This window comes from Haemophilus seminalis (genome assembly GCF_006384255.1).
GTDB classification, from domain to species: domain Bacteria; phylum Pseudomonadota; class Gammaproteobacteria; order Enterobacterales; family Pasteurellaceae; genus Haemophilus; species Haemophilus seminalis.
The window spans coordinates 886-58,556 of record NZ_VCED01000006.1 but is presented as its reverse complement, the minus strand read 5'-3'; the positions used below and the strand labels follow the sequence as shown (position 1 = coordinate 58,556).

The window sequence follows — 57,671 nt, the reverse complement described above, 5'->3', positions numbered from 1 at the left end:
ATAGTTATTCGTCACTCAGCATACAAAAGCCCATTGAGCTAAGCTCTGCTTGTTGTGCATCGAGAGTTAAATTATGTGTGCCGATTTGAGGTTTCCATTTTCCATCAGGTAAGTGAAATACCTGTCCTTCGGCTTTGGCATTAATCAATAAAAGACAATGCTTATCTAAAACTACTTGTAATGCTTTGGTTTGTTGATTTTGCCAATCGTCAACTGTCATCTGGTTACCGTGAATGTTAAGCCATTGCACATTGTCACCTGACCACCATTGATTCCGGTTTAAACTACCAATTTGCTTACGCGCCGCAATCGTTTGCTTGGTAAGTTCAAATAATTCCTTGTTAAAATTTACCCATTTCAGCCAAGTAATCTCGTTATCTTGGCAATAGGCATTATTGTTACCATATTGAGTGTTGCCGAACTCATCACCTGCCAAAAGCATAGGTGTTCCATTCGCCAACAATAAACTCATTAATAATCCACTTTGTGCAAAAGTGCGGTTATTTTCCACCGCACTTTTTTGCGGTTCAGAAAGGGATTCAGTAGAACCTTCTACCCCATGGTTATAACTGTAATTTTCATTGCGACCATCACGATTTTCTTCGCCATTCGCTTCGTTATATTTTTGGTCATAACTCACCAAATCTTGCATAACAAAACCATCATGGGCGGTAATAAAATTAAGCGTCGTATGCGGCAAGCGATCATTTTTCTTAAATAAATCGCTAGAACCTGCAAAGCGTTCTGCAAATGCACCGATTTCACCACTTTTCCATAACCAAAAACGACAAAGATCATCACGAAAACGATCATTCCATTCAGCAAAGTAACTCGGGAAATTCCCGACTTGATAGCCGTAATGTCCGATATCCCACGGCTCGGCAATCAATTTAATATTTTGTAAACTTGGCTCATTTTTTATGTCAGTAAAAAGCTGAGCTTGTGCATTAAAATCTGGTGTATCACGCCCAAGCACCGAGGCTAAATCAAATCGAAAACCATCAACATGACACTGTTCAGCCCAATAACGTAAACAATCTACGACCCATTTTCGCCCGACATCAGAGGATAAATTGAGCATATTGCCGCAGCCAGTCCAATTGATATAACGCCCTTGATCGTTGCGCCAATAGTAAGTTTGATCATCAATACCACGCTGGCAGAATGTTGGGTAAGTTTGCTCTGATTCTGCAGAATGGTTAAATACCACATCTAAAATAACTTCAATGCCCTCTTTATGAAACGCCTTCACCATCGCTTTAAATTCTGCTAATGGATTATTTGTTGCCGCATATTTAGGTTCCACCGCAAACATAGCTAAAGGATTGTATCCCCAATAATTTTGTAAGCCTCGTGCCTGTAAGTGCGGTTCATTTATATGGAAATTTACAGGTAACAATTCCACTGCTGTCACGCCTAATTCTTTTAAATAAGCTAAATTAGTAGGATGACTTAAGCCTGCATAGGTGCCCCGTAATTGAGCGGGAATCTTGTCGTTAAGTTGGCTAAAACCTTTGACATGCAATTCATACACAATGGTTTCCGCCCAAGGCGTATTGAGTGCGGAATCATTTTCCCAATTAAAATCTTCTAAAATAATCACCGCTCTTGGCGCAATATGAGCATTATCGCGATGATCATTCATTAAGAACCAAGAACGACTTTCTTCGATAGTTAAATCTGGTTTACTATTCACCGCTTTCGCATAAGGATCGAGCATTAATTTATTCGGATTGGCATGTTCACCATGAATGCGGAATCCATATTCTGCCCCAACCTCAACGCCTGCTACAGATAAATGCCATACATTATTTGTGCGAACCATAGGAAAGCGAGTTTCCTTATCCCCATCAAACAGGCAAAGTTCCACACCACTCGCTGCAGCAGAGAATAGTGCAAAATTAGTTACCTTCACGCCATTCTCGGTAAATATTGAATAGCCCATTGGCGCTGGTTTGCCGTTGTTATAAATCGTAAACATATCTTACAAATTGTATTTCAAATAAACTGTCGCCAATGGTGGAATAGAAATCGAAATCGAATTTTCTCGTCCATGGCTTTCAATTTCTTCACTTGTTACATAGCCAAAATTGCCCACGTTTGAGCCTTGATAATACATAGAATCAGTATTCAGAATTTCTTCATAAGTGCCTGCAACATTTACCCCAATACGGTAATTATGGCGAGGCACAGGGGTGAAGTTGCTGATGACAATAATGCGCTCACTATTTGAACTGCGACGCTCAAAAACAAATACAGAATTTGCCGCATCATCAACGACAAGCCAATCAAAGCCTTCAGGTGAATAATCCAGTTCAAAGAGCGGTGAGTTTTCTCGGTAAATATGATTCAAGTCTTTTACTAATTTCAATACGCCTTTATGCCAGCCACCACCGATATTTTCGTCAAGTAAGAACCAGTCCAAACTTTCTTCGTAATTCCACTCACGACCTTGAGCAAATTCATTGCCCATAAAGAGTAATTTTTTACCTGGGTGCGCCCACATATAACCGTAGTAAGCGCGTAAGTTCGCAAATTTTTGCCATGCGTCTCCTGGCATTTTATCGAGGAGCGAATATTTGCCATGCACCACTTCATCATGGGAAAGCGGTAGCACAAAATTTTCACTGTATTGATACATCATCCCAAAGGTCATTTTATTGTGATGGTATTGGCGATAAATTGGGTCAAGCTGCATATAGGCGAGCGTATCGTTCATCCAGCCCATATTCCATTTAAAATTAAATCCCAATCCACCGTTTTCACTCGGGTGGGTCACACCAGCAAAAGAGGTAGATTCCTCCGCAATAGAAATCGCCCCCGCTATTTCACTGTGGATTTTCCAGTTGGTATGTTTTAAAAATTCAATGGCTTCTAAGTTTTCACGTCCACCATATTGATTTGGAATCCACTCACCTTCCGCACGGCTGTAATCTCGGTAAATCATCGAAGCCACGGCATCCACGCGAATACCATCTACACCAAAGCGTTCAAGCCAATACAGTGCATTACTGGATAAGAAATTTTTGACCTCATTACGCCCATAGTTATAAATTAAGGTATTCCAGTCTTGATGATAGCCTTCGCGAGGATCTTCATGCTCATACAAGGCTGTGCCATCAAATGCGACTAAACCATGCGTATCACTTGGGAAGTGACCTGGCACCCAATCTAAAATCACATTAATTCCCGCATCATGTGCACGTTTTACTAAACGACGGAATGCCTCGGGTGAACCAAAGCGACTGGTGGGCGAATAAAGTCCGAGTGGTTGATAGCCCCAAGAACCATCAAATGGAAATTCAGAAAGCGGTAAAAATTCTATATGGGTGAAGCCCATATCTTTTACATAAGGAATTAATTCATCAGCAATTTGATCGTAATCTAGCCAAAAATTGTTTTCTAAATTACGACGCCAAGATCCTAAATGCACTTCATAAATGGAAATCGGTTGATTCGCTTGATTTGCTTGACGACGTTGTTCCGTCATTTCCACCACATTTGGTAATGCACTCACTTGCGATGCTGTATCAGGGCGAAGTTGCGAACTAAAGGCAAAGGGATCGGCTTTCAAACGAAGATTGCCATGGCAATCAATTAATTCAAACTTATAGAGTTGTCCTAAACTGGCTTTTGGTAAAAAGAGCTCCCACACACCACTTTTTAGATGAAAACGCATAGGATGACGGCGACCATCCCAATAGTTGAAATCACCCACAATAGAAACTCGTCTTGCATTAGGTGCCCACAAGCGGAAATTCACCCCACTCACACCATCACATTCCATAAAATGCGCCCCAAGCACTTCATAGGGGCGAAGCATAGAACCTTCAGAAAGTAGCCATTGTTCTAAATCATCAATCATAGGATGAAAACGATAAGGATCTTCGACTATTTGCGATTCATTGCCCCAAAAAACCTGTAATTGATAAGCAAAAAAATGACGACAATTTGGAATAACACTAACAAAAAAGCCACGCTCATCGACACAATCCAGTTCCGTTATTTCTTTACCACTTTCACGCTCAATCACCACCACTCGATTGGCATCTGGCAATAACGTACGAATTTCAATTCCTCGCTCAGTTTCGTGCATACCAAGCGTAGCAAAAGGATCGCCATTGCTCGCATCAAAAAAACCATCAATAATTGCTTGTGTTACTGCGGTTGTCATATTTACTCCTTATACATTTCGCCCTTGGTTAATTTGCACAAAGAACGTTTTTAAAGCTTCATTGCTAAAAATAAACGCTAACGGTTGAGCAAGTTTCTTGCACCAGTTTGGGTATTCATTTGAGGTGCCTGGCAAATTAAAACTGATTTCTTGGCTAAGTAAATTTTCTAATTGCACACCAATCAATCGGCTGTTACTTTCCGCTAAATAATGATGGATCATTCGGTTTAAATGATCGTGCATCGCCATAGAAAGCGCATCGCCTTCATAATGCGGCGGTAAATAATTATCACGATGTAAACTATTTAATAAGGCTTGTTTATCCATGACGCGTTGATCGTATTTTTGCTTAAGCACTTCCCCATTTAAAATACCGAGTTGATTAAATAATTCTAAATCACGGCAATGCCAAAAACTTTGTAATGAGGGAACATCATGCGTGCCAATAGAGGCATAAGCATTTCGAGGATAATCAGATATACGAGGAAATTCGCCATTTCGTTGGGCGAAATACAATACAAAATAAGAGAAAATTTGAAACTCATTTAATTTCCACCGCACTTCATCAGGCACAGTGCCAAGATCTTCACCGATAATCAAACATTCATTGCGTACACTTTCAATGGCAAGAATCGCCATTAATTCATCAAAAGGATAATGTACATAAGCGCCATCAGCCGCGGTTTTTCCTTCCGGAATCCACCACAAACGAAATAAGCCCATAACATGATCGATGCGAAGCACACCAAAATATTGCATATTGGCACGTAGCATATCGATAAATGGTGCAAAGCCACGTGCTTTTAGCTCTGTTGGATTATAAGGCGGCAAATTCCAATTTTGCCCGACGGGGCCTAACGGATCAGGTGGCGCGCCAATAGAAGCATTCACACAATATAAATCAGGATCACTCCATACATCAGCACTGCCACGAGAGCTATTCACAGCTAAATCGCCATAAATCCCTAACTTCATACCAGATTGTTTACAAAGATTTTGTAATGCGGAAAGTTGTTCTTCTGTAAGCCATTGCAACCAAGCAAAAAATTGGATTTGCTCATGGTGTGTTTTTAATAGGGCTTTTCTTTTTACCGCACTTAAATGTTGCCACTCCTTACGCCAGCCAAGCCAACCAATGGTATTTTCTTCTGCTTGATGATCAGCGTGTTCTTGTAAATCCAAGACATTAAATAAGCCCTGTAACAATAAAGGTTCCCCTTTGCTTTTTAAATAATCGGCAAAGATTTTTCGACGTGTCACAATTTCAGCGGATTGACTACGTTGAAAGAAATCAAATAGAAACTCAAATGCGGTTAATTTTAAAGCCAATATTGAAGAATAATCGACGCAATCACTTTCACGCAAAGTGCCAATTTTTGCCTGAATATCCTCACGCTTAAACCAATTTTGCACTGAACGGCAACGCTTAAATTCTGGTAAATCAGGAATTGCCAAATATAAGAAATTTAACCAACGACGAGAGGATGAACTATAAGGACTGACCCAGTTTGGCACAGCAGGATATGGCAAATGTAATGGATTAATTCCCACATAATCCGCACCTTGTTTTGCACTTTGTTCGATCAAATAGGCTAAATCACCAAAATCGCCAATGCCCCAGTTTTGTTCTGAGCGTAAACTGTAAAGTTGCACATTCACGCCCCACACTTTTTTATTTTTTAATACGGGTGGTTGAAACGCTGTTTTAGGAGAAATAAGTAAACGAACGCGGTACTGTTCTGTATCGGAAAAAATAGATAATTTATAATAGCCAAAAGGAAGTGGAGGCAAGGAAAGTGCGGATAAATTTGAAAGTGTTTTTTCTAACAGAATGACATTAGATTCATCAATCAGCTGATAACGATATTCCGCAGATAGTGGCAAATCTAAACGATTTAGTCGATAATCAATCGGTTCATTTTCAAATGCAGCCAGTACATCGTCAAACTGTCCTTTCGCTTTTGGAGGAGGCTGCAAAAGCTCAACAAAAGTTGAAACCGTCTTTTCATCTGCGAAAATAAGATGTCCATCAATATCATAATGAGAAAGCGCGATACCGCATTTTTCTGCTTTTTGCTTGAGAGAATCCGAGATTTGCATAGACACCACATGACAACTGTATAACTCTTGTTAGGGATTATAACCAAGCTGAAAGTGATGACAACCGGCTTTATTTAAAAGTGTGATCTTCGTCAAAATAAAATGAAGCCTCTAATCAGTTAGGAAGAATCCAACTTTTAGAGGCTAAATATAAAACTATATTTTTCGTGAATAAAATCTTATTAAAATTTTAACGCTTTTACTTTTTCTAATAACACTTTACCCATAGGGCTAGGATCACCTTTAAAAAGTGTTTTCAAACCATTACTTTTTATAATATGACGGCGAAGTTCAAGACGCTCTTTATGGTTTTCAGCAAGTCTTACTGCACAATCAATATATTCTTCTACACTTTGAGCGATAAGCCATTCTGGTAAGCCTAAACGTTTGAATAACCCTTCATCAATATGTTCATGTACTTCATCCCCAGTCTTACAAACACCAACTAGACCAAGTGTTACCATATCAATAATTCCATTTGTATTACCAAATGGAAATGGATTCAGCATCATATCACATTGGTGTAAAATACTGAGATACTGATGATAAGGCGCATGAGCATGAGCCGTTGCACTATCGCCTAAATACTGCTCAATAAACCATTTCACATAAGGATGTGTAATACCGAAAGACTGCCCCAGAGCGAAATGGAAATGAACTTTCACTTTGGCCTTATCACGAATTATTCTCAATGTTTCAAGGAATGTCGGATTCAATTTCATTGTTGTTGCGGCTATACCGATATTCACAACATCAGGCGCTTTTCTTAGTAAATAATTTACTTTTTCAGGCGCTAGCGCTGATGGGACATAAGGCAATGCATCCTTTGGTAAACGAAGTAATTTCTCACTAAAACAATCTTCTGAACCTACATAGTCATCTTCTACAATTACATATTCAATGAAATCAGAATAAGTTGTTGCGGGATGCCCCAATGCTATTGCTTGAATTGGAGCTAAGCGTGTATTACTTGCAAAAAGTGTTGTTAAATCCATACCTATACTTGGCATATAAAAAACAGAGGCACCATATTCTTCACATTTTCCACGAATAAATTTAAGACGTTGGAAAATTGTATCGCCTTCAAGTTGGAAAAATTCATCAAACACCTCTCGCCCAAGTTGATCAACTGCTTCTCCACCAATACCAACCAAATGGAATTTCTTACGTGCAGCAATCATTGATGTAGAATGAGTTCGATAAATAGAATGTGCGGAATGAAAATGCTCCAAAAGCACCACCATAACAGGTTTACGACGACGTTTACCTAATGAAGTTATTTCACGATCTTTCCACCCCTGAGCTAATAAATGTTTACGTATAACTTGATTTAGCGCACGCTTTACATCATGTTTATTTTTAGCAAAATCGTAACTGCAATGCATATACACATCATGAGAAATACTAGATGGCAATTTATCTAAATTTTCAAATTCAGCCAACTTTTTAGGAAACCATTGTAAAAGAATCGCTCTTTTATTAAACGAGGTACCAGTGCCAATAAAACGTGGTGATTGCAAAGCAAAGCAAAGAGATGCACAAAGCTCTTTATTTATTTCCCAAAGCGCATCCAAATTAACATTAATATTTGATTCAGATAAATATAAAATACAGAATTTCGCAAATGAAGAAAACTCAGTATTTAAGTGTACATCACCATCAGGATCTGGGTTAATATTGTAGGTTCTTAGAATATGATCTGCATTCACATAAGGTGAACTTGCAAAAATAAACGTTAACCAACGCTGAAAACCAATAAAACTCAGAGCTCCACTTTCTGAAATAATCAAATTAGGATCAGTAAATAACTCTGTTATAGCATTAGCTACGCGAGTACAAAAATATTGAGTACGCTTTTCTAATAAATCTGAAATTTGCTCAGGAAAATCAAATTCTATACCATCAATCCCACCAAAATTGTCATCAATTTTCCGTAAAATATTCAAAAGTTCTTGGCAAGCACCTTCATAATTTTTATTCGAAATTTCTTTTTCTAATCGGTTAACACTAGGTTGTAGCATTGTCATAATTCCTTCTATAATCAATTAAATATACGACACTTTAAAGCAGATAAGACTCTATAGGATTTCATAAGCCGTTATTACCGGTATGAAATTATAAATAATTACACAAATAACGCTAGTTTTTTATAAAAACTTAAATCACAAACTCAAACCAATCAATCACATCGCGTTCATGCACACCATTTTTAATTAAAATATCAGCATTTTTCAAGGAATCCACATGGCCAGAAATGAGTGGGTGCCATTCTGGGAGTTTTTTTCCTTCATAAAGCAAACGATAGGCACAAGTATCAGGCAACCAATGAAAATCAGGTAAATTCTTTTTGGTGAGTTTGGTGCAGTCGGTTTCAATTTTAAAACGCTCAGAATAATTACCGCACTTTCCTGTTTCCACATCTAAAAGATTACAAGCAATTCGGGTATAATAGAGTTTTTGGCGTTTACCTCGCCCTTGAATATATTTGCGATAACAGCATTTGCCGCAGCCATCACATAAGGCTTCCCATTCAGATTCTGTCATTTCAAGCAGAGATTTTGTTTGCCAAAAATTAGGTTCAAGTTGCATACTAGATTGCATGGTAGATACAAATAAAAAGTGCGGTCAAAATCACATTTATTTTGACCGCACTTGGTTGATTAAAATTAAAAGCCTTCTTTTAAGCTTACTGTTAAGTTAAATACCAAATGTTCAGGACGGCTATCTTTACTATCTGCACAGAAATAACCTTCACGTTCAAATTGATAACCTTTCTCTGCTTCTGTCACAGCCAAGCTTTGTTCAACAAAACCATGTTTTACCACGAGTGAATGCGGATTTAACACGCTTTCGATATCATCTTCAGCACCTGGATTTGGCACGGTAAATAAGCGATCATACAAACGGAATTCAGCTGGGTGATTATGTGCAGCAGAAACCCAGTGGATTACCCCTTTCACTTTACGACCATCCGCTGGATTTTTACCTAAAGTTTCAGGATCGTAAGTACAGAAGATTGTGGTGATTTCACCATTTGCATCTTTTTCTGCACGTTCAGCTTTAATCACATAAGCATTACGTAAACGCACTTCTTTACCTAATACTAAACGTTTATATTGCTTGTTTGCTTCTTCACGAAAATCTGCGCGATCAATATAAAGCTCTTTCGTAAACGGTAGTTGACGCTCACCTAATTCAGGACAATTCGGGTGATTTGGCGCCGTTAAGGTTTCTTCGCCTTCAAAGTTTTCAATCACAACACGAACAGGATCAATCACCGCCATTGCGCGTGGTGCGTTTTCATTTAAATCTTCACGAATGCAGGCTTCAAGTGCAGAATACTCTACGACGTTATCTTGTTTAGTCACACCGATACGACGGCAGAATTCACGCAATGAAGCTGGTGTATAACCACGACGACGTAAACCAGAAATCGTTGGCATACGCGGATCGTTCCAACCATCCACAATGCCGTCATTCACTAATTTCAATAATTTACGTTTAGACGTTAACGTGCCTTCTAAATTTAAACGTGAGAATTCATATTGATGCGGTAATGGACGTTCAATACTGATATTTTTCAAAACCCAGTCATATAAACGACGGTTATCTTGGAATTCTAATGTACATAAAGAGTGCGTAATACGCTCAATCGCATCAGAGATACAGTGAGTGAAATCGTACATTGGGTAAATGCACCATTTGTCACCAGTTTGGTGATGGCTCGCAAATTTAATACGATAAAGCACGGGATCACGCATGACCATAAATGGTGAAGCCATGTCAATTTTCGCACGAAGACTTAATGTACCTTCCGCAAACTCACCATTTTTCATTCTTTCGAATAACGCGAGATTTTCTTCTACGCTACGATCACGATATGGGCTGTTTTTGCCCGGCTCGGTTAATGTACCACGATATTCACGCATTTCATCTGGAGAAAGTTCATCCACATAGGCTAAACCTTTTTCGATTAACTCAATGGCATAGCCATAAAGTGCATCGAAGTAATCAGACGCATAACGCGGTTCGCCTTCCCATTTAAAGCCTAACCATTCCACATCGGCTTTAATGGAATCCACATATTCCACATCTTCTTTCACTGGGTTGGTATCATCAAAACGTAGGTTACATAAACCATTATATTCTTTTGCTAAGCCGAAGTTTAAGCAAATTGATTTGGCATGACCGATATGCAAATAGCCATTTGGCTCAGGCGGAAAACGGGTATGAACACTTTTGTGTTTACCCGAAGCTAAATCTTCATCAATAATTTGAGTAATGAAATTATGTGTGCGGGTATTTTCCGCATTTTCTAGGGTGTGTTCTGTATTGCTCATAACTTTCTCATAAATAGAAAAAATAATTTTGCCATTCTATACGAAAAGCAAGGCTTTGTGAATTTGATCACTAAACTAACCGCACTTTCATTAAATTAATACTGAATCTTTTAGGATTTTTAGGTCTAACTTGAAGATTTTTCGTGCAAACTAAAAATTTTACCTTTAGAATACCTTTTACTGAACAAACGTTCATTTTTTTATTTAGGATGACAAAGTCTTTATGAAAAAACGCTTTTTTATTTTACTCGGATTACTCATTGCTGCTGGCGTAGCTTATTATTTTTTCTCAAGCAATAACAAACAAGAAACCACCTATCTGACGGAATCAGTTACCCGTGGTAATGTGGAAAAAACCGTTGTCGCTTCGGGTTCAGTTGAAAGTGTGAATGAAGTTGATGTCGGCGCCCAAGCTTCGGGTAAAATCACTAAACTCTATGTCAAATTAGGGCAAGAAATCAAAAAAGGCGAAATGATCGCAGATATTGATTCCACCACACAAATTAATACCTTAAATACCAAAAAGGCGGCATTAGTCAGCTATCAAGCACAATTAAAAGCAAAGAAAACCGCTTATGATGTTGCTCTTTCAAGCTATAACCGCTTATCAAAACTTTATACGCAAAAAGCAACGTCTTTAGATAGTGTGAATGCGGCAAAAAGCACTCTTGATAATGCGAAAGCTGAAATGGAAGCCATTGAAGCCAATATCAAACAGGCTGAAATTGAAGTGAATACCGCAGAAACCAATGCGGGCTACACCAAAATCACCGCCCCAATGGACGGTACCATTATTTCTGTGCCTGTTTCAGAAGGTCAAACCGTTAATGCCAACCAAACGACGCCAACAATTGTAACCATTGCCGATTTAAGCAAAATGAAAATTAAACCTGAGATTTCGGAAGGTGACATTACCAAAGTTAAATCAGGTCAAGAAGTCAGCTTTACTATTTTATCGGATAGCCAAACCGTTTATCACTCCGTCATTGATTCTGTTGATCCAGCTAATACCACGACAACTGATAGTTCTGCAACATCATCTTCGACAAGTTCAAGCAGCATCTCAACGACCAGTGCGATCTACTATTACGCGAATGTATTGATTGATAACCCTGATCACACTTTACGTATCGGAATGACGACAGAAAACAATATCAAAATTGCCAACGCAAAAGATGTCTTATTAGTTTCCAATATGGCTATTCAAAAACGTGATGGCAAAAGCTTTGTCAATGTATTGAATGACAAAAATCAACCTGAACAGCGTGAAGTTGGAACCGGTGTTCAAAATGATTTCAAAACTGAAATTAAATCGGGTTTAAACGAAGGTGAAAAAGTCATTGTGTCACAAGTCGCGAATGGTGAACAAGTTGGCTCTATGCCTCGTGGTCCAAGAATGTTCTAAAAGTGCGGTAGAAAATTAATGAATATTATTGAAATTAAGGATCTCAACCGTTATTTCGGTGAAGGCGAAAATCGTGTTCATATTTTAAAGAATGTCTCTTTAAATATAGAAAAAGGCGATTTCGTCGCGATTATTGGGCAATCTGGTTCAGGTAAATCGACCTTGATGAACATCATCGGGTGTTTGGATACGGCAACCAGTGGTTCTTACAAAATCAATGGCAAAGAAACCATTGAACTAAGCAAAGATCAGCTGTCAGATTTACGTAGCCAAAAATTCGGCTTTATTTTCCAACGCTATAACTTATTGTCGAACTTGACCGCAGCAGAAAATGTCGCCTTGCCTGCTATTTATGCAGGAATGTCACAAGAAAAACGTCTTTCTCGTGCGAAACAACTTTTAGAAAAATTAGGTTTAGGCGATAAATGGCAAAATAAACCAAGCCAGCTTTCTGGTGGTCAGCAACAACGTGTGAGTATTGCGCGTGCGTTGATGAATGGCGGTGAAATTATTTTAGCCGATGAACCCACTGGTGCATTGGATTCACAAAGCGGTCAAAATGTGATGGAAATTCTGCGTCAATTACACGCAGAAGGCCACACTATTATTATGGTAACCCACGACCGAGAAATTGCCGCCAGTGCGAATCGCGTGATTGAAATTAAAGATGGCGAAATCATTGGCGATACGCAAAAAGAAGCGGTAAAAAGTGCGGTCGAAAATCCAACTAAATCTAAACCGCACTTTGGGTTCAGCAAAGATCAATTTGTCGAAGCCTTTCGTATGTCGGTGAGTGCGATTATTGCCCACAAAATGCGTTCTCTTTTAACCATGCTCGGGATTATTATCGGAATTACTTCTGTGGTTTCCGTCGTGGCATTGGGAAATGGTTCACAACAAAAAATCTTGGAAAACATTAAAGGCATTGGTACAAGTACCATGACCATCTTTAATGGCACCGGCTTTGGTGATCGTCGTGCTGAACAGATGCAAAATCTTACGATTAATGATGCCACTGCCTTAAACCAACAAAGCTATGTACAAAGCGTCACTCCGAATAGCTCATCAAGTGGCACTTTGATTTATGGCAACCAAACTTTCTCCTCGACCAGTTTAAAAGGTGTAGGCGAACAATATTTTGATGTAGATGGATTAAAACTAAAATCTGGTAATTTATTTTCTGCTCAAGATGTTGCTGATAATAATCAAGTAGCCTTAATCGATGAAAGTGCGAAAAAGTCGATTTTCCCTGATGAAAATCCTATCGGCAAAATTGTAATGTTTAATAAACGTCCATTACGCATTATTGGCGTAGTATCTGATAAACAAATGGGCGGAGCAAGTAGTTCACTTAATCTCTATGCCCCTTATACCACCGTGATGAATCGTATTTCAGGTAGCAAAAAAATTGGCTCGATTACCGTAAAAGTAGATGACTCCGTCAATACGACTGTCGCTGAAAAAGGGATTACTGAATTACTGACCATGCGTCATGGTAAAAAAGATTTCTTTATCATGAATAGCGATACCATTAAACAAACTATTGAAAGCACAACGGGCACGATGAAATTGCTGATTTCTTCCATCGCCTTTATTTCATTGATCGTTGGTGGGATTGGGGTGATGAATATTATGTTGGTTTCCGTAACAGAACGAACCAAAGAAATTGGTGTGCGCATGGCTATTGGGGCAAGACAATTCAATATTCTGCAACAATTTTTAATTGAAGCGGTGTTGATTTGTTTAATTGGCGGCGTGACGGGTATTCTTCTTTCGGGTTTAATCGGTCTGCTATTTAACGTATTTATGACTAACTTTACGATGGCATTCTCAACTGGCTCAATTGTTGCCGCAGTGGTCTTCTCAACCTTGATTGGTGTGATCTTCGGTTATATGCCGGCAAAACGTGCAGCACAATTAGATCCAATTACCGCACTTGCACGAGAATAAAGAAATTTTGTAAAACACAAAAGTGCGGTTAAAATCATCCGCACTTTCCACTCATTTTCGTAAGAAGGAAAACTCAATGTTTAAAATGAAAAATATTACGCTTGCTTTGTTGATGTCTGGTGCATTGGTGGGATGTGCCAATATTGGCGATTCTTATCAAGCTAGCCTTGAAGATTACAAGCAATATGAAGAAATTACCAAGCAATATAATGTAAAAGAAAATTGGTGGTCATTGTATAACGATGCGCAATTAAATCGCGTCGTAGAACAAGCGTTAATAAACAACAAAGATTTAGCTAAAGCAGCTGTGGCAGTAAACCGTGCGCTTTACAGTGCAAATTTAGTGGGTGCAAATTTAGTGCCTGCATTTAATGGTTCAACTTCATCTGCGGCACAACGTCGAGTTGATACAAGTGCAAACTCTGCCATTTCACACAAAGGTTCTTTAAATGTGAGCTATACATTAGATCTGTGGCAACGTTTAGCCAATGCCGCTGATGCTGCAGAATGGTCGCACAAAGCAACTGCAGAAGACATGGAATCTGCTCGTTTATCATTAATCAATTCTGTGGTCACGACTTATTATCAAATTGCTTATTTAAATGATGCAATTAGCACAACCAACGAAACGATCAAATATTACACTGATATTGGTAATATTATGCAAACGCGTTTAGCACAGGGTGTGGCTGATGCGGTCAGTGTAGATCAAGCCCAACAAGCAGTATTAACGGCGCGTAATAACAAATTAAATTTTGAAACCCAACGCAAAACGGCAGAACAAACCTTACGCAATCTGCTGAACTTAAAACCAAACGATGCGTTAAATATCACGTTCCCACATATTATGAATGTGAAAACAGCTGGGGTGAATTTGAATGTTCCTGTATCTGTGATTGCAAATCGTCCTGATGTAAAAGCAGCACAATTTCGTTTAAGTAGCGCATTCAAAAATGCCAAAGCAACTCAAAAAAGTTGGTTCCCTGAAGTTAATTTAGGCGGAAGCCTATCTTCAACAGCAAGTACTGTTGGCACGGCGTTACACAATCCTGTGGCTGCTGGCACAGTCGGAATTAGCTTGCCATTCTTAAATTGGAACACCGTAAAATGGAACGTTAAAATTTCTGAAGCTGACTATGAAACCGCGCGTTTAAATTACGAACAACGTATTACCACGGCTCTCAATAATGTGGATACCAACTACTTTGCATTCACCCAAGCGCAAAGCACATTAAGTAATTTACAACAAACCCATAGTTACAATCAGCGTATCACGCAATATTATCGAAATCGCTATAATGCGGGCGTGTCCGAATTGCGCGAATGGTTAGTTGCAGCCAATACTGAAAAATCATCACAACTTGCAATTTTGAATGCAAAATATCAAGTGTTGCAAAGTGAAAATGCAGTATATAGCTCAATGGCGGGATATTACTCTCGTTAATAAAACCAAACATAGGGCGTTTTTAAGCGCCCTTTTTAATATTTGATTCCTCACTTAGGGTATAAACCTTATCAATAAATATTCCTAAAAATGAAAAAACAACTGACTTTTTATTTTATTCGTCACGGCCGCACTGTTTGGAATGAACAAGGATTAATGCAAGGCAGTGGGGATTCTCCATTAACAGAAGAAGGCATTAAAAATGCGGTAAAAACTGGGCAAGCTTTACAAAATGTCGATTTTATTGCGGCCTATTCGAGCTGTTTACAACGTACCATTGACACAGCCAATTATATTATTGGAGATCGTGATATTCCCTTATTCCAACATCGTGGATTAAATGAACATTATTTTGGTAATTGGGAAGGAACAAATGTCGAACTGATTCGACCTTTGCCCGAATTCCAACAAATGATTAATGATCCTGCAAACTATAAAGCTGAATCGAATGGTGGAGAAACTTATGAACAACTAGCCAAACGAGCCATCTCAGCTTTACAAGATATTATTAAGATTCATCAAGAAGGGAATATTTTAGTAGTATCGCATGGCCATACCTTGCGTCTATTGATTGCTTTACTTAATGGCGCAACTTGGCAAAATCACCGAGATAAAGACAAATCAGTATCTTTATTAAATACTGCTATTAGCATCATTCATTATGACAGTGAAAAAGGCTTTAGACTTGAAAAACTAAATGACACAAAGCATTTACAATAGATAAAAAAAGCCCCTAAATCATTAGGGGCATCAAAAAGGAATTTATGAATAAAATCTCTAAAGTTTAGCTTTATCAAAGGAATCTCGATAAAACAGGGTCATTATATTGACTAATCTAAAGAATAGCAAGAAAAATCTTTACATTTCTTTACAAATCTTTACGCTTCCTTACAGATCTTTACATTTCAGCATTTCGATAATTACTTGAACCGTCTTTTCCATGCCTTGTAAAGAAACCAACTCGTGTTTACTATGGAAATTATAGCCACCAGTAAAAATATTCGGGCATGCTAAACCTTTAGAGGCTAAAAATGCCCCATCTGTACCACCTCGAATCGGCTTATGATTTGCTTTAACCCCTACCGCTTTCATTGCGCAATCAGCAAGTTCAATTGATTGAGGAACATTTTTTACCACATCATACATATTTTGGTAGCTATCTTGAATTTCTAACTCAATAGGCTTTTTCAAACCTTTCTTAGCATTAAATTTTTCCACCTGACTTTTAATAAAGGCTTTTCTTTGTGCGAAATTCTGCTCATCAAAATCACGAATCAAATAAGTGAGCTCTACTTGCTCAATATCGCCAGAAAAATCTTCTAAATGATAAAAGCCAGCTTTCCCATCCGTTTTTTCTGGGACTTCATCAACAGGAAAAACTTGCTGAAATTCACAAGCTAAAGTCAGTGCATTCACCATTTTTCCCTTTGCATAACCAGGATGAATACTCCGCCCGAAAAACCGCACTTTTGCCGTTGCAGCATTAAAGTTTTCGTATTCTAATTCCCCGACTTCTCCCCCATCAATAGTATATGCCCAATCACAGGAAAATTTTTCCATTGGGAAATAATGGATACCCAAACCAATTTCTTCATCAGGCGTAAAAGCCACGCGAATATTGCAATGAGGAATATTCTCTTTCTGAAGAATGGAAAGTGCGGTCATAATTTCTGCAATTCCAGCTTTATTATCAGCCCCAAGCAAAGTGGTTCCATCGGCAACAATCAGAGTCTGTCCTACCAATTTTTGCATAAAAGGATAATAAACAGGACTAATAAACTCCTCGCCAATACCTAATGCAATATCTCCGCCACGATATTGCTCTATCACTTCAGGGCGCACATTTTTACCACTACATTGTGGAGATGTATCAAGATGCGCAATTAAACCAATGGTTTTCGTTAAGTTAGGATCATTAGCGGGTAAAAATGCTGTCACAACTGCATATTTACTGACTTCAACATTCTCTAAACCAAGTTGAATGAGCTCTTTTTGCAACTGCATGGCTAACTTCATTTGCCCGACTGAGCTGGGGGAATGCTTAGCATTAGGTTTTGATTGGGTGTCAAAAGACACATAATGTAAAAATCGTTCTGAAAGTTCTGTTTTATCTGTTTGAGAAATCATATTCTCGCTCCTTTTAAAAATATCTTTTTTAGTTTAACGAGAAAAATAGAAAACATCTTGATATATAACAATATTTATAAAATTAACGAAGTAAAATTCATCGAAAGTGCGGTTAAATTTCTTGTTATTTTTATGAACGGCAGTTTTTTTACTTTCTAAGGCATTAAGTCCTTTTAATTATTAACAATTCACTATATCATAGGCGTCTATTTTTATATGTCGCCCCTGCAGTCTTGCAGGTTTTATTTCTACTCAGTACCAAATCATTGGTGAAATTAGGGAGAAAACCAAAGCTAGTGGAAAATCAGCTTCAAAACAAGCCTATTATTGAGCTTCGTTCAATCAAAAAATCCTATGGTTCTAACACCATTATTAACGATTTCAATCTTACAATTAATAATGGTGAATTTGTCACTATTCTCGGCCCTTCAGGCTGTGGTAAGACCACAGTTTTGCGCTTACTTGCAGGCTTAGAAGAATTGGATTCAGGTAGCATTATTTTAGATGGTGAAGATATCACCAATGTGCCTGCTGAAAAACGTCATATTAATACGGTATTCCAAAGCTATGCGCTATTTCCACATATGACAATTTTTGAGAACGTGGCTTTTGGTTTGCGTATGCAAAAAGTACCAAACGACGAAATTAAACCGCGTGTTTTAGAAGCCTTGCGTATGGTACAGCTAGAAGAAATGGCAGATCGTAAACCAACCCAACTTTCTGGCGGACAACAACAACGTATTGCCATCGCTCGCGCCGTAGTAAATAAACCAAAAGTGTTGTTACTTGATGAGTCTTTATCTGCATTGGATTATAAATTGCGTAAACAAATGCAAAATGAACTCAAAATGTTACAACGTCAGCTTGGCATTACCTTTATTTTCGTTACCCACGATCAAGAAGAAGCGATTACAATGTCTGATCGTATTGTGTTGTTGCGTAAAGGTAAAATCGCACAAGATGGTTCTCCACGTGAAATCTATGAAGATCCTGCGAATTTATTCGTTGCTCGTTTCATTGGTGAAATTAACGTATTTGAAGCCACTGTGATTGAACGTAAATCAGAACAAGTTGTACTCGCGAATGTGGAAGGTCGCGTTTGTGATATTTACACAGACATGCCTGTTGAGAAAGATCAAAAACTTCAAGTACTCCTTCGCCCTGAAGATATTGTGATTGAAGAATTAGATGAAAATGAACATTCTAAAGCGATTATCGGCCACATTGTTGACCGCACTTATAAAGGAATGACATTAGAATCAACGGTAGAATTTGATCATAATGGCATGCGTGTACTTGTAAGTGAATTCTTTAACGAAGACGATCCACATATGGATCATAGCGTAGGTCAACGCGTAGGTATCACATGGCATGAAGGCTGGGAGGTTGTTCTCAACGATGAAGATAATCAATAATAAATTCCAGAAAATTACTGTTGCGATTATCTTCAGTTGGCTCATCTTCTTTGTGTTGATTCCAAACTTATTGGTATTCGCCGTAAGTTTTCTGACTAGAGACGGTAGCGACTTTTACGCTTTCCCAATCACCATTGAAAACTACACAAACTTGTTTAATCCGCTTTATGCACAAGTTGTGTGGAATTCATTGTATATGTCGGGCATAGCTACCATTATTTGCTTATTAGTTGGCTATCCATTTGCTTTCATGATGAGCAAAATTAATCCTAAATATCGACCGCTCTTATTATTCCTTGTGGTTTTACCATTCTGGACAAACTCGTTGATCCGTATTTATGGAATGAAAGTGTTTCTTGGTGTGAAAGGTGTGCTTAATACCATGTTGATGGACATGGGAATTTTGAGTGAACCCATTCGCATTTTGAATACAGAAATTGCGGTAATCATTGGCTTAGTTTATTTACTATTGCCATTTATGATTTTGCCACTCTACTCTGCGATTGAAAAATTAGACGGTCGCTTATTAGAGGCTGCAAGAGATTTAGGCGCAAATGCATTCCAACGTTTCTTCCGTGTCATTTTACCATTAACCATGCCAGGCATTATCGCGGGGTGTTTATTAGTATTATTACCAGCAATGGGTATGTTCTACGTAGCAGACTTACTTGGCGGAGCAAAAGTATTGCTTGTTGGTAACGTAATTAAGAGCGAATTCTTAATTTCCCGTAACTGGCCATTTGGTTCTGCAATCAGTATTGGTTTAACTGTTCTAATGGCATTGTTGATTTTCGTGTACTACCGAGCGAACAAACTATTGAATAAGAAAGTGGAGTTAGAATAATGAGTCGTTTACTACGTAATGCATTTATGTTTGTGGTATACGCTTATTTGTATATCCCAATTATTATTTTGGTCACCAATTCCTTTAACGAAGATCGTTATGGTTTAAGTTGGAAAGGTTTTAGCTGGAACTGGTACGAGCGTTTATTTAATAATGACACTTTAATACAAGCTGCAATTCATTCGGTAACTATTGCATTTTTTGCGGCAACACTGGCTACTATTGTAGGTGGATTAACTGCAATCGCACTTTACCGCTATCGATTCCGCGGTAAACAAGCGGTAAGCGGCATGTTATTTATCGTCATGATGTCACCAGATATTGTAATGGCAGTATCTTTGCTTGCATTATTTATGGTTGTGGGTATTTCATTAGGTTTCTGGTCTTTATTACTGGCCCATGTGACCTTCTGTTTACCGTATGTGACCGTAACTATCTTCTCTCGCTTAAATGGCTTTGATTCTAGAATGTTAGAAGCAGCGAAAGACTTAGGTGCAAGCGAAGTGACTATTTTACGTAAAATTATCCTTCCTTTAGCATTACCTGCTGTTGTATCAGGTTGGTTATTAAGTTTCACTATTTCGTTAGATGATGTCGTAGTTTCATCATTCGTCAGTGGCGTAAGTTATGAAATTTTACCATTGAGAATATTCTCTCTAGTGAAAACCGGTGTAACACCTGAAGTTAATGCTTTAGCAACGATTATGATCGTGCTTTCACTGGCTCTTGTCGTTTTAAGCCAGCTAATTACACGAAAAAATAACCATTAATAAACAAAAGGTTTCACAAACCTTTGAATTTAAAATAAAATACGCCTTGACGCACAATCAAGGCGTTTTTTTATGCCTGTCATTCGGCAGGTGGTTTTTTACGACTCTTTACGGAGAACAAACAAAAATGAAAAAATTCGCAGGTTTAATTACTGCAGGCTTAGTAGCTGCGACTTTAACTGCTTGTAATGATAAAGATAGCAAAGCTGAAGCTGCAAAATCTCCGGCTACTGCCAATGACACCGTGTACCTCTACACATGGACTGAATATGTACCAGATGGTCTTTTAGATGAGTTTACTAAAGAAACTGGCATCAAAGTTATCGTTTCAAGCCTAGAATCAAACGAAACGATGTATGCAAAACTCAAAACTCAAGGTGCTGCTGGTGGCTATGATGTGATTGCACCATCTAACTACTTTGTTTCTAAGATGGCTAGAGAAGGCATGTTAATGGAGCTCGATCACAGCAAATTGCCTGTTATTAAAGAATTAGACCCTGATTGGCTCAATAAACCTTATGATAAAGGTAACAAATACTCTCTTCCACAGTTATTAGGTGCACCAGGTATTGCATTCAATACCAACACTTATAAAGGCGCTCAATTCACTTCTTGGGCTGACTTGTGGAAACCAGAATTTGCAAACAAAGTTCAGTTATTAGACGATGCGCGCGAAGTATTCAACATCGCTTTATTGAAAATTGGTCAAGATCCAAATACTCAAGATCCAGCAATTATCAAACAAGCCTATGAAGAATTATTAAAACTACGTCCAAACGTACTTTCTTTCAATTCCGATAATCCAGCTAATTCTTTCATCTCAGGTGAAGTTGAAGTGGGTCAATTATGGAATGGTTCTGTACGTATTGCTAAAAAAGAAAAAGCACCTTTAGACATGGTATTCCCGAAAGAAGGCCCTGTACTTTGGGTTGATACTCTAGCAATTCCTAAAACTGCTAAAAACCCAGATGGTGCACATAAACTTATTAACTATATGTTAGGCGCTAAAGCGGCAGAAAAATTAACCTTAGCAATTGGCTATCCAACAGCTAACTTAGAAGCGAAAAAAGCATTACCAAAAGAAATCACTGAAGATCCAGCGATTTATCCACCGGCTGATGTATTAAAAAATAGCTACTGGCAAGATGACGTTGGCGATGCAATTCAATTCTATGAACAATATTATCAAGAATTAAAAGCAGCTAAATAATTCTAATAAATACAAGTGCGGTTAAAACCGCACTTATACTTAAATCATCTAAATCCGTCTAACCTGCCAAAATGCCTTAGACCAATAAGGGTTCTTCATTGAAGAATAGACAACCCCCCCTCTAGTTGAAGCATGAAGGAATTTGTCTTCTTTTACATAAATCCCCACATGATAACCATTAGGGCCTCGTCCAGTTTTAAAGAAAATTAAATCACCCGTTTGAATATCTTCTTTGCGTACATGTTTACCATAATTGGCTTGTTCAGTTGTACTTCTTGGCAAATGAAGATTAAAACGATCGAAGAAAGTTTTCTGCACAAAACCAGAACAATCTACGCCACGACGTGAAACACCGCCAAGCACATAAGGTGTACCCGCCCATTCATGTTGTTGTTCGCTCAACATGGCTATGGCCATAATAGGATCGCCGATTTGACCTTTATAGTTCATCGCATAATCATCGTTTTGAAAACTGGAACAAGCGAATAAAAACAGCGAGGCAGTAGCGATTAAAAATGATTTATATACTTTCATACCTTTTCATATGAAAAGTGCGGTAGAAATTCACCGCACTTTTTGTTGCTTACTATTTAGTTTTTTCTACACGAGCACGTAACTTTTGCCCCGGTTTAAATGTTACCACTCGGCGAGCAGAAACTGCCACTACATCTCCAGTTTTAGGATTACGTCCTGGACGTGAAGCTTTATTACGTAATTCAAAGTTACCAAACCCTGATAATTTTACATCATGACCAGATTCAAGTGATATCCGGACTTCCTCAAAAAAGTTTTCTACAACTTTTTTTGCTTCATTTTTAGGTAACTGATATTTCTCAATTAAATTCTCAGTAATATCAATTTTAGTTATCGTAGCCATATTAATCCCTTAATTCAGCATTAAAGCGTTGTTTTACCTCCGCTAATACTGCTGAAATCACTGCATTAATTTCTTCATCTTCAAGTGTTTTTTCATTATCTTGGACAGTCAAGCTAATAGCTAAACTCTTATAGCCTTCAGCGACGCCCACACCTTGATATACATCGAACAAGTTCACTTGCACCAATTTTTCGCCGCCTGCTTGTTTACATGCAGCGACCAATTCCCCTGCTGGTACGCTATCCGCGACGACTAAAGCTAAATCACGACGGTTTGCTGGGAATTTAGAAATTTCTTTTGCTTGCACCACATTACGTGCCGCAATTGCATTCCAAAGAATTTCAAATACAAAAGTTTTGCCATTTAAGCCAAGTTTTTGGCTAATAGATGGATGAATTGCACCAATAAAACCAATTTCTTGACCATCTAATTCAATAGCAGCAGATTGGCCAGGGTGTAATGCATCAAATTGTTTTGCAACAAAACGAACTCTATTACCACCTTCTGTTAAAGAAAGTACAGATTCTAAATCGCCTTTAAGATCGAAGAAATCTACAGACTCTGCTTTACCTGCCCAATGTTCAGATTTTGCCGTTCCAGTAATTACCGCACTTAAAACAAATTCTTGACGCACGCCAAATTCAGCATTGGCATCAGGCACAAAGCGCAATCCAGTTTCAAATAAACGAACACGAGACTGTTGGCGATTTTGGTTATAAAGCACTGCACCTAATAAACCACTAATCAAAGACACTCGCATTGCTGACATTTCCACAGAAATAGGATTTGGCAATACAAGTGCTTCTTGATGTGGATGTAATAAACTTTGAATTTTTGGATCCACAAAGCTATAAGTAATGGCTTCTTGATAATCTGCATCCACAAGTGCGGTCTTAATTCGAGCTAAATCTAAATCAGATTCTTTATGCTCACGCATGCGGAGATGCGCTAATGGCGCATTGTTTGGAATGCTGTTATAACCATAAATACGCGCCACTTCCTCAATTAAATCTTCTTCGATTTCAATATCAAAACGCCAGCTTGCAGAAGTTACCGTCCAAATATCATTTGCATAAGTAACATCGAAACCAAGACGATGGAAAATTTCCGTTACGCTTTCTGTTTCAATATGATGACCTAAAAGTGCATCTAATTTACTACGGCGAAGTTGAACGGTATTGACTTTAGGAAGATGAGCTTCACTGCTTGCTTCACAAATCTCACCCGCTTCACCACCACAGATTTCAAGCAATAATGCGGTTGCGCGTTCCATAGCTTTACGGGCTAATTCAAAATCCACACCACGTTCAAAACGGTGTGATGCATCCGTATGTAAACCATATTGTCTTGCACGGCCAGCAATAGCTAATGGAGCGAAAAATGCGGATTCTAAAATCACATCTTTCGTTTCGCTATTCACGCCACTGGCTGCACCACCAAAGATTCCTGCCATTGCTAAAGGACCATTTTGGTCGGCAATTAATAAAGTATTTGATTGAAGTTTTGCTGTTGAGCCATCTAATAATACTAATTCTTCACCTTCTTTTGCGAATCGAACTTGAACAGGTTGCGCAACTTTAGCCGCATCAAACGCATGCATTGGTTGACCAAGCTCAAGCAAAATGTAGTTAGTAATATCAACAATAGGATCAATAGAACGAATACCACAACGACGCAATTTTTCTTGCATCCACATTGGCGATTCAGCCTTCACATTAACGTTTTTCACCACACGCAATAAATAACGCGGGCAAGCTTCTAGTGCTTGTAAATCAATTTGAACTTTATCAGAAATTGTTGCGGGAACCGCTTCAAAGTGCGGTTGATTTACAGGCTGTTTATTTACTACACCAATTTCACGCGCAATACCCGCAATGCTCAAACAATCCGCACGGTTTGGCGTTAAGCTAATTTCGATGGCATTATCATTTAAACCTAAATATTCACGTAAATCTGTACCGATTGGTGCATCAAGTGGCAATTCAATAATACCGTCCGCTTCAACATCAATACCTAATTCAGAAAATGAACAAAGCATTCCTTCTGATGGTTGGCCTCGTAATTTCGTTTTCTTAATTTTGAAATCGCCAGGTAATACCGCACCTTCTGTTGCACAAGCGACTTTTAAGCCTTGACGACAATTTGGTGCGCCACACACGATATCCAATAAACGATCACCGCCTACGTTCACTTTAGTTACACGTAATTTATCCGCATCTGGATGTTGTGCACATTCCACTACTTCACCAACAACGACATCATTAAATTTACCCGCAACGGTTTCCACGCCATCCACTTCTAAGCCAAGCATGGTAATTTGCTCGCATAATTGCTCGGTGGACACCGCAGGGTTCACCCATTCTCTTACCCACTGTTCACTAAATTTCATTTGTTGTTATCCTTTTAATTCAAATCCGAGAAATTACTTAAATTGTTTTAAGAAACGTAAGTCGTTTTCAAAGAACGAACGTAAATCTGTCACGTTATAACGTAACATTGTTAAACGCTCAACGCCCATTCCCACGGCAAAACCAGAATATTCATTCGGATCGATGCCCACGTTACGCAACACATTTGGGTGCACCATACCGCAACCCAATACTTCTAACCATTTACCGTTTTTCCCCATCACATCCACTTCGGCTGAAGGTTCAGTAAATGGGAAATAAGATGGACGGAAACGCACTTGTAAATCTTCTTCAAAGAAAGCGCGTAAGAAATCGTGCAATAAACCTTTCAATTCTGTGAAATTTGCTTTTTTATCCACATAAAGTAGTTCAATTTGATGGAACATTGGCGTATGTGTTTGATCGTAGTCATTACGATATACACGTCCTGGAGCCATAATGCGAATTGGTGGCTGCATTTTTTCCATAGTACGAATTTGCACGCCAGAAGTTTGGGTGCGCAGTAATAATTCTGGATTAAACCAGAAAGTATCGTGATCGGCACGTGCAGGGTGATGTTTAGGAATATTTAAAGCATCGAAGTTGTAATAATCACTTTCAATTTCAGGGCCATTTTCAACTGAAAAGCCAAGTTCTGAGAAAAATTTTGTTACACGATTAATCGTCATGGTGACTGGGTGTAAGCCACCGGTTTCAACTTTGCGACCTGGTAAACTGACATCAACACGTTCTTTTTCTAATTTTGCGTTAAGTTCAGCCTGTTCCCACTCCGCTTTTTTTGCATTTAAAAATTCTAACGCAGCTTGTTTTGCTTCGTTAATTTTTGCGCCCATAGCCGGACGTTCTTCAGCTGACACATTACGCAATTCTTGCATTAATTGAGTAAAATGCCCTTTCTTACCAAAATATTCGACACGGATTTCATCCAAAGCCGTTAAACTTTTATCCTGAATGGATTCAATCGCTAATTTCGCTTTCTCAACAAGCTCGTTCAGATGTTGCATAGTTTCCCCTGCTTCTCTTTTCTCTATAAAATAAAAAACCGAGTAATGATAATACCAAGTACTTAAAAAGTAAAAGAATAATACGAAAAATCATTGGTTTATCAAAAATAAAAATGGAATAACGTTATTGCTATTCCATTTTTTCTTGTTACCAACAAAATCGTTCATTCACAAAATTTTCTGACCGCTCTTTTTGCCATTTTTCTTTATTTTTTGGATTAGCAAAAAAACGTGCTTGTTCCTGTAAACGTTGAACTAATTTTTCTTCTGCTTCTTTTAACGCTTTTTGACGATCTGCAAATTTTGAAGGCAATGCTGGTAAGAAAATAACTTCATAAGGATGCGTAATTGTCCATTTCACCGCATTTTCGGCAGCACGATTTTGTTTATCAAAATTACAAAACGCATAAGCATTAACAAACTGCCCCACTACATGGCTAAACCCTGTATTATCCTGCACCGTTTGTTTTGGTAAATCCAACACATAAAGTGCGGTAATCAAACGGTTTTGCCCACGATAAAACCAAGTAACCGCTTCATCTCTTAAGCCAAAATCGTAAGCCCGAGCGGCTAACGTGAACATCGTCATTGGTGAAATACGAGCAGGACTTTCTTCTACAAATTTCACCGCACTTTCATAACCTTTTATCGTATTTTCACGTAGCATCGGATCAATTGCTTTATGTACAAATACATTTTCTGCTTTTCCATTTTCAGCAGAATAATAAGGTTTAATATAAACATCCACTGTCTTCACTGGTTCTTTGCTAATTGAACTACAAGCCGTAATAAAAAGTGCGGTTATAAAACACAGTATTTTTAACATATGGATTTTCCTTATATAATGCCCAACAAATTTCACTGCATTGTTATTATGAAAATTCATCTAATCTACAGTAACACCACATTAGAATTCAATAATGAAACAAGTTTACTCGATCATCTCGAGAAAAATAATATTCATCATGAATATCAATGCCGTAGTGGCTATTGTGGTTCTTGTCGTGTGAAGATCAAAAAAGGCAAGGTATCCTATAAAGATACGCCCCTTGCCTTTATTCAACCTGATGAAATTTTATTATGCTGTTGTCACGTAGAAAGTGACATTGAAATTGATTTATAAATTATTTAAATCTAATACATCGGTCATATCAAATAAGCCACTCGCCTTATTTTCTAACCATTTACCAGCACGTACTGCACCATTAGCGAAAGTCATACGACTTGATGCTTTATGGGAAATCTCTACACGCTCGCCAATATCAGCAAACCAAACCGTATGTTCCCCCACCACATCCGAAGCACGAATAGTAGAAAAACCAATTTCATCACGTTTACGTTCGCCTGTGATTCCTTCACGGCAAAATACGCCGTGAGTTTTTAAATCACGACCTAAGGTTTTTGCGATATGTTCACCCATAGAAAGTGCGGTACCAGATGGCGCATCAACTTTATGACGGTGATGCGCTTCGATCACTTCAATATCGCAATAATCCCCCATCACTTTTGCCGCTTTTTCTAAAAGCTTGAAAACTAAATTCACGCCAACACTGAAATTTGATGCAAACACAATAGCTATTTTATCTGAAGCTGCTTTAATCGTCGCTTTACCATTTTCATCAAAACCTGTTGTACCAATCACCATTTTTTTATTATTCGCTATGCAAAATGCAATATGTTCAAGGGTGCCTTCTGGTCGAGTAAAATCGATTAATAAATCGAATTTATCTTTTTGGCTTTCAAGATCGTCTGAAACTGTTACACCAAGTTGACCAATTCCCGCCAATTCTCCCGCATCCGTCCCAACTAAAGACGATCCTTTGCGTTCAAAAGCCGCACCTAGTTCTACGCCTTCCGCAGAATGAACCGCTTGAATTAATTGACGTCCCATTCTTCCGCCAGCACCAGCGATTGCAATTTTTAATGTCATGTTACTTCCTTTTTTATTAATGAATTATTTCGTTGATGCCGCTATAAACAAGCACCCAACCAAAAAATAAAAATACAATACCCGCCATATTATCAATATAACGGCTGTATTGACTGTATAAACGCTTGGCAATATTACGTGAAAAAATCAATGAAATCACATAAAAATAACAAAATGTTTCTACCACAATCACCATAAAAGCCAAGATAATTTGCCACATTTCAGTGATATTTACTAAGACAAGCGACATCACGCTACTAAAATACACCACGACTTTTGCATTGGATAAATTCACTAAAAGCCCTTTCACAATTTCTTTTTTGATTGTGGTTTGCTGATTAAATTCAGTATCAGAGTGCGGTTCAAATTGGGTGTATTTTTTACTGCGAGCCATTAAAAAACCGAGATATGCTAAGTAACTACCGCCTAGTAACATAATAACGCCATGTAATGCAGGAATAGTGACAAATAACACCGCCAATCCCAACATAGAAAGCATTCCCCAAAAGACGATGCCAAGCGTTATGCCTAAAATGCCACAAACTGTATTACGACGAGAGTTACTTGCCGCCATCCGACTTACATAGAAGAAATCAGGTCCCGGCGTCATTAATCCAAATAAATGCACAATGATTAAATTCAGCATCACAACGTCCAATACTGAATTGCAAATACGACAATCACGGCATAAATTGCTGCTAAAACATCATCGACCATAATGCCAAAACCACTTTCTAGTTTTTCGTCAAAATAACGAATTGGGAACGGTTTTAAAATATCAAAAAAGCGGAATAATGCAAAAGCAGCCAAAATCCATTGACAAGATAATGACGGTATCGCCGCTAATACAATAAATACGCCGACAAATTCATCCCAGACGATAGAACCATGATCGTGCACGCCCATATCTGCTGTGGTTTTTTGACAAAGATAGCAGCCTAGTAGAAAACAAAGTGCGGTAAAAATCAAAAAGGTTTTTACACCTAACAAAGAAAGCAAAATCACGCCTAAAATTGTTCCAGCTAAGCTCCCCCAAGTACCTGGAGCTGGATGAATTAAGCCCGAGCCAAAACCAACGGCAAGCAAATGAATAGGATTTAAAAGAGAGATTTTTTTAAGAGGATTATTTTCTGTCATGTTGATTCCTTAAAATGATCGAAACCACTTGAAAAAGTTATATTCACAGGTTTTCCATCACGTAAAAAACGTGGCGAAAAGTCGCTGCACTTTTCTGTGATTTTACCAATGCAAGTACAAGGCACGTTCAGTTTTTTCAAGCGTAATTCTAATTCATTTTTATATTCGGGCGGTATGGTAAAACAAAGTTCATAATCTTCTCCACCACTTAAGGCAAATTGTTCTGCTTGAGTGCGATCATATTTATTTAAAATCGATGATGAAAGAGGTAAAGCTGTAAGTTCAACTTCAGCACCACATTGACTTCGTTCAAGAATATGCCCTAAATCAGAGATTACCCCATCGGAAAGATCAATGGCAGCATGAGCAATATCAATTAACGCCCGCCCAAGTTCAATTCTAGGTGTGGGTCTAAGATGACGTTGTTGCAGAAAAACATCATCAGAATCAACCGCACTTTTACCTGATAAAATTTGTGTTAAACCTGCTGCGCTATCGCCTAAAGTGCCTGAAACATAAATTAAATCACCAACTTGCGCTTTATGCCGACAAATCCATTTACTTTTTTCGACAAAACCTTGTGCCGTAATCGTAATAGATAAGTTGCCTTTTGTGGTATCGCCACCAATTAATGTGACGTTGTATTGTTTTAACGTGTGCAATAAACTTTGACTAAATGCTGAAATCCAATTTTGATCTGCATTTGGCAAAGTTAATGCCAGAGAAACCCATTTTGGCTGTGCCCCCATTGCAGCAAGATCACTTAAATTTGTTGCAACGGCCTTATAAGCTAAATCTTCAGGCGAAATGGTCGGTAAAAAATGTGTATTTTCCACCATTGTATCGGTCGTAATGGCAAGTTGATAATTCGCTGGCATGGAAACCAGCGCACAATCGTCACCAATAGATAATTGAACGGAATCATCAACTAATATTTGTGGCTGAAAATATAGTTTAATTAAATCAAATTCACCCATTGCCATTTTCACCTATCTTATAAAAGAAAAGGCACGCGTTAAAAACGCGCGCCATTTTCAGTTTAAAAGGATTACTTACGCCCTAATGCTGGTGCGATTTTATCAAGTACGCCATTGATATATTTATGGCTTTCATCTGCACCGAATACTTTTGCTACTTCAATCGCTTCATTGATAACCACTTTATATGGCACATCTAATTCAAAGTGTAATTCATAAACGGCCAAACGCAAAATTGCAGTTTCAATAGGATCAAGATCATCAAAAGCGCGGTCAATATAAGGAGAAATTGAAAAATCAATGGTTTCAATATTTTCTACTGTTTGACGAAATAATTTACGGAAGTAAGGTTTATCTACCCCATCCATATCTTGATCTAACACAAAGGCTAATTCAACTTGTTCTGCAGGATTGCCAGATACCGCCCAAGAATACAATGCTTGAACAGTACATTCACGCGCACGACGACGAGCAGAAGGCTTTTTCACTTGTTTTTGTTCTGTCATGATTTATGCCGCATCAATTTGTTGAATAAGATTAACCATTTCAAGTGCAGTTAAGGCTGCTTCTGCACCTTTATTACCTGCTTTAGTACCAGCACGTTCAATTGCTTGTTCAATATTTTCTGTGGTTAATACACCAAAAGCGACAGGGATTTCAGCATCCATTGCAACTTTTCCTAAACCGCTGCTTGCTTCCCCTGCTACATATTCAAAGTGCGCAGTACCGCCACGGATAACAGTGCCTAATGCCACAATCGCATCAAATTTTTTACTTTCAGCTAAACGACGAGCAACTAATGGCAACTCATACGCACCAGGAGCACGCACGATAGTGATATTTTCATCTTTCACTTGGCCGATACGTTTTAATGCATCAATTGCGCCTTCTAATAAACTTTCATTAATAAAACTGTTAAAACGAGCAATTGCTACTGCAACTTTTGCATTAGGTGCTGCGACTGAGCCTTCTAAAACTTTCATATTTTTTCCTATTAAAAAATCGCTATCGTTAATTTGGTAGAGAATTCTAGCATAAAAAAACTTTTTTAAAACCAACCGCACTTTTTTATTTTCATTTTAGTGAATTTAGCATAGCATAGGCGTTGTTCTAATTTTCATCTATTAAAAGGAGCAATTATGAAATTACGCACTATTGCATTAAGCCTAGCAGTATTATGTGCTAGCTCAACGAGCTTTGCTGGAATGGTTTCGACGTCATCTAATCTTGAGTTTTTAGCCATTGATGGACAAAAAGCATCAAAAGCATTATTAAAAGAAACAAAATCGTTTAACATCAATGATACTGAAACACATCAAGTAGTTGTTCGTTTAGGTGATATTGTTGGTTCAGGTTCTAATCAATCTTTATTTGAATCTAGTCCTATCATTGTTACATTCAAAGGTTCCCCAGAAGATATTACTATCTCTGCACCTTCAATCCGTAGCCGTTCCGAAGGTGAAAAATTTAATAGTACACCAACAATTAATATTACTAGCAAATCAGGTAATACTATTGCAGCGAAAGTAGATGTTTTAAAACAAGAGGGTTTATTCCCTAGTGCAAACGTGGTAAACGATCTTTCTACATATAATGCCTCAGGTGCAACCGCATCTGTTGCAGCATTTTCGACTGCAGCAATACCAACCACAATGCCAGTTGCTTCTGCAAGCAATGCTAAAATAAACAAAGGGAAAGTTGTTGTTCAAGGTGAGAATGTTGCAGAACAGCAACTTCAATACTGGTTCCAACAAGCAGATAAGGAAACCCAAATACGTTTCTTAAACTGGGCAAAATCCCACAATTAATGCATTATCTCGTTCAAAAAGCTTTGATGTTTGAGTGCGCTTATATAGATAATAAAAGTGAGCCTTGCTGCTCACTTTTTCTATTGTAATAAGGATGAATAATGAACAACTGGTTAAATGCTAAAGTGATTGCTTCCATTCCTATTTTTATTGCTGTAAATATTGCCGCAATTAGCGTATGGGCATTTAATATCTCTCAACAGTCTATGCCTTTAATTCTAGGTATTATTGCAGGAGGATTAGTTGATTTAGACAATCGTTTAACTGGGCGTTTAAAAAATGTCTTTTATACATTGATAGCTTTCTCTATTTCATCCTTTATTGTCCAATTAAATATCGGTAAGCCAATACAATATATTGCCTTGATGACTGCGCTTACATTTATTTTTACTATGATAGGTGCTGTTGGGCAACGCTATAGTACCATTGCATTTGGTACACTAGTTGTGGCACTTTATACTACGCTAACCTATACGCCTGAAATACATGAATGGTTTATCAACCCTGTCATGATTCTATGCGGTACACTACTTTATAGTGTAATAACACTCATTGTCTACTTATTCTTTCCCAATCGTCCCGTACAAGAAAGTGTTGCTAAAGCTTTCTGTGCGCTAGGTGATTACTTAGATGCCAAATCTTATTTTTTTGATCCCGATGAAATAAATGAAATAGAAAAAAAACATCTTAATTTCGCTATGAAAAATGCAAATGTAGTTTCTGCATTTAATGTTGTTCGTACAGCACTATTCTATCGTATTCGTGGTCAACATCGACATCCTCGCACACAACGAATGCTCCGCTATTATTTTGCTGCGCAAGATATTCATGAACGTGTAAATTCTACTCATTTTGATTATCAGCAAATTACTGAAAAACTAAAAAATACAGACTTAATTTTTCGCATTCAGCGCCTACTAGAATTACAAGCACAATCTTGCCGAGAAGTAACAACGAGTTTACGCCAAAATAAAAACTATCAATTCAATGAACGGGTTGAACGCGCACTATCGGGTACATTGCACTCCTTCCAGCTATATCGAGAACAACACATCTATGATAAAGATCAGCTTATTGAGATTCAGACCCTACTAGACAACTTGCAAAGTATTAACTGGCAACTTCGACAACTTACCCAAGAAACAGATGATGCTGATCATTTAGCAAGAATTCATACGGATCAAATTACAGGCTTAAAAAATATCTCTACTGCAATTTTTAGCCACTTTACCTTTGAATCTCAACTCTTTCGCCATGCAATACGTTTATCAATAGTGGTTTTTTTATGCTGTGTCATCGTAGAGTTTTTCCAATTTAATCTTGGTTATTGGATTTTACTCACCGCTGTCTTTGTCTGCCAACCAAACTATTCTGCCACCAAAACACGTTTACGCCAGCGGATTATCGGCACTTTTCTTGGCGTGGTGATAGGATCGCTTTTACCCTATTTTAATCCAACCTTAGAACTTAAGCTGGGTCTTGTAGTCCTTACTAGTACACTATTTTTCTTCTTTCGCAGTAATAATTACAGCTTCTCTACCTTTTTTATCACATTACAGGTCTTGTTAAGCTTTGATGTTATGGGTTTTAATACTTCAGCTGCACTCATACCTCGTTTACTTGATACATTACTAGGTTCGGCTATCTCATGGTTTGCTGTTTCTTATTTATGGCCTGATTGGAAATATTTACAATTAGATAAAGTTAGCCATAAAGCGATTCAAAGTGATGCAACTTATCTTTTACATATTATTAGTCAACTACAATTTGGTAAAAGTGATGATCTAAAGTATCGCATTGCTCGTCGTAATGCACATCAATATGCAGCAGCACTTAGTACAACACTTTCAAACATGAATAATGAACCTGAAAAATACAAAGCATTTTTACAACAAGGGTTTGATTTACTTAAACTGAATTATTCCTTATTAAGTTATATTTCTGCGCTAGGTTCCTATCGTGAAAAAATGAATACTCTACAACAAACTACACAATTTTTATCTGGTTTCTATCCTGTTGCCAAAAAAATTATTTATTCTCTTGAAAATATCGAAAAAATACCGCCAGATATATTTGCAAAACTCCAAAAAAACATTGAAACCCACCTAAAGGAGTTAGAGAAACAGGAAATGACAGAACAAGATCGCACAGCATTTAGCTTGCCTTATCAGCAGCTAAATTTAATCACACAATTATTGCCCGCTTTTTATGGTTATTTTCACAAAGAATACTGATAAATAGTAGGGTTTATCGCATTTAAAAATACCTATTGTTCTTCAATTCATAAATAGCGATAATACTTCCCTACATAAAAGGCAAAGAAAAATGACAAATTATATTTTATTGATTATCGGTACTGCATTAATTAACAACTTTGTACTTGTAAAGTTTTTAGGACTATGCCCGTTTATGGGGGTATCAAAGAAAATTGAAACCGCAGTAGGTATGGGACTAGCAACAATGTTTGTATTAACCGTCGCCTCCCTTTGCGCATATTTAGTTGATCATTATATTCTTGTTCCCTTGAGTGCTACTTTTTTACGCACATTAGTATTTATTTTGGTTATTGCCGTAGTGGTACAATTTACCGAAATGGTAATAAATAAAACTAGCCCAACGCTATATCGTTTACTTGGAATTTTCTTGCCTTTGATAACCACAAACTGTGCAGTTCTCGGTGTCGCATTATTAAATGTAAATCTTGCTCATAATTTAACGGAATCAGTCGTTTATGGTTTTGGTGCATCTCTTGGGTTTGCACTTGTATTAGTGCTTTTTGCTGCGCTTCGTGAACGTCTTGTCGCGGCCGATGTACCTTTAACTTTCAAGGGTTCATCTATCGCCCTTATCACAGCTGGTTTGATGTCTCTTGCTTTTATGGGATTCACAGGACTAGTGAAGTAATAAAATGATCTATCTTTTAATGGCTATTACCATTTTGATTTTATTTATTGGGTTCTCTCAGTATTTTTCAGGAAAAAGAAAGAAATAATGACCCTTCTATTCATCATAATCACTTTACTCGCTTTAATTTTCGGTGCGATTTTAGGCTTTGCTTCACTTAAACTCAAAGTTGAAGCTGATCCCATTGTGGAAAAAATTGATTCTATTTTGCCACAAAGCCAATGTGGACAATGTGGTTATCCTGGCTGCAAACCATACGCTGAAGCTATTTGCAATGGAGATGAAATCACAAAATGTATTCCTGGAGGTCAACCTACCATCGTAAAAATCGCAGAGATTTTAGGTGTTGATGTACCAGCAATGGACGGTGTAGAAGAACCTATCGAGAAAGTCGCTTTTATTGATGAAAATATGTGTATTGGCTGCACAAAATGCATTCAAGCCTGTCCTGTCGATTCTATTATTGGTACAAATAAATTCATGCATACAATCATTCCAGATCTCTGTACAGGTTGTGAACTTTGCGTCGCGCCCTGCCCGACAGATTGTATATCAATGATTCCCGTGAAAAAAAATATCGATAATTGGGATTGGAAGTTTGATGCAAAATTAGTCATTCCAGTAATGAATGTAAATGGCACTGAGAAAAAATTGGTTGTGGGGGAATAAATGGCGGACGTATTATCTCGTTTCAATTCCGGTAAATTATGGGATTTCAAAGGTGGCATTCATCCGCCTGAAATGAAATCACAATCTAATTCACAACCATTACGTTATCACCCTTTAGTTACGGATTTTTACATTCCTCTTAAACAGCACGCAGGAACAATAGGTAACCTTTTAGTAAAGGAAGGCGATTACGTATTAAAAGGTCAATCTTTAACGCAAGGCGATGGCTTACGTATGCTACCCATTCATGCGCCCACTTCAGGCACAATTAAATCGATTAAACCTTATGTCGCTGCACATCCGTCTGGTCTTGATGAAGCTACAATTCATTTGCAAGCAGATGGGTTAGATCAATGGCTAGAACGTAATCCTATTGATGATTTTTTAACACTCTCGCCAGAACAACTCATTAACAAAATCTATCAAGCTGGTATAGCTGGCTTGGGCGGTGCAGTATTTCCGACTGCCGCTAAAATTCAATCAGCAGAGAAAAAAGTTAAACTCTTAATTATCAATGGTGCAGAATGTGAGCCTTATATCACTTGTGATGATCGTCTTATGCGTGAACGCGCCAATGAAATCATAGAAGGCATTCGTATTTTACGTTATATCCTACGACCTGAAAACGTAGTCATCGCCATTGAAGATAACAAACCTGAAGCAATAGAGGCAATCCGCAAAGCGCTACAGGGAGCAAATGACATTAGCATTCGAGTGATTCCAACAAAATATCCTTCGGGTGCCGCAAAACAGCTTATTTATTTGCTTACAGGAATGGAAGTGCCAAGTGGTGCGCGTTCTTCTAGTATTGGCGTACTGATGCATAATGTTGGTACAGCCTTTGCAATTAAAAGAGCGGTGATAAATGACGAACCTTTAATTGAACGTGTCGTCACCCTTACAGGTGATAAAATTCCTGAAAAAGGTAATTATTGGGTTCGACTTGGTACACCAATTTCTCAAGTATTGACGAACGCAGGCTATCAATTTGATAAACGTTACCCAGTGTTTGCGGGTGGCCCAATGATGGGATTGGAACTTTCCAACCTCAATGCACCGGTGACAAAAATTGTCAACTGCTTGCTTGCACCAGACTATTTTGAATATGCAGAACCAGAGCCCGAACAAGCTTGTATTCGCTGTTCTAGCTGTTCTGATGCCTGCCCAGTCAACTTGATGCCACAGCAACTCTACTGGTTTGCGCGTAGTGAAGATCACAAAAAATCGGAAGAATACGCCCTCAAAGATTGTATCGAGTGCGGGATTTGCGCCTACGTATGCCCAAGCCATATTCCACTGATTCAATATTTCCGCCAAGAAAAAGCAAAAATTTGGCAAATAAAAGAAAAACAGAAAAAATCAGATGAAGCCAAAATTCGCTTTGAAGCGAAACAAGTGCGAATGGAACGTGAAGAACAAGAGCGTAAAGCACGTTCACAACGTGCAGCAGAAGCACGTCGTGAAGAATTAGCGCAAACCAAAGGTGAAGATCCTGTTAAAGCAGCGCTAGAACGCTTGAAAGCGAAAAAAGCCAATGAAACAGAATCAATACAAGTTAAAACGATCACCTCAGAAAAAGGGGAAGTTTTACCTGATAACACGGATTTAATGGCACAACGTAAAGCTCGTCGTCTGGCTCGTCAGCAAGCGGAATCTCAAGTCGAAAATCAAGAACAACAAACTCAACCAACCGATGCGAAAAAAGCAGCAGTTGCAGCCGCACTTGCTCGAGCAAAAGCGAAAAAACTTGCACAAGCAAATGAAACCGCTGAATCAGTTCCAAACACTCAAGCCATAGAAAGTGCGGTAGAAAAAACAGACGAAAATTCAACCGCACTTGATCCGAAAAAAGCGGCGGTAGCTGCAGCGATTGCTCGTGCAAAAGCAAAAAAACTTGCGCAAGCGAATGGAACCACTGAATCAGTCTCAAATATTCAAACCGTAGAAAGTGCGGTAGAAAAAACAGAAGAAAATTCAACCGCACTTGATCCGAAAAAAGCAGCCGTAGCTGCTGCTATTGCTCGAGCAAAAGCAAAAAAACTTGCACAAGCGGGAACAACAGAATCAGTTCCAAGCACTCAAGCCGTAGAAAGTGCGGTAGAAAAAACAGAAGAAAATTCAACCGCACTCGATCCGAAAAAAGCGGCGGTAGCCGCTGCGATTGCTCGTGCAAAAGCAAAAAAACTTGCGCAAGTGAATGGGACTACAGAATCAGTTCTAAGCACTCAAGCTATAGAAAGTACGGTAGAAAAGACAGAAGAAAATTCAACTGCACTTGATCCGAAAAAGGCGGCTGTAGCTGCGGCCATTGCTAGAGCAAAAGCAAAGAAATTGGCAAAAACACAAGCAACATTAGAAAATAATCAGGAATAAAATAATGTTTAAAATGGTTAGCTCTCCTCATACTCATTCGGGGAAACTCACAGCGCGTATTATGTTTTGGGTAATGTTGGCAATGATGCCAGCTTTTTTCACGCAAATTTATTATTTTGGATTTGGCGTGGTGCTCCAATCTGTATTAGCCATTGGTACAGCTATCATTGCGGAATTTATTGCAATAAAATTACGTAGTAAAAAACCGCTAAATTATCTTTCAGATTTCAGCGTATCCCTGACTGCTTTAATTTTGGCGATGGCTATTCCACCTTATGCGCCTTATTGGATCATCATCATTGGAACACTCTGTGCGGTTTTATTAGGTAAACAGGTTTATGGTGGTTTAGGGCAAAATCCATTTAATCCAGCAATGATTGGCTATGTAATTCTTTTAATTTCATTCCCGTTACAAATGACAACTTGGATGCCACCAATTAATTTATTACAGGAACCACCGACTTTTTCAGATGCATTTTCATTAATATTTTCAGGTTTAACCACTGATGGATTTACGCTTTCACAACTTACACATAATATTGATGGCATCACCCAAGCAACGCCTTTGGATAGCGCAAAAATTTTCTATAAGAGTCACACTCAATTAAATGATTTTTATGAGTTAATTAAACTTCCGATTTTTATGGGTAATGGAACCGACTTTGCTCAAGGATGGTGGCAAGTCAACGTGGCTTTCTTAGTGGGCGGAGTTTTCCTTATTTTAAAACGTGTCATTCATTGGCAAATTCCAGTGGCGATGCTCGTCACCTTTTTCTGTTTAGCCACTGTGACTGCTTTTACTGGCTTCACGCATTTAAGTGCGATCAGCCAACTGGTTAGTGGAGCAATGATGTTTGGCGCATTTTTTATTGCGACAGATCCTGTCACAGCCTCCATTACACCACGAGGAAAAATTATTTTTGGCGCATTAGTGGGGGTATTTGTCTATCTCATTCGCTATCATGGAAACTTTCCAGATGGTGTAGCATTCGCAATTTTATTAAGTAATATTTGCGTTCCACTTATCGATCATTACACACGTCCTCGAGTATCTGGTTATCCAACAAAAGGGAAAAAATAATGGGCACAGTAAAAATTACATCGCGTTACGGGATATTGTTAGGCTTTGTCGCCCTACTCTGCACAGCCATTTCAGCGGGTATTTTTTTTCTAACAAAAGATAAAATTGACGCAGTGATGGCGGCACAACAACGAGAATTGCTTTTACAGGTCATTCCACAAGATTATTTCAATAATAATTTGCTAGAAAGTGCGGTTATTCCTCAAGATAAAAATTTGGTGGGCATTCAGAAAATTTATTTTGCGAAAAAAGATGGAAATGTTTCTGCCTATGCCTATGAAACCACCGCACCGGATGGGTATTCTGGTGATATTCGCTTGCTTGTGGGATTAGATCCGAAAGGTGAAGTGTTAGGCGTGCGAGTCATTGAACACCATGAAACACCTGGCTTAGGCGATAAAATTGAACTTCGTATTTCCAACTGGATTTTAAATTTCACTCATCAGTCGATTAATGAGCATAATTTAAGCGAATGGGCGGTAAAAAAAGATGGTGGAAAATTTGATCAATTTTCTGGTGCAACCATTACACCTCGCGCAGTGGTTAATCAAACTAAACGATCAACATTAATCATGCTGAATAACCAAGCCTTGTTACAACAGCTTTCAACACAAATGAAATAATATGACAGATTTAACTGAAAAAAATACCGCACTTGAAGATGAACAGATAGAAAGTGCGGTTGAAAATCAACAAAAATCCATGTGGAAAGAAATCTTTGCTCAAGGAATTTGGAAAAATAATCCTGCGGTTGTCCAACTTCTCGGGCTTTGTCCGCTTTTAGCGGTGTCTAGCACCGCCACCAACGCTCTTGGATTGGGGTTAGCGACAATGCTTGTGCTCACTTGCACAAATACGGTCATTTCGCTTTTCCGTAAATATATTCCAAATGAAATCCGCATTCCAATCTACGTGATGATTATTGCGACAACTGTAACTGTCGTTCAACTTTTAATGAATGCTTACACTTATACGCTTTATCAATCACTTGGGATTTTTATTCCACTCATCGTTACCAACTGTATTGTGATTGGTCGAGCAGAGGCGTTCGCCTCAAAAAACAGCTTACTCCATTCAGTTTGGGATGGTTTCTCAATGGGATTAGGGATGGCGCTTAGCTTGACAGTACTTGGCGCATTGCGTGAAATCATTGGACAAGGTACGATTTTTGATGGCATCGAAAATCTATTCGGCGAACAAGCGAAATTTTTAACGCTCCATATTTACCATACAGACAGTAGTTTTTTACTTTTCATTTTGCCTCCAGGCGCATTTATAGGATTAGGCTTGCTCCTTGCAATAAAAAATCGAATTGATAAATAAGATGAATAAATTAAAAAGAATCGAAATATTAACCCGATTAAGAGATCAAAATCCCCACCCGACCACAGAATTACAGTATAATTCGCCCTTCGAATTATTAATTGCGGTAATTCTATCGGCACAAGCAACTGATAAAGGTGTGAATAAAGCGACAGAAAAACTATTCCCTGTTGCAAACACACCTCAAGCGATTTTAGATTTAGGATTAGATGGTTTAAAAAGCTATATTAAAACTATCGGGCTTTTTAATAGCAAAGCAGAAAATATTATCAAAACCTGCCGTGATTTAATTGAAAAGCACAATGGTGAAGTGCCTGAAAATCGCGAAGCCTTAGAGGCATTAGCAGGTGTGGGCAGAAAAACAGCCAATGTTGTACTAAATACGGCATTTGGTCATCCAACTATTGCGGTGGATACCCATATTTTCCGTGTATGCAATCGAACTAATTTTGCACCGGGTAAAGACGTGGTAAAAGTGGAAGAAAAACTGCTTAAAGTCGTACCTGATGAATTTAAAGTGGATGTTCACCATTGGTTAATTTTACACGGACGCTACACTTGTATTGCACGGAAACCTCGTTGTGGCTCATGCATTATTGAAGATCTGTGTGAATATAAAGAAAAAATTGAGTTTTAATTTTTGCGATAAAACACTCTAATTATTTACCGCACTTTTTATTAAAAATAGGAAAACAAATGACAACAAACAACAAACAACGACAAACTTGGTCGAGCCGACTCACTTATGTCATGACTGTCGCAGGCGCAACTGTCGGTTTCGGCGCTACTTGGCGTTTCCCTTACCTTGTGGGCGAAAATGGTGGCGGAGCCTACGTGCTACTTTTCTGTATCGCAATGATCGTAATCGGTATTCCGATGATTCTCGTTGAAAACGTTATTGGCCGTCGCTTACGTGTAAACTCCATTGATGCCTTTGGCGATAAAATTCTAGATAAAGGAAAAGGCATTTCCAAATATTGGAAAATCCTTGGCTACATGGGCTTACTCGGTTCATTCGGTATCATGGCATATTATATGGTGCTTGGTGGCTGGGTTATTTCTTATATCATTAGCCTAATCAGCGGTACCTTAGATATCTCCGCACCCATTACTAAAGATGTCGCCAAAGATTTCTACGAGCTACATATTGGCAATAGCCCTTATGAAATTATTCTATACACCTTCTTATTTGTTGTGGTGAATTACATTATTTTAGCGAAAGGGATCATTGGTGGAATTGAGCGCTCTGTAAAATATTTAATGCCATTGCTATTCATCTTCCTCATTGGAATGGTTATTCGCAACGTAACATTACCTGGCGCAATGGAAGGAATTACATTCTATTTAAAACCAGATTTCAGCAAAATTACGCCACAATTATTTATCTTCGTTTTAGGTCAAGTATTCTTCGCATTAAGCCTTGGTTTTGGTGTATTAATTACCCTTTCCAGTTACTTAAATAAAGAAGAAAACTTAATCCATACTGCAGTTATTACAGGTTTCACCAACACAATTATTGCCGTACTTGCTGGCTTTATGATCTTCCCATCACTTTTCACCTTTGGGATTGAACCAAATGCAGGCCCAACTTTAGTATTCCAAAGTTTACCTATCGTATTCTCTCACTTATGGGCGGGTAAATTCTTTGCAATTATTTTCTTCGGCTTATTATTAATTGCTGCACTAACTACTTCAATCACAATTTATGAAGTGATCATTACCGCATTACAAGAAAAGCTCAGAATGCGCCGTGGCAAAGCGATTGTCTTAACCCTTGGTGGGATTTTTATCTTGGGTAATATTCCAGCAATTTTAGGCGATAATGTATGGAAAGATGTCACCATTTTCGGCAAAAGCATTTTTGATTTCTATGATTATGTTAGTGGAAATATTCTCTTTATGCTGACCGCACTTGGTTGTGCTATTTTCGTTGGTTTCGTGTTAAAAGATGAGGCGAAAAAAGAACTTTCTCCGACACCTGACTCAACATTTACTAAAATCTGGTTTAACTATGTGAAATTCGTTGTGCCAGTGATTATTTTGGTCATCTTTATCAGTAACCTATTCTAAAGAGAAAAACCGAGTCTTTACTCGGTTTTCTTTTTTAAAGGAAATGTTTATAAAAATATTTGTGCCCTTAAGCCAATTCTCTGCCCTTCTTTTATAACATTTTCTAACCGCACTTTGAATCCGTGTAATTCCGCAATTCGCATGACAATAGAAAGCCCTAAACCACTGCCCTTTTCATTTTGTCCAGCTGGGCGATAAAAACGCTGACCAAGTTTTTTCAAATCTTCAGGTTTAACGCCACCACCATTATCTTCAACAATAATCTGAGAAAATGCGATTTTCACTGAAACGGTTGTTTCTTCTGGGCAATATTTAATGGCATTATCGAGTAAATTTCTAAGCATCAATGAAACTAAAATTGGTTGTCCTTGTTTCTGCTTGGGTTCAGATTCTTTCTCAAAAGCCAACGTAATTTTATGCTTTTCTGCCACAAAATAACGCTCAGCAATCAGCGATTGAATGATGCCTTCCCAATCAATAGGCTGCAATTCTTCCAATTCTTGTAAATTATCTAGTTTTGAAAGGGTCAAAAGTTGCTCAATTAACTGCGATGCACGATCAATCCCTTGTGTTAAATGCAAAAGTGCTTGTTCTCTCAATTCCCTATCATCACCCGCCAGTTGAGCAACTTCAGTTTGAATACGCAGTGCTGCCAATGGGCTACGCAATTCATGGGCTGCATCAGAAGTAAAACGACGTTCGCGTTGTAGCATGGCCGAAGTGCGGTCAAAAAATTGATTTAAATTTTTTACTAAGGGTAAAATCTCAGCAGGTAAGCCCTCTATATTCAGCAATGACACATCGCCAGATTTTCTCGTTTGAACTTCTTGACTTAAACGTTTAATCGGTCGAAGTTCTTTATGAATCAACCATCCTAAAACGATGATCAAAATAGGCAAACTCGCAAACCAAATCCACATTTGCCCAAAGATCATTTCTTCAATTAAATCTTCCCGGTAATCAAGCTCTTGCCCAACAGCAATAATCAAATTTCCATTCGCTACAGGCTGCCAGAAAATACGCCATTCATCGTCATCATTCAGCATATAGCCTTTCGCAAAGCCAATTTCATTATCAAACACAAAATTATCGCCATTACGCCCATCTGTTAATAAACGTTTTCCATCTTTAGAAAAAATAGCAAAAGCCAATGCGTCATCATCATAGTTTTTTTTGAACGAATGTGGCTGGATTTTATTAATATCTTCGACATGCTCTAACAGAATATGGCTAAGATCTGAATTGGCAAGACGTTCTGCAAAAAGGATTTGTTGGGCATCGAAAACATCATTCACTTCACTACGCACCTGCCACCAAGCGACAGCAGTAGATACACCCCACACAAAAAGTGCGGTGAAAGAAAGAACAGAAATAAGGCGAAAACTTAAACGTTTGTTTTTCATTTATTGCGTTACTCCCAACGCATATCCAACTCCGTGTACAGTTCGAATAAATTGCTTACCTAATTTCTGACGGAGATTATAAATATGCACATCTAATGCCCCACTGCTAATTTCTTCATCCCAGCTTGATAATTTTTCTTCAATAGATGAGCGAGACAGTACGCGATCTTTATTCAGCATAAATAATTCAAGTAATTTGTATTCACGGCTTGTTAAAGAAATAGGTTGATTATTTAGCCAAACAGAACGCTGATTGGGATCGAGTTTAACGCCAGCGTGCTCAATCACAGAATGATGATGGCCATAACGACGACGAATAAGTGCTTGCAAACGCGCCGCAACTTCAGCCAAAGCAAAAGGCTTACAAAGGTAATCATCTGCTCCACTTTGCAATCCTTTTACACGTTCATCTAAGGTATCACGGGCAGTCAAAATCAATACTGGAACATCTTGATGTTTGGAGCGCCATTGTTGCAATACATCCAATCCATCAAGTTTCGGCAAAGTTAAATCTAACACTACAGCATCGTAAGGTGCTAAAACTAAAGCATTCATTCCAGTTTTACCATCCGTAAACCAATCTACGGCAAAACCTAGTTTAGTTAAACCAATCTGTAAACCATTGCCGATTAGATTATCGTCTTCTATCAATAAAATTCTCATAAAAAATTGACCGCTCTTTATAAACAAAAACAGCGAGCTAATGCTCGCCATTTTCAAAGAATGATTATTTTACTTTTTCGATACGTAATACTTCAAGATCCGCTTTCTCGAATGCTTCGTTATCTAATTTACCGTAAACTTTCACTTTATCACTTGGATCTACATTTAAACCATTCCAAACGTGGCGTTCAATTTCCACTTTGATTTGACCTGTACCATCGGTAAACCAAAATTCATCGTCATCAATTTGTTGTGTGATATTCCCCACTAAAGTGATCATTGAATTATCTGCTGCAGATAAAGCTTGTTTTACACTAATTGCTGAAGGAGTTGCTTGTTGAAAACCGCCTTGAGTATTTCCGCCGTTAAAACCTGCAAATGCAGAAGTGGTTGCTAATGCGAAGATTGTTGCTAATGCAAATTTTTTCATAATGTTTCCTTTTTAAGTCAGTTAATTTCAAGCACCATTGCTTGGATGTGTGTATTAAAACAAACAAATCTTAAGAAAAGATTAAGAAACATAAAAAAACCTAAATTTTTTTAATTTAGGTTTCTCATAAATTAAAGTTTATTTAACTGCTCAATAGACGGTGCGTAATAATAAGCGCCCGTTACAGCCTTAGTAAAACCTAAAATGCGGTCAGTTTTTCCGTCTTTTTCACCAAACATATTAAGCAACTGTTGTTCAATGTTATAAAGCGTTGCACAGTAAGCAATAAAGAATAATCCGTGCGTACCGCTCGCAGTGCCATAAGGTAAGCTTTGACGTAATATTTTTAATCCCTTGCCATTCTCTTTTAAATCTGTTCGACCAACATGAGAAGTATCTGCCTTATCTTCCATTTCTACGCTATCCGTTTTAGTGCGTCCGAACACATTTTCTTGTTTTGCTGTATTTAATTTTTCCCATTTAGCGAGATTATGTTCATAACGTTGAGTAAACACATAGCTCCCATCTTTATCATTGCCATTTGAAATTAAGGCAACTTCCGCTCGTTGTGCATCTTTAGGATTTTCAGTTCCGTCAATAAAACCTGTGAGATCTCGTTCCTCCACCCAACGGAAACCATGAATTTCTTGCTGAACGTCAATAGCTTGAGCAAAAGCATTCACTGCAGCTTGTGCCACAGAAAAATTAACATCAGGGCGTAACGATTGAATATGAACTAAAAGATCAGTTTGTGTACTAGGCGCAGATAGATCACCTTTGCCTAAGGTTACGAAAGGTTTAAGCTCTGCCGCACTTTGACCACCTAACTTTTTCCATGCGCTATCACCAAAAGCGAGCACGGCACCTAGACGAGCATCAGGATACGCTTGTTGTAACTGTTCAAGATTATCAAGGAATTGATGAATAGCTTTAGAGACAACAGAATAATCCGTAATATTTGCTTCTAAAAATACACCTGCTTTACAAGATTCAAGTAAAATACCCGTTTGCGCAGTCATAAAAATCTCCGTACATCAATAAAAAAACGGTCAGATTATACAAAAACACTGTATAAAAATCCTAAATATTTCAGCATAAATTGATTTCCATCACAAAAATACGATTTCATTATTGCGGTTTTTTATTATTTAATATAACCTCTAAACAAGAATAAATTTCATTTAAAGGATTAACTCTTATGTTTCGCGTTTTTCGTTACGTAATGATTCCCTTCCTATTTCTCTTGTCTCAATCTGTTTTTGCAAACAACTATCAAAAATGGGTAGATGACATCACTCAACGCTTGAATCACACCGAACAACTTCTTAAAGAAAACAAAATTGATGATGCCAAAACCGAAGTACAAATGGCCTATTTTGAAATATTTGAAAATTTAGAAGGCCCGATTCGCATTAATTTTTCAGCGCAAAAAAGCTACCAAATGGAAGCTACTTTTGGTGAAATTCGCAAAATGATTGGCGAAGGTAAACCAATGAATGAGGTTCAAGCCAAAATCAACGGTTTAAAAAATGAATTACAGCAAGTTTTACCTTCTCTTGTTGAAGGACATCAACTCAATGCTGATAGTCAGCACGGCGTTTATGATAATCAAGCCATCAAACCTTATTGGCAACAAAGTTTCAAAACCATCGATGATTTTATTGCTCAAGCTATTACCGCTTATGAAAGCGGTGATTTTGCCAATGCTAAAAAAGCATTCCAACAAGCTCAATATGACGGCTACAAAAATTCTGAAATGGAAATGTCGGTTAGAACTAACCGCTCTTCTGAAATTTCAGCAGCGATCAATCAACAATTCTATAATTTGATTCGTTTGAGCGAACAACCCGATCAAATGACAGAAATTGCTTACCAAAGCACACAACTCTTGCAAGATATTGAAGAACAGCTTCCTAATTTGCCAACCACTCGCGATGAACAAAACGCTCAAGCGACACAATCACAAGCGCAAACTTCAGATAACGTTGCAGATCAAGATTGGGCAAAAATTACGACTGAAATCAACCAACGGATTCAACAAGCTATTGCCCTTTACGAACAAGGCGATGCGAAAAAAGCCATGCTTGCGGTGCAAGACACTTATTTTGATATATTTGAAAGTTCTGGCATGGAAAACAAAGTAGGCTCGCGCGATAGCAATTTTAAAGCAGAATTAGAAGGTTATTTCACTCGTTTAGTCAGTCTGATGAAAGCGGGAAATGGCGACAAATTGCAAGAACAAGCCGCTGGTTTAAGCCAAAACTTAGCGAAAGCCGTTCAAATATTACAAGGCGGAGAACAAAGTAATTGGTCCATGTTCTTATATAGCTTGCTTATTATTTTACGTGAAGGCTTAGAAGCGTTATTAATCGTTGCCGCTATTGTGGCTTATATGGTGAAAAACAATCATCACGATAAATTGCCAGTTATTCGCCAATCCGTTTATGTGGCGCTAGGGGCAAGCATAGTTACTGCATTCATCTTCCAACTTATTTTTGAAAACTCAGGGCAAAACCGCGAATTGCTTGAAGGTTTCACAATGATTATTGCAGTCTTCATGTTATTTAGTATGAGTTACTGGTTGCTTTCTAAAGTCGAAGCACAAAACTGGAAACGCTATCTCGAAGGTAAACTATCAACGGCATTAACAGCAGGCTCGCTATTCGGCTTATGGCTGACCAGTTTCCTTGCTGTATATCGTGAAGGCGCAGAAACCGTATTATTCTATTATGCCCTAGTTGGCGATGCGAAAAGTGCGGTTAGTTTAGCTTATCTTTTTGCTGGCTTTATTTGCGGGGTGATTTTACTGGCGATTTGCTACTTTATAATGCGTTACACCGTGGTTAAATTGCCATTAAAACCATTCTTTATGTTTACTGGTTCATTTATGTATTTAATGGCATTTGTATTCGCTGGCAAATCTGTACTTGAACTTATTGAAGGTAAACTGTTTGAACCGACATTAATTAACGGTGTACCAGAAATCTCGTGGTTAGGTGTTTATCCTTATGTGGAAACCCTTGTACCACAAGCAATCTTAATTCTTGCTGCTATTTTTGCTTTGTTTGTTATGAAATATCAAAGCAAAAAAGCGGTTTCAAATTAACTCAAAACTCATCTCAGGAGAGAAACTATGAAAAAAGCACTTCTTAGCGCAAGTTTATTAGCAGGAATGTTTGCAGCAACTTCTGCTTACGCATTCCAAGAATATCCAATCGGTGAAGCAGTTACTATGAATGACATGGAAATTGCAGCGGTTTACTTAAAACCAGTGGATATGGAACCTCGCGGCATGGGCTTGCCTGCAGCAAAATCTGATATTCACTTAGAAGCAGATATTCACGCGGTGAAAGGTAACAAAAACGGTTTTGGTGAAGGTGAATGGATGCCTTATTTAACCATCAACTATACCTTAGTCAATACCGATACTGGTGCTAAACAAGAAGGTACTTTCATGCCAATGGTTGCTGGCGATGGCCCACACTATGGCGCAAACATCAAAATGATGGGCGTGGGTAACTATAAATTAACTTATCATATCGATCCGCCACCAAAAGCTGGTATGCACCGCCACACTGATGAAGAAACTGGCGTAGGTCGTTGGTGGAAACCATTTGATGTAAATTATGAATTTAAATTTACTGGTTTAAAATAATAGTGCTGTAGGGTGGGCTTCTGCCCACCAATTAACAATCAGACATGAAAAAACGGTGGGCTAAAGCCCACCCTACCATTAAAAAATCCTCCTTCTATGACTTATTTTTTCATTTTTGTTCTGCAATCTCTATTGCCGATTTCGCTTTTACTCGGTGCATCTTGGGCAATTAAAAAAGGCAATATTTCGCCTAAAACGCTTATTTGGCTAAGCCTTATTGGTTTGGCTTTGGGTGTTGTCCTACGACTAAATATTCCTAATGGACAAACCAGTAATCTTATTCTAACCATCGGCTTTTTAATTATCTTTTTACTCTTTGCAATCAGCCAATGGAGTAAATCATCAAACCTTGCCGCATTCTGGCAATTTGCATTAATGCTTATCGCGGGAGCAACTTGGGCGAAAGATCCAAACATCACCGCTCTCACCAACACAGATGTGATTAACACAGACTTTATTTTAAATATAAGTGCGGTTATTTTTGGCGTAATTTTTAGTTTAGCTTCAAGTGCATGGCTCTATTTCTTACTTAAACAGCAACAAAAAACACAAGGAAAATCCACCGCACTTTTTGCACTCAGCTTTTTACTTTTTATCGCTTTAATTCTTCCGCTTGTAGCAGAACTGTTGCTTACCTTGATGAAATTACAACTCATTGAACTCACTAAAGTGCGGTTAAGTTTTGTGGCAAAATCAGGGGAAATCACCGCTTGGCTCAATATTATTTGTGTTGTGTTAATGTTAGTTGTTTTGTGTATTTTTACCATTCAAACACATTCAAAACGTTTAAAAGAAGCAAAAGCCGAAAAAGATCTTATTGAAAAACGCAAAAAATTAGCCTTCGTACAAACATCAAAACGCACCATTTACTGGGGCATATTGGGGATTTTATTTGTTGCCGCAAGCCAACTTTATTGGGAAAAAGTTGCCTCTCAACCGCCACAACTTTCCGAAGCAATTCCAGTAGAACTTAATGACAAAAATGAAGTGCATTTAGCACTTGAGCCACTTAAAGATGGTAAACTTCACCGTTTTGTTTGGATTGCTGACGATGGCAAAGCCGTACGCTTTTTCATTATCAATCGCCAACCAAATAAAGTCAGTATGGCGGCAGTATTCGATGCTTGCCTACTCTGTGGCGATCAAGGCTATGTCATGCAAGGCAATCAAGTAGTCTGTGTTGGTTGTGGCGTGCATCTCTTTATTCCATCTATCGGTAAACCAGGCGGTTGCAACCCTGTACCGATTGAAAATTGGCAACAAACTGAAAATGAAATCGTGATTTCTCGTAAAAGCCTTGAAGATGGCTTAAATCTATTCAGTACGATTGTGGAAATTGAAGTACAAGATCCGATTAGTGGCGTCAAACTCAAAAACACTAAAACTGAATATAAATATAGCCACGAAGGGCATACTTATTTCTTTGAGAACGAAAAAAATCTCGATTTATTCCGCGATAATCCCGATAACTATCTCGGTATTAACAAAAACGAAAATCCAAAAGGGGAATAACAATGCTTGCTAGAATGTTATTTCAATCTTGGCGATTTGGTATCAAACGTAAATTGCTCGCCATTATCACTATTTTCTTAGCAGCAGGCTTAGTCTCTGCGCTGCTTGCTGTTTCCATTGATATTGGTGACAAAATGGCGAAAGAGCTGAAATCTTACGGTGCCAATATTTTGGTGGAGCCAGCCAGCAATGCAGCATTACCTGATGAACTCAGCCATAGTTCTTCATTATCTAGCCAAGATTTTTTAGATGAAAAAGAACTTCCCAATATCAAAGATATTTTCTGGCGAAATAATATCGTGGGTTTTGCCCCGTTGCTTTCAGCAAATGTGCAAGTGACAAAATCTTCACAAAATTCCACCGCACTTTCAGCGCCTAAAACGATTAATGTGCTTGGTACCTTCTTTGATCATAATATTGCCGTGCCTGATGAAGAGGATTACCACACAGGACAACGAATCATTAGCCCTTATTGGAAAGTGGAAGGAGAATGGGTTGATGATTTAAACAATGACTTTGGCGAAATCGTTCCTGCACTTGCAGGCGAACAACTTGCCAAAAGTAATGGTTGGAAAATTGGCGATAAACTTAGCTTAAGCTACACAAACGATAACGGCGAAAGCCAACAAAGTGCGGTAGAAATTAAAGGGATTTTAAGTACGGGTGGAACAGAAGATAATCAGCTTGTGATGCCCCTAAGTGCGGTACAAAATTTGCTGGGTTTGGAAGGCAAAGTGCAATCCGTCCGCGTATCTGCCCTCACTGTGCCAGAAAACGATCTTTCCCGTAAAGCGCGTGCCAATACGGATGCCTTAGATGCGGAAGCCTATGACCGTTGGTATTGCACCGCTTATGTTTCGTCAATTTCCCATCAATTAGAAGAAGCCATTTCTGGCGCAATGGTTCGCCCAATTTGGCAAGTCGCTGCATCTGAAGGTGTAGTCATTGGCAAAATCCAACTCTTACTAGCGGTAGTTACCTTCGCGGCATTAATCGCTGCGGCAATGGGTATCGCTTCCTTAATGAGCGCAGGAATTATCGAACGCTCAAAAGAAATTGGCTTAATGAAAGCCCTGGGCGCTTATCAATGGCAAATTACCTTACTGTTCTACTGTGAAGCAGTGTTAAGTGCATTAGTAGGCGGAATATTTGGCTGTTTAGCGGGATGGGGATTAGCCAAATTTATCGGTGCCGCATTATTTGGCGCGCCTCTTGATTTTGCTTGGATCGTCGTGCCTTGTGTTCTCGTACTCTCCATTCTTATTGCTGTGATTGGCACTTGGTTCCCAGCACATAAAATCGCTAAACTTTACCCTGTCGAGGTGCTTTATGGCAGAGCATAAAAGCGCAAATACTCAAAGCATGTTCTGGCGATTAATTTTCCGTGCGTTGAGATTACGCCTCCAACGAGTATTTATTATTTTCACCGCACTGACAGTGGGGGCAAGTATCGTCACTGCAATGGCAGCGGTTTACTTCGACATCAACACCAAAATGAGCCAAGAACTGCGTACTTTCGGAGCAAATTTCTACATTGGTTCGGCCGATGGTGGAATGATGAATCAAGCAGAATTAAATGCAATTTTGCAAAAATCACCTGATGGTTTTATCACCGCAGCCAGTCCTTACCTTTATGGTGTCGCACGCAGTGATTTGGAAAAAATTGTTCTGATGGGCGTAAATTTTGATGCCATGCGAATCCTCGCCCCTTACTGGCAAATTACGGGTTCAGCAATCAACGTAAACTTTGACGATCGCAATGCGATGATCGGGAAAACCCTTGCTGAACGATTACATGTGAAAGTGGGAGACAGCCTACAACTTTCTAAAAATGCCGTAGAAAAACACAGTTTCAACATTAAAGGAATTGTAGAAGCTGGTGATGCAACTGACAATATGCTTATTGTGAATGTTGAATTTGCACAAAATTGGCTGGATAAAGAAGGCGTAGTAAACAACGCATTACTCAATGTGCAAAATGAGCAAGGTGCCAATACAGTGGATCAATTTGCCGAAAAAATCATGCAACAATATCCCGATTTAACCGCTCGCCCGATCCGTAAAGTTTCCGCTTCAGAAGGGCAAATTTTAGAAAAAATTAAAGGCTTAATGGGCTTAATTTCCCTTGTGATTTTGGTGCTTGCAACCTTATGTGTGAACACCACCTTAATTGCCATTGTCGGTGAACGTTCCAAAGAATTTGCCTTACAAAAATCACTGGGTGCAAAAAAATTTGACATCATTCGCCAAATCAGCACTGAAATTTTAATTATCGCATTTTGTGCGATTATTATCGGGCTTGGATTGGGGTATTTATTAGCTCAAGTATTGGGAATAACTGTATTCAAATCTTATATTGATATGCGATTACCAGTGTTACCAATTACGGTTGTACTTTCGTTATTAGTGGCATTTGTGGCTGTTATTATTCCAACACGGCGAGCATTGAGTATTAATGTTGCGAATGTGTTGAAGGGTGAGTAAAACTGAAACGCTTATAAATTAGATAATAAAAGAGAAAAACCATGACCAATTTTGTAATAGAAACCCAACATTTATACAAACGCTTCGGGCAAGTTACCGCGCTGGAAGACATCAATATTCAAATCAAACAAGGAGAATTTGTTGCCATTATGGGGGCATCAGGCTCTGGTAAAACTACGCTGATGAATATTTTAACGGGCTTAGATACCGCTAGCGAAGGCAAAGTCATTTTAGATGGTGTGGATGCCGCCCAGTTAGATGAAGTCGGTCGCCAACGTTTCCGCGCGGAAAAAATCGGCTTAGTGTTTCAACAATTCCATTTAATCCCTTATTTGACCGCACTTGAAAACGTTATGCTGGCACAACATTATCACAGCGTGATTGATGAAGCCTCCGCCAAAGCGGTATTAGAACAAGTAGGCTTAGGCCATCGCATTGATCACCGCCCTAGCCAACTTTCAGGCGGTGAGCAACAACGTGTTTGCATTGCGCGTGCGTTAGTGAATCAACCGCCCGTTATCTTTGCTGATGAACCAACGGGAAATTTAGATGAGCAAAACGAATCTTTAGTACTAGATTTACTCACGAAACTTAATCAACAAGGGCGCACTATTGTAATGGTAACGCATAATCCAGAGTTAGGTGAACTCACCGATCGTGTTATTTATTTACATCACGGAAAATTTGTAAAGGAAGAAAATCATGCGAACAAATAAACTATTGAAATTAGTTGCCATAAGTGCGGTTATTTTTGGCGCCGTTTCTTGTAAAGATGAAGTCGCCTCAGTGGGGCAAAAAGCACCTGATATTGCCGCCTATGATCTTCAAGGCAATCCTGCAAACCTTGAGAATTGGAAAGGTACACGATTATTAGTTTTTTGGTCAGAAACTTGCGGACATTGCATCGCAGAGTTAAAAGAATTTGAAAAACTCGCAGAAGACAATCCTGGTAAAGTTTCGCTCATTGCAATTAATGTGGATGGCGATAAAATGGACACCAAAGCCATAGTGGCTAAACGTGAACTCCACTTGCCTGTAATTAAAGATCAAATGAAAATTACCGCAGAACGTTATCAGCTTATGGGTACGCCCACTTCATTTGTTATTAGCCCTGAAGGAAACATTCAAGCTAAATATGAAGGCGCAATTCCCGAAGACGATTTAACTAAATTATTTAAAGGATAACCCATGAAAAGAATTTACTCTACTCTACTCTCTTTAAGCTTGCTCACTGCCAGCCAATTTGTATTGGCTAATGTGAATACGGAACAAGCTGAAAATTTTTATAAACGAACCTGTGCCACTTGCCACGGAAAATCCGCTGAAAAATCAGCATTAGGACAATCCAGAATTATCAATACGCTAAATTCAGAGGAAATTTACACCGCACTTTCCGATCGTAAAAGTGGAAAAATACAAGGTGCAGGTAACATGGTAAAAAGCAGATTGAGTGAAGAAGAGATAAAAATGCTTTCTGAGTTTGTGCCAATCCTAAAAAAATAAAACCTTTCAACTTCTTCCATCTTTACATTATCTTTACAAAAATATGGTGTATTTATCATCATTTTTATGGCAGAATGCGCCATTCCTCTAAAAAGGAATATCTTATTTTTGATTTCTTTATGAAATTAAGAGATGAGTAATAGTAGTACATAATGTGCTGCTATTTTTTTATCAATTATTTTTTAGGAAACTAATCAATGAACAAAATTTTTAAAATAATTTGGAATAAAACGACCCAACGATTGGAAGTCGTTTCTGAATTAGCCAAGTCGCAAGGGAAAGCAAAGGCAAGTACAGATAAGCGTGAATCCTTAAATGATTCTAGCTTAAAAGGATTTAAACTAACGCAAGGACTAAAACCGCTCTCCTTGCTCGTAGCATTTGCTATTGCTATGCCAAGTTATGCTACGGTAACCGAATATAACAAAAATCAACCCAACTCGCTTCATATTTGGGGGAAAAAAAATGTCTCTCAAGGCGGTGTAAGCGATGCTCTAGTTCAAGCGGCAGTAATAACAGGTACTGGCAATGCATTGGGTGATGAAAGACCAGGTGGGGTTTTCTTCGCCTACGATAACCGAAACGACAGCGGTAATCAAGTAACACCAAATGCAATAAACATATTCGGTCGAGATAACAAAGTAAACGTTGGTAACAAAGTAAACATCATTGGTACCAATAATAATGTTCTTAATAATGCTATTGGGAATTCGGGCACAAATCTAGCGATTAATGCTATGGGTAATAACATTGCTGTAATGAACCCTAGAAGAAGTAGCTATTTTGGTAATGATATTTATGCAAACTCTGCTTATTTAGGGATTGGTAATAACCTTACTGTTGCAGCGGGTGGTCAAGCGGTTGGTACAGATATTAGATTGTCTGGCAACTCAATGGCGTTTGGTTCATCAATCACTACTGGTAACGCCAATAACTTTTTAGTGGGTGATGGTATTACAGCAACTAACCAAAACCAATTTATATCCGGTAAAAACATTACCTCTGGTTTACTTGGTGCATCATTAATGGGTAGAGACATCACCATTAATGAAGGATGGGCTGACAACTTAGTTGCTGTAGGTAATTCTCTTACTGTAAATGCACCAGGTAGCAATAGAGCAACCGAAGCTGTTGTAATGGGAGTAAAATCTAATGTTACAGGTGGAGTAAAAGCAGTCACAATCGGCTCGAATGTGACTTCAGAATCTGCATCTAATTCAGTGACCATTGGTAGTGACATTTCAACCAATAAACCTAATACAGTTACAATAGGTTCAGGCAACACCAAAACAGAGCAAAACTATTCAATTGCAATCGGTAATAATGCATCGACTCTAAACAATTCTAACGATAATGGTATTGCGATTGGTCGAAACAGCGTGGTACGAGGCGATAGCGGTATCGCATTAGGCTTAGGTGCAGAAAGTTATAATGCTGTGGATGTGGCTATTGGTCGTAATTCCAAAACGGCCGCAAACACCAATAGCACCCTATCAGCGTGGACTGTTTCTGGTGAAGATGTATTATCTAAATACAATAAAGCGGGCACAATTCAAACTACCGGTGCTGATAAGGGTGGTGTTGTTTCATTTGGTAGCGACACAGTAAAACGCCAACTTAAAAACGTTGCTGCAGGTGATGTATCTGCTACATCTACAGATGCAATCAACGGCGCACAATTATACGCTTTAGCCGAAGTAGTAAAACCAGGCACATTAACAATTAATGCTGGCGGCACGGCTGCAGCAAACAAAGTTGCTGATTGGAAAGCAAATTCAGATAAAACAATTGGCTTTGAATCAACAAACAATAACTTAGCTGTTTCTGCTGATGCGGCAAATGGTAAAGTTAAATTTACTCTAGCTGATAATTTGAGTGTTACCAGCGTAACTGCAAGTGGCGTTGAAATTGGTAAAAACAACGTTGCAGTAAATGCTAACAATAAAAAAATTACTGGATTAGCAGATGCAACACTTTCTACCACAAGCAATGAGGCTGTAACAGGTAGACAATTACAAGCTACGAATGCAAACGTAACCAATGTACAAAATATTGCCAACACAGCAAATACAAATGCAAGTGCTGCAAAACAAGCGGCAGATAATGCAGTAGCTGCAGTGAGCAATAGCTACCTACATGTCAATTCAAATAAAGCAGGTAACCTTGGGGCATTAAATGCTGCTGCTAATGCGACAGGTGCTAATTCTATTGCATTAGGTCCAAATGCAACAGCAGCAGGACCAGGCTCAATCGCAATTGGTGATGAAGCTGTAACAAACAACAGTCAGGGTACAATCGCTATTGGTCAAAATGCAGCTGCCAATACAACTAATTCAACCGTAATTGGTCGTGATGCAAAAACTGTAGGGCTGGCATCGGATTCTGTTGTAATTGGTTTAGGTTCAATTGCCACCTCTACATCAGCTACTGCAATTGGTAAAAATGCAAATGCATCTGGTGCAAGTTCAATCTCTATCGGTCAAAACACCGTTACTGTAGGAAGTGCAACAGCTGCTTTAGGTTATAACGTTACGGCTACTGCAGACAATGCAACAGCTGTGGGTTCTTATGGTAACGCTTCAGGTAAGGACTCAGTTACTGTCGGTGCAGCAAGTGCAAGTAACAACAATGCTGTTGCGATTGGTAAGGGAGCCAATGCTACTGGTTCTAGTGGTACTGCGGTAGGTACAGAGGCAAATTCTGCTGGAGGAAGTTCTGCTGCATTCGGTCAAAGAGCAAATGCAAGCAATACCGCATCATTAGCACTAGGTTATCAAGCAAATGCGACTGGAAGCTGGACGGTGGCAGTTGGCGGTGATGTAAACGCGACTGGTGACTTTGCTATTGCAATGGGTAATAGAGCAAATGCGTCTGCGCTAAATGCAACATCAATTGGTAGAGGTTCAGCAGCTTCAGGTGTTAATGCAACAGCTCTTGGTGCAGGAGCCAATGCAGCACTAGACAGAACATTAGCGTTAGGTCGTGGTGCAACAGCCAATACGGCAACTGGAGATGTGGCAATTGGTGATTCATCCACAACCTCTGCAGTTAATGAGATTTCTACTTTAACTATTAACGGTGAAGATATTTCAACTAACTTCCAAAAAGCAAAAGCAAGTGGAGATATTGGAGGAGTTGTTTCCGTTGGTAGCACAGCAGTTAAACGTCAAATCCAAAATGTAGGTGCAGGAAATGTATCTGCAACATCTACCGATGCAATCAACGGTTCACAACTTTATTATGTTGCAACTGAGTTAAATACGTTAGCTTCAACGGCAGAAAGTAAAGCAACAGCAGCATCAACAGCAGCGTCAACTGCTGACAGCAAAGCGGTAGCAGCGTCAACTGCAGCATCTACAGCGAACAGCAAAGCAACTGTAGCTTCTACTGCAGCATCTACTGCGGACAGCAAAGCAACTGTAGCTTCTACAGCAGCATCTACCGCTAACAGCAAAGCAACTGTAGCTTCTACTGCAGCATCTACTGCTGACAGCAAAGCAACTGCGGCTTCAACTGCGGCTTCAACTGCAGACAGCAAAGCGACTGTAGCTTCTACTGCAGCATCTACAGCGAACAGCAAAGCAACTGTAGCTTCTACTGCAGCATCTACTGCGGACAGCAAAGCAACTGTAGCTTCTACAGCAGCATCTACCGCTAACAGCAAAGCAACTGTAGCTTCTA

Annotated in this window: 50 protein-coding genes; 28 read left to right on the top strand and 22 right to left on the bottom strand. The window is 38.6% G+C overall.

The annotated features are described in order from the left end of the window. Positions 1-4: 4 nt before the first annotated feature. From glgX to glnS, 6 genes are all read right to left on the bottom strand, one after another. Positions 5-1,981: a glycogen debranching protein GlgX gene (glgX, locus tag FE813_RS08370; protein ID WP_139990209.1), complete on the bottom strand. Its 1,977-nt coding sequence runs from the start codon at positions 1,979-1,981 to the stop codon at positions 5-7. Positions 1,982-1,984: 3 nt separating this feature from the next. Continuing rightward, entirely contained in the window at positions 1,985-4,174 is a 2,190-nt protein-coding gene (gene glgB, locus FE813_RS08365; protein ID WP_139990208.1) for a 1,4-alpha-glucan branching protein GlgB, read from the bottom strand. Positions 4,175-4,183: 9 nt separating this feature from the next. Further along, positions 4,184-6,274 (bottom strand): 4-alpha-glucanotransferase, encoded by a 2,091-nt coding sequence (gene malQ, locus FE813_RS08360; RefSeq protein ID WP_180978722.1) that lies wholly within the window; start codon positions 6,272-6,274, stop codon positions 4,184-4,186. A 182-nt stretch (positions 6,275-6,456) separates the two neighbouring features. Beyond that, entirely contained in the window at positions 6,457-8,301 is a 1,845-nt protein-coding gene (locus tag FE813_RS08355) for a UDP-glucose:protein N-beta-glucosyltransferase (protein ID WP_180978721.1), read from the bottom strand. Positions 8,302-8,431: 130 nt separating this feature from the next. Then, positions 8,432-8,863, bottom strand: coding sequence for a YcgN family cysteine cluster protein (locus tag FE813_RS08350; RefSeq protein WP_180978720.1), 432 nt, complete (start codon positions 8,861-8,863; stop codon positions 8,432-8,434). Positions 8,864-8,940: 77 nt separating this feature from the next. Continuing rightward, entirely contained in the window at positions 8,941-10,614 is a 1,674-nt protein-coding gene (gene glnS, locus FE813_RS08345) for a glutamine--tRNA ligase (protein WP_139990205.1), read from the bottom strand. A 223-nt stretch (positions 10,615-10,837) separates the two neighbouring features. Here glnS and FE813_RS08340 point away from each other — a divergent pair, with 223 nt between their 5' ends. From FE813_RS08340 to FE813_RS08325, 4 genes are all read left to right on the top strand, one after another. Beyond that, entirely contained in the window at positions 10,838-12,019 is a 1,182-nt protein-coding gene (locus FE813_RS08340; protein ID WP_139990204.1) for an efflux RND transporter periplasmic adaptor subunit, read from the top strand. Between the two features lie 18 nt (positions 12,020-12,037). After that, positions 12,038-13,969, top strand: a complete 1,932-nt coding sequence (locus FE813_RS08335; RefSeq protein ID WP_139990203.1) for a MacB family efflux pump subunit — start codon at positions 12,038-12,040, stop codon at positions 13,967-13,969. Positions 13,970-14,045: 76 nt separating this feature from the next. Continuing rightward, complete coding sequence (gene tdeA / locus FE813_RS08330) at positions 14,046-15,413, top strand: toxin/drug exporter TdeA (RefSeq protein ID WP_134078346.1); 1,368 nt, start codon at positions 14,046-14,048, stop codon at positions 15,411-15,413. Positions 15,414-15,503: 90 nt separating this feature from the next. Beyond that, entirely contained in the window at positions 15,504-16,133 is a 630-nt protein-coding gene (locus FE813_RS08325) for a histidine phosphatase family protein (RefSeq protein WP_139990202.1), read from the top strand. 168 nt (positions 16,134-16,301) lie between these two features. Here the strand turns inward: FE813_RS08325 and pepT are convergent, their stop codons facing one another. After that, positions 16,302-17,540, bottom strand: a complete 1,239-nt coding sequence (gene pepT / locus FE813_RS08320) for a peptidase T (protein WP_139990201.1) — start codon at positions 17,538-17,540, stop codon at positions 16,302-16,304. A gap of 296 nt (positions 17,541-17,836) precedes the next feature. Here pepT and potA point away from each other — a divergent pair, with 296 nt between their 5' ends. The 4 genes from potA (at position 17,837) to FE813_RS08300 (ending at position 21,779) form a co-directional block, all read left to right on the top strand. Beyond that, complete coding sequence (gene potA / locus FE813_RS08315) at positions 17,837-18,955, top strand: spermidine/putrescine ABC transporter ATP-binding protein PotA (protein WP_005645368.1); 1,119 nt, start codon at positions 17,837-17,839, stop codon at positions 18,953-18,955. Then, positions 18,939-19,799 (top strand): spermidine/putrescine ABC transporter permease PotB, encoded by an 861-nt coding sequence (potB, locus tag FE813_RS08310; protein WP_005638601.1) that lies wholly within the window; start codon positions 18,939-18,941, stop codon positions 19,797-19,799. Before potA ends, potB begins: the two co-directional genes overlap by 17 nt. Then, positions 19,799-20,569, top strand: a complete 771-nt coding sequence (gene potC / locus FE813_RS08305; RefSeq protein ID WP_005628794.1) for a spermidine/putrescine ABC transporter permease PotC — start codon at positions 19,799-19,801, stop codon at positions 20,567-20,569. Before potB ends, potC begins: the two co-directional genes overlap by 1 nt. Before the next feature lie 127 nt (positions 20,570-20,696). Further along, positions 20,697-21,779, top strand: a complete 1,083-nt coding sequence (locus tag FE813_RS08300) for an extracellular solute-binding protein (RefSeq protein ID WP_139990200.1) — start codon at positions 20,697-20,699, stop codon at positions 21,777-21,779. Between the two features lie 48 nt (positions 21,780-21,827). On the opposite strand, the gene FE813_RS08295 is transcribed toward FE813_RS08300, so the two are convergent. The 5 genes from FE813_RS08295 to FE813_RS08275 all read right to left on the bottom strand — a co-directional run bounded on the left by FE813_RS08295 (position 21,828) and on the right by FE813_RS08275 (position 26,894). Continuing rightward, positions 21,828-22,313, bottom strand: a complete 486-nt coding sequence (locus FE813_RS08295) for an NlpC/P60 family protein (RefSeq protein ID WP_139990199.1) — start codon at positions 22,311-22,313, stop codon at positions 21,828-21,830. 52 nt (positions 22,314-22,365) lie between these two features. Further along, entirely contained in the window at positions 22,366-22,656 is a 291-nt protein-coding gene (locus FE813_RS08290) for an integration host factor subunit alpha (RefSeq protein ID WP_106014238.1), read from the bottom strand. Position 22,657: 1 nt separating this feature from the next. After that, complete coding sequence (gene pheT, locus FE813_RS08285) at positions 22,658-25,045, bottom strand: phenylalanine--tRNA ligase subunit beta (protein WP_139990198.1); 2,388 nt, start codon at positions 25,043-25,045, stop codon at positions 22,658-22,660. A gap of 33 nt (positions 25,046-25,078) precedes the next feature. Then, positions 25,079-26,068, bottom strand: coding sequence for a phenylalanine--tRNA ligase subunit alpha (gene pheS, locus FE813_RS08280; RefSeq protein WP_005640625.1), 990 nt, complete (start codon positions 26,066-26,068; stop codon positions 25,079-25,081). Positions 26,069-26,216: 148 nt separating this feature from the next. Then, complete coding sequence (locus FE813_RS08275) at positions 26,217-26,894, bottom strand: hypothetical protein (protein ID WP_235898324.1); 678 nt, start codon at positions 26,892-26,894, stop codon at positions 26,217-26,219. 48 nt (positions 26,895-26,942) lie between these two features. Here FE813_RS08275 and yfaE point away from each other — a divergent pair, with 48 nt between their 5' ends. Then, on the top strand, positions 26,943-27,191 hold the full coding sequence (yfaE, locus tag FE813_RS08270; RefSeq protein WP_118855033.1) for a class I ribonucleotide reductase maintenance protein YfaE: 249 nt from the start codon (positions 26,943-26,945) through the stop codon (positions 27,189-27,191). Here the strand turns inward: yfaE and dapB are convergent. The 6 genes from dapB to ribH form a co-directional block, all read right to left on the bottom strand. Next, positions 27,186-27,998, bottom strand: coding sequence for a 4-hydroxy-tetrahydrodipicolinate reductase (gene dapB / locus FE813_RS08265; RefSeq protein ID WP_139990196.1), 813 nt, complete (start codon positions 27,996-27,998; stop codon positions 27,186-27,188). The genes yfaE and dapB overlap by 6 nt on opposite strands. Positions 27,999-28,014: 16 nt before the next feature. Then, positions 28,015-28,644, bottom strand: a complete 630-nt coding sequence (locus FE813_RS08260; protein WP_180978719.1) for a LysE family transporter — start codon at positions 28,642-28,644, stop codon at positions 28,015-28,017. Then, positions 28,644-29,135, bottom strand: coding sequence for a phosphatidylglycerophosphatase A family protein (locus FE813_RS08255; protein WP_139990194.1), 492 nt, complete (start codon positions 29,133-29,135; stop codon positions 28,644-28,646). The genes FE813_RS08260 and FE813_RS08255 overlap by 1 nt, the downstream gene beginning before the upstream one ends. Then, a complete protein-coding gene (gene thiL / locus FE813_RS08250; RefSeq protein ID WP_139990193.1) occupies positions 29,132-30,118 on the bottom strand; it encodes a thiamine-phosphate kinase in 987 nt (328 codons plus the stop codon). Before thiL ends, FE813_RS08255 begins: the two co-directional genes overlap by 4 nt. 65 nt (positions 30,119-30,183) lie before the next feature. Continuing rightward, positions 30,184-30,618 carry a transcription antitermination factor NusB gene (nusB, locus tag FE813_RS08245; RefSeq protein ID WP_139990192.1) on the bottom strand — a complete coding sequence of 145 codons (435 nt, stop codon included), beginning with the start codon at positions 30,616-30,618 and terminating at the stop codon, positions 30,184-30,186. 3 nt (positions 30,619-30,621) lie between these two features. Further along, positions 30,622-31,095, bottom strand: coding sequence for a 6,7-dimethyl-8-ribityllumazine synthase (gene ribH / locus FE813_RS08240; protein ID WP_005628657.1), 474 nt, complete (start codon positions 31,093-31,095; stop codon positions 30,622-30,624). A 156-nt stretch (positions 31,096-31,251) separates the two neighbouring features. Between ribH and FE813_RS08235 the strand changes: the two genes are divergently transcribed. The 10 genes from FE813_RS08235 to FE813_RS08190 all read left to right on the top strand — a co-directional run bounded on the left by FE813_RS08235 (position 31,252) and on the right by FE813_RS08190 (position 42,340). Further along, on the top strand, positions 31,252-31,920 hold the full coding sequence (locus FE813_RS08235; protein WP_139990191.1) for a curli polymerization inhibitor CsgI-related protein: 669 nt from the start codon (positions 31,252-31,254) through the stop codon (positions 31,918-31,920). Between the two features lie 101 nt (positions 31,921-32,021). Then, entirely contained in the window at positions 32,022-34,154 is a 2,133-nt protein-coding gene (gene yccS / locus FE813_RS08230) for a YccS family putative transporter (protein WP_139990190.1), read from the top strand. Between the two features lie 91 nt (positions 34,155-34,245). Next, positions 34,246-34,824, top strand: a complete 579-nt coding sequence (gene rsxA, locus FE813_RS08225) for an electron transport complex subunit RsxA (protein WP_139990189.1) — start codon at positions 34,246-34,248, stop codon at positions 34,822-34,824. A gap of 87 nt (positions 34,825-34,911) precedes the next feature. Beyond that, the gene (rsxB, locus tag FE813_RS08220) at positions 34,912-35,493 is read left to right on the top strand and encodes an electron transport complex subunit RsxB (RefSeq protein ID WP_139990188.1); all 582 of its coding nucleotides are present in this window, start codon (positions 34,912-34,914) and stop codon (positions 35,491-35,493) included. After that, positions 35,494-37,866 carry an electron transport complex subunit RsxC gene (gene rsxC / locus FE813_RS08215; RefSeq protein ID WP_139990187.1) on the top strand — a complete coding sequence of 791 codons (2,373 nt, stop codon included), beginning with the start codon at positions 35,494-35,496 and terminating at the stop codon, positions 37,864-37,866. A 4-nt stretch (positions 37,867-37,870) separates the two neighbouring features. Then, positions 37,871-38,947 carry an electron transport complex subunit RsxD gene (rsxD, locus tag FE813_RS08210; RefSeq protein ID WP_139990186.1) on the top strand — a complete coding sequence of 359 codons (1,077 nt, stop codon included), beginning with the start codon at positions 37,871-37,873 and terminating at the stop codon, positions 38,945-38,947. Further along, complete coding sequence (gene rsxG, locus FE813_RS08205) at positions 38,947-39,570, top strand: electron transport complex subunit RsxG (protein WP_139990185.1); 624 nt, start codon at positions 38,947-38,949, stop codon at positions 39,568-39,570. Before rsxD ends, rsxG begins: the two co-directional genes overlap by 1 nt. Position 39,571: 1 nt before the next feature. Continuing rightward, on the top strand, positions 39,572-40,270 hold the full coding sequence (locus tag FE813_RS08200; protein ID WP_139990184.1) for an electron transport complex subunit E: 699 nt from the start codon (positions 39,572-39,574) through the stop codon (positions 40,268-40,270). Position 40,271: 1 nt separating this feature from the next. Continuing rightward, complete coding sequence (gene nth / locus FE813_RS08195; protein WP_005626177.1) at positions 40,272-40,907, top strand: endonuclease III; 636 nt, start codon at positions 40,272-40,274, stop codon at positions 40,905-40,907. Between the two features lie 59 nt (positions 40,908-40,966). Beyond that, a complete protein-coding gene (locus FE813_RS08190; RefSeq protein WP_139990183.1) occupies positions 40,967-42,340 on the top strand; it encodes a sodium-dependent transporter in 1,374 nt (457 codons plus the stop codon). A 47-nt stretch (positions 42,341-42,387) separates the two neighbouring features. Here FE813_RS08190 and qseC read toward each other — a convergent pair whose 3' ends face one another. From qseC to FE813_RS08170, 4 genes are all read right to left on the bottom strand, one after another. Then, entirely contained in the window at positions 42,388-43,743 is a 1,356-nt protein-coding gene (gene qseC, locus FE813_RS08185; RefSeq protein WP_139990182.1) for a quorum sensing histidine kinase QseC, read from the bottom strand. Next, positions 43,744-44,406 (bottom strand): response regulator, encoded by a 663-nt coding sequence (locus FE813_RS08180; protein WP_139990181.1) that lies wholly within the window; start codon positions 44,404-44,406, stop codon positions 43,744-43,746. Between the two features lie 64 nt (positions 44,407-44,470). Then, a complete protein-coding gene (locus FE813_RS08175) occupies positions 44,471-44,836 on the bottom strand; it encodes a YgiW/YdeI family stress tolerance OB fold protein (protein WP_065264979.1) in 366 nt (121 codons plus the stop codon). 131 nt (positions 44,837-44,967) lie between these two features. Continuing rightward, positions 44,968-45,855 carry a Dyp-type peroxidase gene (locus tag FE813_RS08170; RefSeq protein ID WP_139990180.1) on the bottom strand — a complete coding sequence of 296 codons (888 nt, stop codon included), beginning with the start codon at positions 45,853-45,855 and terminating at the stop codon, positions 44,968-44,970. A gap of 203 nt (positions 45,856-46,058) precedes the next feature. Here FE813_RS08170 and FE813_RS08165 point away from each other — a divergent pair, with 203 nt between their 5' ends. From FE813_RS08165 to FE813_RS08125, 9 genes are all read left to right on the top strand, one after another. Then, positions 46,059-47,942 (top strand): FTR1 family iron permease, encoded by a 1,884-nt coding sequence (locus FE813_RS08165; protein WP_235898333.1) that lies wholly within the window; start codon positions 46,059-46,061, stop codon positions 47,940-47,942. Between the two features lie 27 nt (positions 47,943-47,969). Next, positions 47,970-48,491 (top strand): iron transporter, encoded by a 522-nt coding sequence (locus tag FE813_RS08160; protein WP_005626197.1) that lies wholly within the window; start codon positions 47,970-47,972, stop codon positions 48,489-48,491. A gap of 96 nt (positions 48,492-48,587) precedes the next feature. Further along, a complete protein-coding gene (locus FE813_RS08155; RefSeq protein ID WP_139990178.1) occupies positions 48,588-50,003 on the top strand; it encodes a Fe-S-containing protein in 1,416 nt (471 codons plus the stop codon). A gap of 2 nt (positions 50,004-50,005) precedes the next feature. Further along, positions 50,006-51,346 carry an ABC transporter permease gene (locus FE813_RS08150; protein ID WP_139990177.1) on the top strand — a complete coding sequence of 447 codons (1,341 nt, stop codon included), beginning with the start codon at positions 50,006-50,008 and terminating at the stop codon, positions 51,344-51,346. Next, complete coding sequence (locus FE813_RS08145; RefSeq protein ID WP_139990176.1) at positions 51,333-52,487, top strand: ABC transporter permease; 1,155 nt, start codon at positions 51,333-51,335, stop codon at positions 52,485-52,487. The genes FE813_RS08150 and FE813_RS08145 overlap by 14 nt, the downstream gene beginning before the upstream one ends. A 41-nt stretch (positions 52,488-52,528) precedes the next feature. Next, a complete protein-coding gene (locus FE813_RS08140; RefSeq protein WP_005636775.1) occupies positions 52,529-53,203 on the top strand; it encodes an ABC transporter ATP-binding protein in 675 nt (224 codons plus the stop codon). Then, positions 53,190-53,672 (top strand): TlpA family protein disulfide reductase, encoded by a 483-nt coding sequence (locus FE813_RS08135; protein WP_139990175.1) that lies wholly within the window; start codon positions 53,190-53,192, stop codon positions 53,670-53,672. The genes FE813_RS08140 and FE813_RS08135 overlap by 14 nt, the downstream gene beginning before the upstream one ends. A gap of 3 nt (positions 53,673-53,675) precedes the next feature. Then, the gene (locus FE813_RS08130) at positions 53,676-53,990 is read left to right on the top strand and encodes a c-type cytochrome (RefSeq protein WP_139990174.1); all 315 of its coding nucleotides are present in this window, start codon (positions 53,676-53,678) and stop codon (positions 53,988-53,990) included. Between the two features lie 197 nt (positions 53,991-54,187). Continuing rightward, positions 54,188-57,671: ESPR-type extended signal peptide-containing protein (locus FE813_RS08125; RefSeq protein WP_258038755.1), on the top strand; the 3,484-nt coding region annotated here is incomplete at its 3' end.

Bases quoted from the DNA above. Each gene is read 5' to 3' on its own strand.
- FE813_RS08150 (WP_139990177.1), top strand. From the start codon at position 50,006: ATGCTTGCTAGAATGTTATTTCAATCTTGGCGATTTGGTATCAAACGT.
- FE813_RS08200 (WP_139990184.1), top strand. From the start codon at position 39,572: ATGACAGATTTAACTGAAAAAAATACCGCACTTGAAGATGAACAGATA.
- FE813_RS08140 (WP_005636775.1), top strand. From the start codon at position 52,529: ATGACCAATTTTGTAATAGAAACCCAACATTTATACAAACGCTTCGGG.
- FE813_RS08160 (WP_005626197.1), top strand. From the start codon at position 47,970: ATGAAAAAAGCACTTCTTAGCGCAAGTTTATTAGCAGGAATGTTTGCA.
- malQ (WP_180978722.1), bottom strand. From the start codon at position 6,274: ATGCAAATCTCGGATTCTCTCAAGCAAAAAGCAGAAAAATGCGGTATC.
- FE813_RS08145 (WP_139990176.1), top strand. From the start codon at position 51,333: ATGGCAGAGCATAAAAGCGCAAATACTCAAAGCATGTTCTGGCGATTA.
- yfaE (WP_118855033.1), top strand. From the start codon at position 26,943: ATGAAAATTCATCTAATCTACAGTAACACCACATTAGAATTCAATAAT.
- rsxC (WP_139990187.1), top strand. From the start codon at position 35,494: ATGGCGGACGTATTATCTCGTTTCAATTCCGGTAAATTATGGGATTTC.
- FE813_RS08255 (WP_139990194.1), bottom strand. From the start codon at position 29,135: ATGACAGAAAATAATCCTCTTAAAAAAATCTCTCTTTTAAATCCTATT.
- pheS (WP_005640625.1), bottom strand. From the start codon at position 26,068: ATGCAACATCTGAACGAGCTTGTTGAGAAAGCGAAATTAGCGATTGAA.
- nusB (WP_139990192.1), bottom strand. From the start codon at position 30,618: ATGACAGAACAAAAACAAGTGAAAAAGCCTTCTGCTCGTCGTCGTGCG.
- FE813_RS08335 (WP_139990203.1), top strand. From the start codon at position 12,038: ATGAATATTATTGAAATTAAGGATCTCAACCGTTATTTCGGTGAAGGC.
- FE813_RS08260 (WP_180978719.1), bottom strand. From the start codon at position 28,644: ATGCTGAATTTAATCATTGTGCATTTATTTGGATTAATGACGCCGGGA.
- FE813_RS08190 (WP_139990183.1), top strand. From the start codon at position 40,967: ATGACAACAAACAACAAACAACGACAAACTTGGTCGAGCCGACTCACT.
- thiL (WP_139990193.1), bottom strand. From the start codon at position 30,118: ATGGCAATGGGTGAATTTGATTTAATTAAACTATATTTTCAGCCACAA.
- potC (WP_005628794.1), top strand. From the start codon at position 19,799: ATGAGTCGTTTACTACGTAATGCATTTATGTTTGTGGTATACGCTTAT.
- FE813_RS08340 (WP_139990204.1), top strand. From the start codon at position 10,838: ATGAAAAAACGCTTTTTTATTTTACTCGGATTACTCATTGCTGCTGGC.
- qseC (WP_139990182.1), bottom strand. From the start codon at position 43,743: ATGAAAAACAAACGTTTAAGTTTTCGCCTTATTTCTGTTCTTTCTTTC.
- yccS (WP_139990190.1), top strand. From the start codon at position 32,022: ATGAACAACTGGTTAAATGCTAAAGTGATTGCTTCCATTCCTATTTTT.
- glgB (WP_139990208.1), bottom strand. From the start codon at position 4,174: ATGACAACCGCAGTAACACAAGCAATTATTGATGGTTTTTTTGATGCG.
- FE813_RS08130 (WP_139990174.1), top strand. From the start codon at position 53,676: ATGAAAAGAATTTACTCTACTCTACTCTCTTTAAGCTTGCTCACTGCC.
- FE813_RS08165 (WP_235898333.1), top strand. From the start codon at position 46,059: ATGATTCCCTTCCTATTTCTCTTGTCTCAATCTGTTTTTGCAAACAAC.
- FE813_RS08235 (WP_139990191.1), top strand. From the start codon at position 31,252: ATGAAATTACGCACTATTGCATTAAGCCTAGCAGTATTATGTGCTAGC.
- FE813_RS08275 (WP_235898324.1), bottom strand. From the start codon at position 26,894: ATGTTAAAAATACTGTGTTTTATAACCGCACTTTTTATTACGGCTTGT.
- FE813_RS08155 (WP_139990178.1), top strand. From the start codon at position 48,588: ATGACTTATTTTTTCATTTTTGTTCTGCAATCTCTATTGCCGATTTCG.
- rsxB (WP_139990188.1), top strand. From the start codon at position 34,912: ATGACCCTTCTATTCATCATAATCACTTTACTCGCTTTAATTTTCGGT.
- pheT (WP_139990198.1), bottom strand. From the start codon at position 25,045: ATGAAATTTAGTGAACAGTGGGTAAGAGAATGGGTGAACCCTGCGGTG.
- glgX (WP_139990209.1), bottom strand. From the start codon at position 1,981: ATGTTTACGATTTATAACAACGGCAAACCAGCGCCAATGGGCTATTCA.
- rsxG (WP_139990185.1), top strand. From the start codon at position 38,947: ATGGGCACAGTAAAAATTACATCGCGTTACGGGATATTGTTAGGCTTT.
- FE813_RS08175 (WP_065264979.1), bottom strand. From the start codon at position 44,836: ATGAAAAAATTTGCATTAGCAACAATCTTCGCATTAGCAACCACTTCT.
- glnS (WP_139990205.1), bottom strand. From the start codon at position 10,614: ATGAGCAATACAGAACACACCCTAGAAAATGCGGAAAATACCCGCACA.
- potB (WP_005638601.1), top strand. From the start codon at position 18,939: ATGAAGATAATCAATAATAAATTCCAGAAAATTACTGTTGCGATTATC.
- rsxD (WP_139990186.1), top strand. From the start codon at position 37,871: ATGTTTAAAATGGTTAGCTCTCCTCATACTCATTCGGGGAAACTCACA.
- FE813_RS08300 (WP_139990200.1), top strand. From the start codon at position 20,697: ATGAAAAAATTCGCAGGTTTAATTACTGCAGGCTTAGTAGCTGCGACT.
- pepT (WP_139990201.1), bottom strand. From the start codon at position 17,540: ATGATTTCTCAAACAGATAAAACAGAACTTTCAGAACGATTTTTACAT.
- FE813_RS08170 (WP_139990180.1), bottom strand. From the start codon at position 45,855: ATGACTGCGCAAACGGGTATTTTACTTGAATCTTGTAAAGCAGGTGTA.
- FE813_RS08295 (WP_139990199.1), bottom strand. From the start codon at position 22,313: ATGAAAGTATATAAATCATTTTTAATCGCTACTGCCTCGCTGTTTTTA.
- FE813_RS08355 (WP_180978721.1), bottom strand. From the start codon at position 8,301: ATGACAATGCTACAACCTAGTGTTAACCGATTAGAAAAAGAAATTTCG.
- tdeA (WP_134078346.1), top strand. From the start codon at position 14,046: ATGTTTAAAATGAAAAATATTACGCTTGCTTTGTTGATGTCTGGTGCA.
- FE813_RS08180 (WP_139990181.1), bottom strand. From the start codon at position 44,406: ATGAGAATTTTATTGATAGAAGACGATAATCTAATCGGCAATGGTTTA.
- FE813_RS08350 (WP_180978720.1), bottom strand. From the start codon at position 8,863: ATGCAACTTGAACCTAATTTTTGGCAAACAAAATCTCTGCTTGAAATG.
- FE813_RS08325 (WP_139990202.1), top strand. From the start codon at position 15,504: ATGAAAAAACAACTGACTTTTTATTTTATTCGTCACGGCCGCACTGTT.
- FE813_RS08290 (WP_106014238.1), bottom strand. From the start codon at position 22,656: ATGGCTACGATAACTAAAATTGATATTACTGAGAATTTAATTGAGAAA.
- rsxA (WP_139990189.1), top strand. From the start codon at position 34,246: ATGACAAATTATATTTTATTGATTATCGGTACTGCATTAATTAACAAC.
- dapB (WP_139990196.1), bottom strand. From the start codon at position 27,998: ATGACATTAAAAATTGCAATCGCTGGTGCTGGCGGAAGAATGGGACGT.
- FE813_RS08135 (WP_139990175.1), top strand. From the start codon at position 53,190: ATGCGAACAAATAAACTATTGAAATTAGTTGCCATAAGTGCGGTTATT.
- nth (WP_005626177.1), top strand. From the start codon at position 40,272: ATGAATAAATTAAAAAGAATCGAAATATTAACCCGATTAAGAGATCAA.
- ribH (WP_005628657.1), bottom strand. From the start codon at position 31,095: ATGAAAGTTTTAGAAGGCTCAGTCGCAGCACCTAATGCAAAAGTTGCA.